The sequence below is a fragment of the Anaeromyxobacter terrae genome (assembly GCF_022690685.1).
Taxonomy (GTDB): Bacteria; Myxococcota; Myxococcia; order Myxococcales; family Anaeromyxobacteraceae; genus Anaeromyxobacter; species Anaeromyxobacter terrae.
Genome location: NZ_JALCYY010000006.1, coordinates 1 through 56007 on the forward strand (window position 1 = coordinate 1; position 56007 = coordinate 56007).

A 56007-nucleotide genomic window follows, 5' to 3' on the forward strand; every position below is an offset into this window, starting at 1 on the left:
GCGCCCCCGCCCCGGCGGGCTCGCTCCGCTCGCCATGATCGGCCGTTTAGATTGTCGCCGGGAACATCGCTCGGGCGCTCGCGATAACTCCGGCGTCGCCCGCCGATCGGGGAGGAATGCCGGCGACGCGCGCACCGCACGTCATCGTGATCGGGGCCGGCGCGGCCGGGCTCGCGGCGGCGGATCTGCTCCGCCGCCGGCGCGTCGCGATCACGCTCGTGGAGGCCCGGGAGCGCCTCGGCGGGCGCATCGACACGCGCGTGGACCCGGTGCTCGGCCTCGCGCTGGAGCACGGCGCCGAGTTCGTGCACGGGCGGCCGCCGAGGACCCTCGCGCTCGCGCGCCGCGCGCGCGCGGGGATCCGCGAGATCCCGGACCGACACCAGCGACCGCAAGGAGGGCGGCTCGTGGACGCCGGCGACGCGTTCTCGAGCGCGCAGGCGCTCCTCGGCCGCGGCGGACGGGACGACGAGGCCGTTGAGGCCTCGATCCACCGCGAGCTCGTCGGGCGACGTGCCCGAGGGGTGTCCACGCTGGCCCGGGAGCTCGTGCGCGGGTTCTACCTCGCCGATCCACGGACGGCCTCCGCCCTGGCCCTCGCGCGGCTCAGCCGCGCGCTGGAGCAGCTCGGCGGCGAAACCGCCCATCGCGTCGTGGGCGGCTACGGACGGATCCTCGCCCCGCTGACGCGAGGGCTTCGCGGCGGCGAGGGGGACCTGCGCCTCGGCACGGTCGTCGAGGAGATCCGGTGGGGGCGAGGAGAGGTGCGGATCCGCGCGCGCGGACGCACCGGCGCACGCCTCGCGCCCATCGCCGGGAGCCACGCCGTGGTCACCGTGCCGCTGCCGCTCCTCCAGGGCGACGCGATCCGGTTCGTGCCTTCCCTGCCGGCCGGGAAGAGGAGCGCGGCGGCGAGGCTCACCATGGGGCCGGTCGTGAAGGTCCTGCTCAGGTTCCGGCGCCCGCCGTGGGCGGGCTCGGGCCGGCGACCGGTGTTCCTGCACGTCCCCGGCGCGCCGATCCCCGTGTTCTGGACGCTCGCGCCCGTGGACGCCCCGGTGCTCGTCGGCTGGGCGGGCGGACCGAGCGCCGCGCGCGTCGCCGGGAGACGGGAGCGGGACCTGCTCCGGGCGACGCTCCGCTCCGCCGCGCGGGGTCTCGGCCGGCCGCAGGGCGAGCTCGAGGAGCTGCTCGACGGGGCCGCCGTCGCCGACTGGACGCGGGAGCCCTTCACGCGCGGAGGCTACGCGGTCTTCCCGGTCGGCTCCGACGGGGCCTCCGAGGCGCTCGCGGGCAGCGTCGAGGGCACGCTGTTCTTCGCCGGCGAGGCGACCGCGGGCGCGCTGGCCGGCACCGTGGAGGGAGCGCTCCTGAGCGGTGAGCGCGCGGCCCGGGAGGTGCTCGGGACGCTCCGCTGACGCGGGGTTTTCCTTCCCTTGCGGCCCGCGTTCGCTTATCGCCAGGGCATGCGCTTCCTCCATCCCGACCACGACGAGACGCTCGAGCTCTCCCTCGACGACGTCTTCCTCGTCCCTGGCTACTTCGACGGCGGCTCGCGGCTCGAGGTGGACCTGCGCCCCGTGGACTTCCCCGGCGGCGCGCACCCGGTCGTGTCCGCGAACATGAACGCGGTCACCGGCAAGCGGATGGCCGAGACCATGGCGCGGCTCGGCGGCCTCGGCGTCCTGCCCCAGGACATGGACCTCGAGACGGCGGCGCGCATCATCGGGAACATCAAGGCCGCCGATCCGCGCTACGACACCCCGCTCTCGGTGTCGCCGCGCGCCACGCTGCGCGACGTCCTCGGCATCATCCGCAAGCGCGCGCACGACATGGTGGTCGTGGTCGACGACGAGCGCCGGCCGCTCGGCATCGTCACGCACGCCGACCTGCGCGACCGCGACCAGTACTCCCCCGTCGGCTCGCTCATGTCGTCGCGCCTCGTGACGATCCGCGTCGGGACCCCGAACCGCGAGGCGTTCCTGCTCATGGAGGATCAGCGCGTGAAGGCCGCGCCGGTGCTCGACGCCGAGGGCCGGCTCGTCGGCGTGCTGACCCGCGACGACGCCGTGCGGCTGGAGCTGCTCGAGCCCGCGCTCGACGGGCGCGGCAAGCTCATGGTCGCGGCCGCCGTGGGGATCTCGGCGGGCGCCGCCGCGTCGGCCGCGCGCCTCGCCGAGCTCGGCGTCGCCGCGATCGTGCTCGACACCGCGCACGGGCACCAGCGCCGCATGATCGAGGCGATCCGCGAGGTCCGGCGCGCCATCGGCTCGCTGCCGCTCGTGGCCGGCAACGTCTGCACCCCCGAGGGCACCCGCGACCTCCTCGACGCGGGCGCGGACATCGTGAAGGTGAACGTCGGGCCGGGCGCCATGTGCACGACCCGGATGCAGACCGGCGCCGGCCGGCCGACGTTCTCGTCGGTGCTCGCGTGCGCCCGTGAGGCGCATCAGCGCGGGCGCCACGTCTGGGCCGACGGCGGCGTGCGCGACCCGCGCGACGTGGCCCTCTACCTCGCCGCCGGGGCGTCGCGCGTCATGATCGGCACCGCGCTCTCCGGCACCTACGAGAGCCCGGGCGACGTGAAGGAGGATCGCGAGGGCCGGTCGTACAAGGAGAACTACGGCATGGCCAGCGCGCGAGCGGTGAGCGATCGCACCGCCGGGCTCGACGCCTTCGAGCGCGCGAAGAAGGGCTTCTTCCGCGAGGGGATCTCCACGTCGCGAATCTACATCCGCGAGGGCCGCGAGAGCGTGGGGGCGATCCTCGTCGACGTGATCACCGGCGTGCAGTCGGCGTTCACGTACGTCGGCGCCACGACGGTGCCGGAGTTCCACCGGAAGGCGGTCGTCGGGGTCCAGACCGCGGGCGGCTACGGCGAGGGGAAGCCGCGCGGGTGAGCTCCGTAGTGCTCTCGCGGCGACTCCTCGGGGAACGCCGGGATCGCCTCGGCCATCTCCTCGTGGACGTAGCACCACGCCCAGTCCTGGCCCGGCTCGAACGCCTTCACGACCGGATGCTTCGTCGCCTGGAAGTGACGGGTGGCGTGCTTGTTCCGGGAGCTGTCGCAGCACCCCACGTGGCCGCAGGTCATGCACAGCCGCAGCTGAACCCACGTGTCGCCGGCCTCGAGGCACTCCTTGCAGCCGTGGGAGCTCGGCGTCAGGGGACGCGCTCGCGGTCTCTCGAGGATGCTCAGGTGCTCGCACATGGCTCTTCCATGACGACGGGACGGCCGCGGGTCAACGGAGCCACGACGGGCCGCCGGGCCGTGCTATGCAACGGAGCCGGAGGCCCCGATGACCCGCACCCTCATCCTGACGCTCGCGGCACTGCTCGCCGGTCCGACCCTTGCGGACGGGCCCGCGCCGAAGGCCGAGCCCGCCCCCGCCCGCTCGGCCGACTCAGCGGCAGCCCCCGCGAAGGAGGGCCGCTCCGCGAAGCCGGAGGGCAGTCGCGCGGCCGACCTGACCGCGCATCCCCGCGCGGGCGCACCCAAGGCGAGCGACACGGCGAAGCCCCGCAGTCCCGCAGCCGCAAAGCCGCCTCCGTGCGTCGAGGTGAAGCCTTGCTCGATCGACTGACCTCTCCGCTCGGCCGTAAGGACGCGGTCGCGGCGCGAGCACGCTCGACGCCGGCACGCCCGACCCAGCCCCCGTGCGCCTGCGGCCTCCCGAGATGAAACGCGATCCCAAGAAGACGTCACGCCGCTCCAGCGCCCCGACGCCCGACCGCCGAGCGCGCACGCCCCTCGTCGCCGCGCTCCTCCTCGCGCTCCTGGGCGCGGCGCTGTCGGTCCTCCTCGCGCGCCTGCACGCTCGCGCGCACGCCGGCCTCACCAGCTTCTGCGCCATCAGCGACGTCGTGAACTGCGATCGCGTTGCGCTGAGCCGCTTCTCCGTGTTCCTCGGGCTCCCCGTCGCCGCGTGGGGCGTGCTCGGGTACGGCCTCGCCGCGGGCCTCGCCGCGCGCGCGCTCGCGCACGCGCGGCGGGGTGGGATCTTTGGCCGCGGGCTCCTGTTCGCCGTCGCAGCAGTGGCGGTCGCGGCCTCCATCGCGCTCGCCGTGGTGAGCGAGGTCGCCATCGGCGCGTGGTGCCTGCTCTGCATGGCCTCGTGGCTCACCGCGGTCGCGCTCCTCGCCGCGGCCTGGCGCGCCTGCCCGGCCGCGCCCGCTTCGGCGATCGCCGCCGATCTCGCCGCGCTCCGTGCGCGGCCAGAGCGCTCCGTGGGGCTCGCGGTGGCGCTCCTCGCCGTCGTCGTCGGCGCGTGGGCGGCGTACCCGCGCTACCGGTCCGTGACCCCCGCAGCGCGGGTGGGCGCGAGCACGCCCGCTCCGGCTGCGACGCCGGCTCCGGCTGCGGCTCCGGTCCTGGGCGGGGCCGACCGCGTCGTCGTCGAGTTCAGCGACTACGAGTGCCCCTTCTGCGCGCGCGCCCACGAGCAGCTCGGCCTGCTCCGAGGCGCGCGTCCCGACCTCGAGATCGTCCGCCGCCACTTCCCGCTCGACGCGGCGTGCAACCCCGCGCTGAAGCGCTCCATCCATCCCTCGGCCTGCGAGCTCGCGCGCGCCGCGATCTGCGCCGACGCGCAGGGCCGCTTCGCCGAGATGGACGACGCGCTGTTCCGGAACCAGGCGGCGCACGAGCCGGTGGCGCGCCTCGCGGCTCGCGTCGGCCTCGACGTCCCCGCGTTCGAGGCGTGCCTCGCGTCGCCCGCGACCGAGGCGCGGCTCGCGCGCGACATCCAGGACGGCCTGCGCGCCGGCGTGCGCGCGACGCCGTCGTACGTCATCGGCGGCAAGATCTACACGGGCGAGCTCCCGCCGGAGATCTGGCGCGCGCCCGGGGCTCCGCCGGCTCGGGCCGCGGAGCGCTGAAGGCGCCGAGGGATCGCGCCGGCTCGACCGCGGCACGCCATCGTCGCGCGCAGGGTCGCACGCATCCCCTCCACGAGGCGGGCGGCGGCTCGGTGGACGACCGCGGCGCCGAGCGCTCGAGTCGGTGGGCGGCGGTACGCCTCTCGGCGGGCAGGTGGGAACATCTGGCCTCCGTGGCGCATTGGTGGATCACGGAGATCAGGGACTCCCTTGGACGTGGTGCGAAGCATCGGTGAGCGGTTACGCGGTGGCACCGCCGTCGCGCGCTACGGCTTCGCCGCCGCGCTGGCGGTCGCCGCGGTCGGGCTCAACGTGGTGCTCTCGCCGGTCTTCCCGCACACGCTGACCGTGCTCGCCCTCGGCGCCGTCGCGGTGAGCACCGCGTCGGGCGGTGCGGGCCCCGGGCTGCTCGTCATCGTCCTCGTCGGCGGGTGGTTCACGGCGATGGTGGGTCCCTCGCTGGATCGCGGCGAGGCGCTGCACTTCGTGCTCTTCGCGGCGGTGGGCACCCTCATCGTTCGCACGAGCGGCTCGTCGCGCGCGTCGCTCCGCGCGGCCATCGGCCTTCGTCGCGAGGCCGCGCGGCGGGTGCGCGCGCGACTGGAGTCGCTCCGCGCGGTGACGCGGGCCGTCGACGAGGGGGTGTATGCGCTCGACCTCGAGGGCCGCATCACCTACCTCAACGCAGCCGCCGAGCGCATGCTCGGGTACCATCGGAGCGAGCTCGTCGGGCTCGAGATGAAGACCGCGCTCCGCTGCGACCGGGTCGACGGGACCTGCTCCGGGCGAAGCTGCCGGCTCCTGAACGTGATGACCACGGGCCAGCCGCACCGCGGCGCGGACGACACGCTCACGCGAAGGAATGGCTCGCGCTTTCCGGTGCGCTACAGCTCCGCCCCGATCACCCGTGGCGGGAGGATCGTCGGGGCCGCCATCGCGTTCCAGGACATCACGGACGAGCGGCGCGCCGCCGGCCGCGACCGATTCCTCGCGCTCGCCACCAAGCGGCTCGCGAGCTCGCTCGGCTACGAGGAGACGCTCGCCCGCGCGGCCCGCGTCGCCGTCCCGTACCTCGGCGAGTTCTGCGCGGTGGTGCTCGCCGGCGAGGGCGGGGGCCCCGGCAGCGTCGCGGTGGAGGCGCTCGATCCGGCGCATGCGCACGAGGCGTGCGAGATCCTGCGCCGCCACCCCATCTGCTCCGAGGCGGAGGATGCGACCGAGCACGAGCTCCGGACGACGAGCACGCCGGAGCTCATCCGGGAGGTCGAGAGCTTCGCCGGGCGTGACGGGTCGATCTACCGCGCACACGAGGAGCTCCTCAGGAGGCTCGGCGTCAGGTCGTTCATGTCGGTGCCGCTCCGCGCGCGGGACCGCGTGCTCGGCGTGATGGAGTTCGCGATCTCCGGCTCGAGCAGGCGCTTCGACGCGGAGGATCTCGGGGTCGCCGCGGAGCTGGCGCGCCGCTGCGCGCTCGCGATGGACAACGCCCGGCTCTACCAGCAGGCGCAGGACGCGATCCGCGCGCGCAACGACACCCTCGCGATCGTGTCGCACGATCTCAAGAGCCCGCTCACCGCCATCCGGATGGCGGCGAGCGTCGCCGCGAAGACCACGGCGCCCGGCACCCCCGCCCGGAAGGCGTCCCACTCCATCGAGCGCGTGTGCGATCGCATGAACCGCCTCATCGGCGACCTCGTCGACCTCGCGTCGATCGATGCGGGACGGCTCTCGATCCTCCGCACCGCGATCTGCCCCGCCGGTCCGGCGGGAGACGCCGTCGACGCGATCCGGCCGCTCGCGGATCAGCTCGGCGTGCGGGTCGAGCTGGACCTCGCGGCCGATGCACCGCCCGTGTGGGGCGACCGCGACCGCGTCCAGCAGGTCCTCGTGAACCTGCTCTCGAACGCCGTGAAGGTGAGCGCGCGCGGTGGGGCGGTTCGGCTGCGGTCGCGCGCGCTGCCCGGCCGCGTGGTGTTCTCCGTGAGCGACCGCGGGCCCGGGATCCCGCTCGAGCATCAGTCCCGCATCTTCGACCGATACTGGCGCGACTCGCACGTCCGCTACCAGGGCACGGGACTCGGGCTCTCGATCTCCCGGGGGATCGTCGAGGCGCACGGCGGGCGGCTCTGGGTCGTCAGCAGGCCGGGCGCCGGCGCAACGCTGCGGTTCACGATTCCGCTGGCGCCGCCGAACGACGCCTCGCCGGAGCCGGAGCGCTCGTCCAGGCCGCTTGGCGCCGAGGCAACCTCGGAGGTCGGTGCCCCGCGGTAGGCGCGGGCGGGCGTGAGGCGCGGCGGTCACCCGCCCCCGTGTGTCCCGAGGGCGCTGGCCTCGCCGGGAGCGATGGGCGGGCTCGAGGGGTCCGCTCCGGCGCGTCTACCCGGACCCCGCAGGTGGGGCACCGACGGGCAGGAGGTAGAGCGCGAGGTGTGCTGGGCCGAGCGCCAGCACCCCCAGCACCGCCTCGTCGTCGAACGCGCCGACCGGCACGGCGGCGAGCCCGAGCGCCGTCGCCATGAGGAGCACGTTCTGCGCGACGTGCCCGGCCTCGAGCAGGCAGTAGCGCTCCGCCCGCTCGCGGTAGCGGGCCGCGAGCACGGCCGGGCGGGCGCTCACGGCGATCGTGAGCGGCGCCCCGGCGACGCTCTCCTGGCCCAACGCGGCCGACGCGAGCCGGGCACGGCGATCCCCCACCTCCTCCAGGGCGAGGGCGTGGACCGCGGGGACGTAGCGCCAGACACCCCGCGCGTCGACCAGGGTCAGCGTGATCGGGTACAGCGCACCCGCGGACGGCGCGGCGCGCCCGCCCTCGACCGAGGTGATCCCCTGACCGGCCCAGAGGAGCGCGCTCGTCTCCGCGTCCGTGAGCCCGCGGCGGCCGAACTCGCGGCGAGAACGCCGCGCGGCGATGACGCCGTGAAGCGGCGTGCTGCGCGGATCCGGTCTTGGCAGGCGCTCGAGGCGGGCGCCGGAGGCTCCCGCCGGCGAGGGCGCGCGGACACGACCCTGAGGCGAGGGCGCAGGCTCCATCGTTCACCTCCCCGGGGCGGTTCGCGCCGTCGCGCCCCTCCGCCTCAGCCGCCGCCGGAGCTCCGCGAGCGGCAGCGTGTTCAGCACGTCCTTCGCCTCGAGCCATCCCCTCCGCGCGACCCACACGCCGTAGCGCAGGTTCGCGAGCTGCGTCGCGTCGTGCGCGTCCGTCGAGATCACCACCGGCACGCCGGCGGCCTTGGCGGCCCGGCAGCCCGCGTCCGTGAGGTCGAGGCGCTCCGGCATCGCGTTCACCTCGAGCGCGACGTCCTCCTCCCGCGCGACGTCGAGCACGCGCTCGAGGTCGAGGGCGTAGGCGTCGCGCGTCCCGAGCTGACGGCCGGTCGGGTGACCGAGCACGTGGACCACGCCCGAGCGCAGGGCCCGCACGATGCGCTCGGTGTTCCGCGCCGCGGGGTCGGCGAGGTGCGAGTGGATCGAGGCCACCACGCAGTCGAGCCCGGCGAGGGCCTCCTCGGGGAGATCGAGCGCGCCGGTGGGCAGGACGTCGACCTCGACGCCGGCGAGGAGGTGCGGCCGTCCGCCGAGGCGGGCGTCGAGCGCGCGGATGGCCGCGGCGTGCTCGGCCAGCCGGGGCGCGTCGAGCCCGAGGGGTCTCGCGCGCGAGTGGTCGGTGATCGCGACGTACCTCCGCCCGAGCGTCCCAGCGGACGCCGCGATCTCCGCGAGCTCGGAGCGGCTGTCGCTCGACGCGCGGGAGTGCACGTGCAGGTCGCCCAGGAGCTCCGACTCTTCCACGAGCCGCGGCAGCCGCCCCGCCTCCGCCGCCTCGATCTCGCCCATGCCCTCTCTCAGCTCCGGCGGGATGAACGGCAGGCCGACCGCGCGGAACACGTCCTCCTCCGCCGCGCCGCCGATCACCCGCCCCTGCCGGTCGAAGACCCCGTACTCCGAGATCTTGAGGCCCCGCTTCATCGCCCGCGTGCGGATCGCGATGTTGTGCGACTTGCTGCCGGTGAAGTAGTGCAGCGCGGCGCCGAACGACCCGGGCGCGAGCACCCGCAGGTCGGCCTGGATCCCGGCGCGGAGCCGCACGGAGGCCTTGGTGGGCCCTTCCGCCAGGACGGCCGTCACGCCGGAGAGCCCCGTGAAGGCCCGCACGACCGGGGCTGCGTCGTCCGAGGCGACGAGGAGGTCGAGGTCCCCGATCGTCTCCTTCCGCCGCCGCAGGCTCCCGGCGACCTCGGCGCGGCGGACGCCGGGCACGGTCCGCAGCCGCTCGAGGATCGGCGCCGCGTAGCCGAGGGCGCGGTGCAGCAGCATGCGACCGGCGCGTCCCCGCTGGCGCTCGATCGCGCCGAGGATCGCGCGGGCACGGGTCGGCCCCACGTGCGCGGCGTCGAGGACGCGTCCCGAGCGGCACGCTGCCTCGAGGGCGGCGACGTCCGTGATGCCGAGCGTCTTCCACACCGCCTCGACCGTCTTCGGCCCGATCCCCTCGAGCCGGAGCATGTCGAGCACTCCGGGCGGCACGAGGGCGGAGAGCCGCGCGTGCTCGCGGCACTCGCCCGTCTCGACGAGCTCGCCGATCTTGGCGGCGATGTGCGCGCCGACCCCGGGCAGCTCGGCGACCCGGCCTTCCCGGCACAGCTCGGAGATGGATCCCGGATGGACGTCGATCACCTGCGCGGCGCGCCGGTACGCGCGCACCTTGAACGCGTTCCCTCCCGTGAGCTCCAGGAGGTCGGCGATCTCTCCCAGCACCCGCGCGACCTCGGCGTTCTCCACGGCCGCTTCGCCTCCTTCAGGACTTCGCGCGCCGCGTCTCGACGTTGCGCGGCCAGCGCCCCATCCGCCGCACCGGCTTCCATCGCGCGTCGGTGGACGCCTTCCGGGTGACCTCGCCGACGAGCTCCAGGAGATCCGTGACCGTCACGATCCCGACGAGCTTCGAGTCGTCGACGACCGGGAGGCACCCGATGGTCCGGCCGCGGAGCAGGTTCGCGGCCTGACGGATGGTCGTCTCCGGAGCCGCTGTCGCAACGTGCCGCGCCATGAGCTCCTCGACGGTTCGACCGGCGCGAACCGCTCCGCCGCGGCCTCCGCCGAGATCCCTCTCCGAGACGATCCCGACGACGCGCCGCCCGTCCATGACGACCAGGTGGCGGATGCCGTGGAGCCGCATGCTCTGGTATGCGTCGTCCGCCGACTGCCCGGGACCGACCGTCCTCACCTCGCGGGTCATGATCTCGCCGATTCGCATGGATCCTCCGGCACGGCGCTCGGCCCCCGTCGCCCTTCGGCTCCTGAGCCTCGCCTCACGCCGCCAGCGTAGACCCCCGGCAGGGGACGCGCGGACGGTCGTCTGGAGTCGCCGGTTCGGGTGCAGCGCGGCCCTCGTGCAACCGCACGGAACCGAGCCCGGCGCGACCGGACCCCCGGTGCCGGAGGAGGCGCCGCTCGCCTACAAGGACGTCGGAGCGTGGCGTGGTCGCGGGGCGGCGGAAGCTCGGCGTCCGGCGCGGGCGGCGCGCCTCGGGTCAGTAGGCGAACGGAACGAGGCCCGCCTCGTCCGATAGGTTCTTCACGGTGTATCGGGCCGTGACCGTCGGGGTCGGCTTCAGGCCGCTCGTCGCCTTGATCAGGACGATGCCCGTGCTCCCGGAGTAGTCGGTGTCGAACGTGACGTTGAGTCCGCCACCCGCCGAGTACGCCCGGACGCAGGTCGCCGGAGAGGGATCCACCCAGACGACGCCCGTTCGATTCACGATCGCGAAGCTCACGGTGCACTGCGTGGACTCGACTTCGACGCCGTTGGACGAGACGACGTTCACGTGCGCCACCACGCCGCCCCCATGCAGCGAGGTCGGCAAGGACAGACCGAACAGCCTCGAGAGGCTGTCGTGGGGGAGCTGGATCTTGCCCGCGAAGTCGACACCGGGCGCTGCCGGCCCCGGCGGCCCCGCCGGCCCTGCCGGACCCGCCGGACCCGCCGGGCCCGTGGGTCCGGCAGGGCCCTGAAGCCCCTGGATCCCCGCCGGGCCCGCGGGTCCCTCAGGGCCCTGGATCCCCTGGGGTCCAGCAGGTCCGGGTGGGCCGCCCGGCTCGCCGGCCTCGCCCTTCTCACCGGCGGGCCCGGGCGGGCCCCGGGGTCCGAACTCGTTGCACCCCGCCACGAGCAGGGCCGCCAGGACGGCACGAAGTCTCATCGTCTCCTCCGCGTTCGGCTCGCCGCGCGAGCGATTCGCCGATGACGCGAAGTACTTCTCATGGGCTCTCTCGTCACCTAGGCCCATGGGTGCAAAGGTCGACTCCGATGAGCTGTGCTATCCGGACGCTTCATGCGCCCGCTGTCATGTGCTTGCTTCATGGCGATGGTCCCGCTGCTGGCGGCTGCGGCGGGACAGCCGCCGGCTGGCGATCTCGTCGCGGCGCGGGCGAGCGGGAAGATCGAGGTCGACGGCCGACTCGACGAGCGGGCCTGGCGAAGCGCGACGCCGTTCGCCGACTTCGTGGAGCTCTACCCCGACGAAGGGGCGACGCCCTCGGAGCGCACCGAGGTGCGATTCCTGTACGACGACGACCAGCTGTACGTGGGGATCGTCTGCCACGACTCGCAGCCGCAGCGGATCTCGCGCGCGATGGGGCGGAGGGATCACATCCCGCCCAGCGACAGCGTCGCGGTCGCCATCGACTCGGCGCACGATCATCGGACCGGGTACTACTTCATCCTCAACGCCGCCGGAGTGCAGGAGGACCGGCTCCTCCACGACGACACGGGCGAGACCGACGAGTGGGACGCGGTCTGGGACGGCGCCGCCGCGCCCCTGAGCGACGGCTGGTCGGCGGAGATCGCCATCCCGCTGCGCGTCCTCCGGTTCGAGCGCTCCGACCCGCTCGTCTTCGGCGTGTACGTGCAGCGCAAGATCACGCGGACCCACGCCGTCATCGCGTCGACGCTCATCCCGCTCGGCGCCGGGGCGTTCGTGTCGCAGTTCGGGCAGCTGAAAATGGGGGCCGTCGAGCCCCAGCGCGACCTCGAGCTCATGCCCTTCCTCGCCGCGCGCTTCACGATGCGGCCCGAGCTCTCCGGTGCCGCGGTGCCCCGCGTCGGCGATCCCTCCGCCGACGTGGGCCTCGACTTCCGCGCCCCGCTCAGCCGAGGCGTGGGCGTCACCGGAACGGTGAACCCCGACTTCGGCCAGGTCGAGGCCGATCCCGTCATCCTCAACCTGACGCGCTTCGAGTCGTTCTTCCCGGAGAAGCGCCCGTTCTTCATGGCGGGCATGGATCTCTTCCAGCCCGTCGGCGGCGAGAGCGGGTCCGTCCCGCACCAGATCCTCTACTCGCGGCGAATCGGGAGCGACGCCCCCATCCTGGCCGCCGCGAAGGTCGGCGGCGATCTCGCGCCCGGCTTGCAGGTGGGCCTCGTCGAGGCGTTCGTGGCGGGCGCGTCCGCGCCCTCGTGGAGCGGGACCGGCTCGGACCGCCGGCTCGGGGTGCGCTGGGCCCAGCCGCTCCACCTCGCCCGGAACGACACGCTGCCCGCGGTCGCTCCGACGCCCGAGAACTTCTTCGCCGCGGTCGCGCGCAGGTCGCTCGGGACGAGGTCGTGGCTCGGGCTCGCCGGCGCGCTCGCCACGCCGGTCGGCCCGCGCTGCAGCGACGGCGACGTGCAGCTCGACGCCCCGCCCGCGTCGTGCGACGCGCGCGGAGGGAACGCTGCGGCGGCCCAGTGGGATCTGCGCTCGACGCAGAGCGAGTACGGCTTCGCGGGGCAGGTCGCCGTCTCGCAGGTGGTCGGCGGACCGCCGGTGCGCACGCTGGGCGACGGCACCTCGCTCCGGCGCGGCGACGCGGGCTTCGGCGTCTACGCGACCGCGGGCAAGGTGGGCGGCGAGCCGTGGCGCGCGTGGGTCGCGTACGAGCTCGCGACCCCGCGGCTCGACCTCAACGCCGCCGGATACCAGCCGGACCAGAACCTCCACGACCTGCGCCCGGCGCTGGCCTTCGTGCGCGAGAGCGGCCTCGGGCCGCTGCACCGGCTCTCGGCGGAGGTGTCGGTGCCCGCGAGCTGGTCGGCAGACGGCAGCGCGCTGCGGCGGCGAGCGGCGATCCGCTCGAGCGTGAGCGCGACGCTCCCCGGCTACAACGACGTGAGCTGCGACGGGGGCTACGAGGCTGCCACCTGGGACCTGCGCGAGATCTACGCGCTCGGGATCCCGTACCGCCGACCGGCGAGCTTCGACGCGGGCTGCAGCCTGTCGAGCGATACGCACCGGGCGCTCGCGCTCGGGCTGAGCGGGGGCTTCGCGCGCGTGCTCGCCACGGAAGGGCTGCCCGGCGCGCGGGCATGGCAGGTGGGCGCGTCGGCGGTGCTGCGCCCGAGCCCGGCGCTCGAGACGCGGCTCGGGCTGGACGCGAGCGGTGACCCGATCCCAGGGCGATTCCTGGAAGAGGACGGGGGAGAGCTCCGCTTCGGCGATCTCGCGGCGCGCTCGCTCTCGCTGACCCTGCGCGAGCAGGTGGTCGCGACGCCCCGGCTCTCGTTCATCGGCTACCTGCAGGTCTTCACCGTCGAGGGCCGGTACCAGGCCTACTACGCCGCGGCACCCTCCACCCGGATCGACGCGAGAGATCTCCGCCCCGTCGAGGTTCCTTCACCTGGAGCAGATTTCCGGAGCGTGAGCCTCCGCCTGAACCTGGTCGTGAGGTGGGAATACCGGCCCGGATCCACCGTCTTCGTCGTCTACTCCCGCTCGCAGGAGGGAGACACGGCGCTGTCCGGCGGCGGGGTCGCGGGGCTGCTCCCGGCCCGGCTGGGCCCGGCACCCGCCACGGACGTCTTCCTCGTCAAGTGGTCGCACTGGACCCGGATCTGAGCGCGGCGATGAACCGCGGCGTCCAGATGGGTGGACGCGCTCCGTCTTCAGGGTTTCTTCAGGGACCGGGAGTCAAGCTCCGCGGCACCCAATCACGGGGAGAGGGAGGAACGGATGCTGTTCACCGAGCTCATTCCTGCGCTGAACCACGGGTGCGGCGGCAAGACGAAGAAGTCGAAGAAGACGAGGAGCTGCAAGACCAAGACGCGGACGCGGACGAGGGGCTGCGGCCACGGCCGCGGTCGGTCCGGCTGCCACTAGCACCGGCGCCGGCAGGGAGCCCCCCGGCTCCCTGCCGGCGGTCTTCGATGCCGCGCGCCCGGCCCGAGCACTCCACCTCCGCTGAATCGGTTCCCCTCCGGAAGGTCTTCGGGGTCTTCGGGCCGGACCTCCGGCCGTTCCGCGCCTCCATCGCGGTCCTCGTCGCGGCGAGCACACTCTCCCCTGCGCTCGAGACCGCGGCCATCTGGCTCTTCAAGCTCGTGGTGGACCGGGTGCTCGTTCCGCGCGAGCTGGGCCCGCTCGGATGGCTCGCGCTGCTCCTCGCGGGCGTGACGGTCGCGGACGGGGCCGTCGGGTTCGTCGATCGCGTGCTCTCGACGTCGGTGTCGGAGCGGTTCCTGCTCGCCCTGCGCGCGCGGGTGTTCCGCCACGTCCTCGGGCTGTCGCTCGACGACCTCGGGAAGCGGCGCCTCGGGGACGTCCTGTCCCGCCTCACCGGCGACAGCGCGTCGATCGAGTCGTTCCTCGTGTCCGGGCTCAGCGCGGCGCTGGCGGACCTCCTGCGCGTGCTCTTCTTCGCCGGGGCGCTCTTCGTCATCGACTGGCGCCTCGCGGCCGTGGCGCTCGTGGCCCTTCCGCTCTTCGCCCTCGCCGTCCGGCGCTTCGCCGGGCGGATCCGCGAGATCTCGCGGGAGGCGCGCCGCCGCGCCGGCGCGGTGAGCGCGGTCGCGGAGGAGAGCCTCTCGAACGCCGCGCTCGTGCAGGCGTACGGGCGGGAGCAGGACGCGCTGGAGCGCTTCCGCCGCGAGGGGCTCGCGGGCGTGGCGGCGCAGCTCTCCGCCGCGCGGCTCCGGGGCCTGTTCGTCCCGGTCGTCGACCTCATCGAGCTCGTCGGCGGCCTGGCGGTGATCGCCCTCGGCGCCGGCGAGCTGGCCGCGGGGCGCGTCACGCTCGGCGGCCTCCTCGTGTTCGTCACGTACGTCGGCAAGCTCTACCAGCCCGTGCGCGGGCTCGGGGGCTTCGTCACGAGCGCCCACTCCGCGGCCGCGGCGGCGGAGCGCATCGTCGAGCTGCTCGAGCAGCGCCCGAGCGTGGAGGACCGCCCCGCCGCGCGCCCGCTGGTCCGCGCCCGCGGCGACGTCGTCTTCGAGGACGTGTCCTTCCGGTATCCAGGCGCCGCGCAGGATGCGCTCTCGCGCGTCTCGTTCCGCGTGGGTCCGGGCGAGCTCCTCGCCCTGGTGGGCGCGAGCGGCTCGGGCAAGTCCACCATCGTGAACCTGCTCCTCCGCTTCTACGAGCCCACCCGCGGCCGGATCCTCGTCGACGGCCAGGACATCCGCGAGCTCACGCTGCGCTCGCTGCGCGACGCCACGGCGCTCGTGCTCCAGGAGACCCTCCTCCTGCACGCGAGCATCCGCGAGAACGTCGCCTACGGCGAGCCGAGCGCCGACGCCGCGGCCATCGCGCGCGCCGTGCGCGCGGCCGACCTGGACGGCCTGGTAACGGCGCTGCCCGGAGGGCTCGACAGCGCCGTGGGCCAGAAGGGGCGGCGCCTCTCCGGCGGTGAGCGCCAGCGGCTCGCGCTCGCCCGCGCGCTCGTCCGGGACGCGCCCATCCTGCTCCTCGACGAGCCCACGGCGGCCCTCGACGCCGCCTCGGCGCGCCGCGTGCTCGCGCCGCTCGAGCGGGCCATGAGCGGCCGCACCACGATCCTCGTCTCCCACGACCTCGGGGCGATCCGATCGGCCACGAGCATCGTCGTCCTCGACGGCGGCCGCGTGGTGGAGCGCGGAACGCACGCGGCGCTCGTCGCGCGGGACGGGCCGTACGCGCGCCTGCAGCGCACGCAGGAGCGCCCGGCTGTGGGATCGCGGGTGATCGCGTGAGGCTCTCGCCGGCCTATCGCACCCTCCGGCTCCTCCGGCAGAACGGGGACGTCAGCGTCTACGACGCGTGGAGCCTGGAGCGCGGCTGCCGGTGCGTGGCGAAGGTCCTGCGCGGCGGTCGCTTCGATCGGCCCGCCGGGCGCCGCGCGCTGCGCGCGGAGGGCACCCTCCTCCTGTCCCTCTCGCACCCGCACATCGTTCGGGGCTACGAGCTGCTGGAGCACCCGCGGGTGGCGCTCATCATGGAGACGCTCCCCGGCGAGACCCTCTCGCATCTCCTCCGACGCAGGGGCGGCCTGGCTGCGCGCGACGTCGCGATGCTCGGGCGCCAGCTCTGCTCCGCCCTTCACTACCTGCATGGGGTCGGCGTCCTGCACCTCGACGTGAAGCCCTCCAACGTCGTCTGCCACGGTGGCATCGCGCGCCTGCTGGACCTCGGGATCGCCCGCCCGCCGGGGCGGGGGGTACCGGGGATCGGGACGGCCGCGTACATGGCCCCCGAGCAGGCCCGCGGTGGCCTCCTCACTGCCGCGGCCGACGTGTTCTCCCTGGGGGCGGTCCTGTTCGAGGCAGTGACCGGCTCGGCGCCTTTCCGCTCCGACGGCGACCGCGACCGCTACGAGCAGCTCGAGCGCCGGGCGACGCGCGTGAGAGCCGTCTGTCGGGTTCCCGCGGCGCTCTCCGAGGCCATCGACGCGAGCCTGGAGCCGGAGCCCGCGCGGCGTCCTCCGCTGCCGCGGGTCCTGAGCGCGCTCGAGCGGGTCACTCCGCCCGCGTGAGCCACGGCAGGACCCCACGGCGCGGGCCGTTCACGCGGGCTCGCCCATTCGCGGGCCGCGGCCGCGGAGGCCCTCGTCGCGGTCGGTGACACGCACACTCCGCGTATCGATACTCCTCATCGCGCAACCTGCGGGGCGGACTCATGCGCATCCTCCTCATCAAGGACGACGAGCGGGCCGCGGTCGCGCTCGCGAAGCGGCTGAAGCGCGAGACGTTCGCCGTCGACGTGATCGCCTGCGTCGCCGACGCCGAGGAGCAGGCCGAGGTCATCTCGTACGACGTGATCATCGTGCACGCCGCGCGCGGGCTCGCCCTCTGCCGCAGCCTGCGGCTGAGTGGCGTCGCGACGCCGATCCTGATGCTGTCCGCCGGGAGCTCCGCGGCGGAGCGGGTGGCCTGCCTGGACGGCGGCGCGGACGACTGCGTGGCCGACTCCGTGCCGCCCGAGGAGCTCGTGGCCCGCGTCCGCGCGCTCCTACGCCGCGGCGCCGCGACGCGCCCGCCCGTCCTTCGGGTGAACGACCTCACGCTCGACGTCGCGTCACGCGACGTCCGGCGAGGAGAGAGGCCGCTCCGGCTCACCGCGAAGGAGCAGGCGATCCTCGAGTTCCTCATGCGCCACGCGGGCGAGGTGGTGACGCGGGTCGAGCTCGGCGAGCACGTCTGGGCGAACGAGCGCGACAACCTCACGAACCTCGTCGACGTCCACATGAGCAACCTTCGCCGGAAGGTCGACCGCGATGCCGCGGTCCCGCTCATCCGCACGATGCGGGGGCTGGGCTATCGGCTCGGGCCCGCGCAGGAGTGAGCGCCGGTGAGTGGAGGGGCCGCCGGCGGGGCGCTCGCGACCATGGAGCGCGCACCCCGGCGGCCTCGACGACAGACGTTCAGAGGTCGTCCGCGCTCGCCGCCTCGGGGACGCCGGGGGACGCGCCGCCGAGCAGCACGTACGAGAGCTGGACGGCCGTGTCCGCGTGGCGCGTCGCATCCTGCACCCGCCGGACGCGGCGGGTCACCTCGACGGCGATCGCGCTCGCGCCCACGATGCGCAGCGTCGCCCCCGCGCTCGCCTCGAGCAGGAGCGCCGTTCCGCCGGGCTCGCCCTCGCCGAGGACGAGGTACTGCCGCAGGGTCACGCCGGCGCGCCCGCGCGTGCCGGCGAGCAGGGCGACGTCGACGAGCGACTGCGCGCCGGGGCCCATCAGGTAGTCCCGCCCCGCGCCGTCGGGGCCGCGCGCCACGGACCCGGCGGCGCCGAGCAGCACGGCTCCGCCGTGGAGGCCCGCCTCGAGCGCCCAGCCGCCGCCGAGGTCGGCGCGACCGCTCGCTCCCGCGCCGACCGCGCTCGTCGAGACTCGGTACGGCCCGGGCGTGTCGAGGTCGAAGGACAGGAAGAGCCCCCACAGCCCGCGCACCGCGCGCGTGGGGTGGAACGACTTGCCCGCGATGAGCCCGCGCCCGCGCACCGTCGCGTCCGGATCCGCGGCGAAGCCGTACGCCGCCTCGAGCACGAAGTGATCGAAGGGCCGCGCGAGCTCGAGGTCCGGGTCGCCGGGGAGCCCCCACGTGAAGGCGAAGCCCGCGCGCCCGTGCCACGCGCCCTCGGAGCCCGTCCCCGACGCGGCTGCCATGGAGAGCTCCCACCGCGAGGCCGGCGCCTCGAGGGGCGCCGTCGCACCGCGCAGCCGCCGGTTCACCGCCGACATCGGCGAGAGCACGCTCGCGGCCGCGTCGCGCCACGGCCCGCCTTCCGCCCGCAGCGCGTCCGAGAACCGCGTCAGGACCTCGCCCAGCACGACTCCCGCCACCGGGGTCGTGATCTGATCGTTCCTGGCCGGCCGCTCCGTCTCGCCCGCGATCTCCCACAGCGCGCTCGCGGCGAACGAGTAGGACGCCGCCGTCCAGAACCCGAGCCCCGCCGAGCGCGCCGCGGTGAACGCCCACGTGCCCTGGTACGGATGGCCGAACTGGTTCACCCAGAACGGATCGTCGTCGAGCACCCACCTGCTCCGCAGGTTGCGGCCGATCGAGTCGGCGGAGACGTCCCCCCACGGCGCCGCGCCCACCCACCGGTTCCAGCTCACCATGAGGGTGTGGACGCCGAGCGCCTCGACGGCGGGCAGCGCGAAGCGGCGAGCCCCGTCGCCGCGCTCGGACGGATCGAGCCCCGTCGCCGTCATGGACGATGGCGGGAGGAGGTGCAGGTCCGGCTCGCGTGCAGCGTACTCGGCCCGTCGGCCAGGCGCCGCCGCGTTCACGTCTGCCGCGCTGCGGCCCGCGTCGCGGGCGGCGTACTCGGCCCGTCGCCCGGGCGCTGCGTCCAGGTCCGCCGCGCTGCGGCCTGGGTCGCGAGCGGCGTGCTCGGCCCGTCGCTCGGGCGGCGCCGCGTCCGCCGCGCTGCGGACCGGCGCGACGGCGAGGAGGAGGAGCAGGAGGACGGAATGCTTCGGGGACGATCGGCGCGGCGACATCGAGGCCACGCCTTGCAAGCGGACGGCCGCACGGAACGGGACGTGCAGTCACGTGGATGGCGTGCTCCAGGTGTCGGATCTTCGTGCAGCGGACGTGATCGGGGAGGTCGGCGGTTCGGGAGCGAGCGGAGTGTCGCGACCGTGCCCTCGGGACCGGCCCCGGGCTCCCGCCGTCGCGAGGGTCTGCGCCGCCGCGTTCCTCGCGTCGAGCGGCTGCGCGGCGCACCTGCCACGCGCGGACGAGCAGGTCCCCTTCATGGAGCGCTCGTACGTGTCGATCGCGACGGATCGACGCCAGGCGTTCGAGGCCGATCCCGCCCTGCACCTCGTGCTCTGGAACGGGCTCGAGGACTCCGGCGTGCTGGAGTCGGGGGGCGTCACGACCTCGCTCTCGCTGTCGTTCCTGGGGATGTTCCGGCTCCTGCGCGAGGACTCCACGCCGGTCCGCACGCCCACGTACGAGCCGCGCGCCAAGCTCCAGATCTTCGCGGCCGGCCGCCCGGGCAACGACGCCGATGCAGCGGCCAGGGGTCCGCGCTTGCTCGCTGCCCTCGAGCTCTCCGTGGGTCACCGCTCGAACGGGCAGCAGGGCTGCGCCCTCGCGGATCACCTCCGCACCGGCAAGGGCGACTTCGACTGCGCTCCGCTGACGGATCCGCCGAGCGATCGGCTCGATCTCTCCACGGGGAGCTTCACCACGAACTACCTCGGCGCCGCGATCGGCGGGCTGAAGCAGGTCGGCGGCGGACGCGCTCGGACCCTCCTCTCGGCGCGCTCCTCGGCGGAGTGGAACGTACCCTGTGGGCTCGGCGCCTGCATGCCCGCGCAGATGCGCCGGCGGTACGGTGCCGTGGTCGGGCGCGTGTCGGCGGAGCTCGAGCTGCCCGCGCTGTGGCGCGTCTCACGGGCGCTGCCGCTCGTCGCCGCGCACTCCGAGCTCGGCCTTCGCCTGGGCCTCGCCGGCTCGCGCCACCTCGGCACGGTCGCGCGGCCCGCCTTCGGCGACTTCACGGCCGAGGTGACCTTGCTGTCTCGCGCGCCGCGGGGCCTGGGGCTCGGCGTGTTCCTGCGGCGCCGGCAGGGCCGGGACCCCCTCAACATCCGCTTCGAGGAGCGCCTCGACGCGTGGATGGCCGGTTTCGTGGTGGAGCCGGGCGCGACGCCCTGACGGCCCGCGGCCGGGGTGGACCCGCGGCGCGAGGCGACCTCCCCACGAGGTCGGCGAGTCCGTGCGGGACCCCGCCGCGCCTGTACGCGGATCCGACATGGGCTGTTCAGGATTCCGGCACTCTGCGCAGCGCCCGAGCCGTCGCGGACAGGCCAGGTAGACGCCGCTACTCGTGATGCGAGTTTCGCGATCGCGCGAAGGCGACGGCCCCCTCTTCCGGCCCCACCGCGAGGTTGGCCTGCAAGATGCCAAGCGCAGTGCGCGGGTCGTCGGCGCGGTGGAACAGCCCGAGGTCTCCGGCCTCGATCATGCCGTGGCGCACCAGCGCCTCGAGATCGACGATCTCGTCCCAGTAGCTCGAGCCGTAAAGGATGACCGGGACCTCGCGCTCGAGCTTGCGGGTCTGCGCCAGGGTCAGGATCTCGAACAGCTCGTCGAGCGTGCCGAAGCCTCCCGGGAAGACCACGAGCGCCCTCGCGAGGTGGGCGAACCACAGCTTCCGCATGAAGAAGTAGTGGAACTCGAAGGACAGCTCTCGCGTGATGTAGGGGTTGGGCCGCTGCTCGCGCGGCAATCCGATGTTGAGGCCGATGGTCTTGCCCCCGGCCTCCGAGGCGCCGCGGTTGGCCGCCTCCATGATGCCGCCCCCGCCGCCCGAGCAGACGATGTACCGGTGAGTGTGGGTTGGAAGGCTCTTCGACCAGGAGGTCACGAGGCGGGCGAGCTCCCGCGCCTCCTCGTAATAACGGCCGAGTGGCCCGTCCGGCGAGAGCCGCGCGGAGCCGAAGAACACGATCGTGTCCCGGATGCGCTCACGGCGAAAGCTCTCCAGCGGCGCCAGGTACTCGGCGAGGATTCGAAGGGGGCGCGCCGCGTCGCCCTCGAGAAACGCCTCGTCCCTGTAGGCCAGCTTCGACGTGGTCCGTGGCGGGAAGCTCATGTGGCCTCCTTCGAGCGGCTCGAGATCGGCTCGGTCGTCATCCCCTCGATCATGGGGGCGGACTCGGGCCACGGCGACGGGCTCACCAGGGCAGCGGCCGTCCGTCCCGGAAGAAACCGCCGTTCGGGCCGTCGTCCGGGAGCGTCGCCGCCCAGACGATCCCGCGCGCGCCGTCCGGGAGGGGCCTGCCGCCGGCACCGCCCATGTCGGTCGCCACCCAGCCCGGGCAGACTGCGTTCACCAGGATGCCGGTGCCGGCCAGCTCGGCGGCGAGGACCCGCGTCAGCGCGTTGAGGGCGGCCTTGGAGGTGGAGTAGGCGGGCGTGTCCGCGCCCATCGAGGCGAGCGAGCCGGCCTCGCTCGACACGTTCACGATGCGTCCTCGACCCTGCTCGAGCATGAGCGGCAGGAGCGCCTCGGCGAGGCGCCACGCGCCGAAGAGGTTCGTCTCGAACGCCTCGCGGACCACCCGCCAGTCGGGGCTCGAGGCGCGATCCCCGGTGTCGTAGTGGATCCCGGCGTTGTTGACGAGCACGTCGCAGCGGCCAAAGGCGGCGCGGACCTCCGCGGCGAGCCGCGCCGGTGACTCCGGGTCGGCCACGTCGAGGACCAGGGGGTGGACCTTCCCTTCGAGAGATCGCGCAGCCGCCTCGCCCTTCCGAAGATCGCGGACCCCCATCACCACGCGGAAGCCAAGGTGAGCGAGCTGCCGGCTCACCTCCAGGCCGAGCCCGCGGTTCGCGCCGCTGACGATCGCGACGGGAGCCTCAGCCATGCTCACCTCGCTGCCCGCCGGTCACGCGCTGCCGGCTCCCTCACGGCAAACCGGCGATCAGCTTCCGGAACTCGGCCTCCGGGAACGCCCTGAAGCTCTCGGTCCTGACGTTGCCCAGCGATCCGAGCGCGAGGATGATCTTGCCCGCGGTCTCGTCGTCGGGCGCATCCCAGACGACCAGCATGTCGTAGTGGCCCATGAGGAGAAAGAACTGCTTCAGCTCACCCCCTGCTGCCTTGAAGGCCTTCTTGGCGGCGTCGAGCCGGGCCGGGCCCTCCTTGACGTTCCGGATGCCCTGCTCCGTGTAGCGCAGCAATGACACGTTCGTCGGCATATCGTTCCCTCCGTCTGCCACGGATTGACCAACCGTGGCCCTCGAGACGGCGAACATCAACGGTCGGCTCAACTGGGAGCGGGCGCCGGCCTTCGGACGTGCGAGTCACCGCCCCGCAACGTCTCGAGCGCCTCTGCGGCAGGAACGACGCCTCGTCGACGGGCGGCGCGCGGTCGGTCGGCTTCCTTGCCTGCGTCGCGGGCGGAGCTGCAGGTCGCCGAGGTCCGCGTCCAGCGTCCGCGCGATCGCGCTCCCGGCCGGCGAGCGGATCGCCGCCCAGGGCCCGGCAGGCGGCAGACGCGCGAGGGCCACGCGTCAGCGACGGCCGCCCACCTCGTCGAGATGCTCGAGGAGGTCCGCCGGATCCTCGAACACGCGGTACGCGCCGGCGCGCTCCAGCTCTCCCTCTCCGTAGCCGCCGGACAGCAGGCCGATCCCGAGCGCGCGCGCCCGCTGGGCCGCGAGCATGTCCCACACGGCGTCCCCCACGACCGAGGCCGTCTCGATCGGCACGCCGAGGCGCTGCGCGGCGGCGAGGAAGAGATCGGGATCGGGCTTCGCGTGCCTGACCTGGTCCCGCGTGACGACCGGCACGCGCTGCAGATCGACGCCGAGCGAGGCGATCACCGGCCCGGCCCACTCCATCCGGCCGCTCGTCGCGATCGCCCACGGGATCCCGGCCTCGGTGAGCGCCGCGAGCAGGGCGCGCGCGCCGGGCAGGGGCCGCACGTCGGCCTGGCGCCGCCGGTACGCCTCGCCGTGCAAGCGCTGCAGCCGCTCGATGCGCTCGAGTGACAGCTCCACGCCCGTCTCGCGCAGGAGCATGTTGGCGAACAGGCCACCGCTCATGCCGATCCGGCGATGGATCCGCCACACCGAGAGCTCGATCCCCTCCGACTCGAGCGCCTCGCGCCAGGCGAGCACGTGCTGGTAGACGCTGTCGACGAGCGTGCCGTCGAGGTCGAACAGGAAGGAGGTGCGCGGCTGTAGCGCCGTCGTCGGTCCGTCGGGACTCATATGACCGGACGTTGCGCACGCCGATGGCCGATCGGCTCGCCATCTTCGCAGCGGACAGGATCGTCCCGTGACGCGTGACCCGAAGGTGCCGGACCGTCGCGGCCGGGATCACGCGCCGTCCCGCTCGAACATCCTCAGCTCCCAGCGGTCCGCTCGCTCGTCGTGGCGGAGGAGGTACACCGCTCCGTCGTCGCCCCGGAGCTTGAAGTAGCGATGGTCCGGGCCGAGCCAGCGGTCGATCACCTCGACGACCTCGACGCGCCGGCCCTCGAGCTCGAACCGCAGGGGCGTCTCCTCCCCGCGATATCCGGCATGGCAATCCACCTTCAGGTCCATACGAGTCCGCGGGCGCACCGCGTCCACCTTCCTGCGAGCAGCACCGATCCACGGTTCACTGCGCGGTGCGCGCGTCGCGCGCAACTGCGCCGGCAGGCTCGAGGCGTGGGCGCGGCCGGGCCGAGCCTCGTCGAGCCCGCCGGTCGACGGACGTCGCTCCGGCGGGCAGTCGACGCGGCGCTCGATGGGCCGGGTCCGGCTTTCGGGTTCACCCTCGGCGTTCCCCCCGCACGGCCCCTTGTCACGGGGACCCGGACCCGGGATCGATCTCACCCGAGGTGCACCTCGCCACCGGAGGGCGTATGGAGACGACCGAGCCACGGCGCTGGGCGTCGCTCGCGGAGGTGCTGTGCAGGGAGCTGACGCACGTCCGACGGTGGGACGACGTCCCGCGGCCGCCGCCGGAGACGGCGGTCGAGCCGAGCGCGCTGCGGGCCGTCCATGCCTGCATCGCACGGCACGCCAGGAAGCCGGGCGAGAAGCTCTCCGCGCTCTGCCTGTCGGGCGGAGGCATCCGCAGCGCGACCTTCAACCTCGGCGTGCTGCAGGCGCTCGCGCGCGCGGACGTGCTGCATCGGTTCGACTACCTGTCGACGGTCTCGGGCGGAGGGTACGTCGGGGCCTGGCTCCAGTCGTGGATCGCGCGAGAGCGCGAGGAGGCGCAGAAGCCTGCCCTCCAGAGCTCCGGGGACGTCCCGCGCCCGCCGGATGACGGCCCGCCGCCCCGGGGACGTGAGCCGACCGAGGCGCAGCGCCTCCGCGCCGAGGGAACGGATCCGCTCCGGATCGTCATGACCCTCCTCCGCCGCCCGGGGCGTACGCCCGGGGAGACGGAGCAGGGCAAGGGCGCCGTCGACGATCCGATCGCACCCGAGCCCGAGCCGATCGACCGGCTCCGCGAGTTCAGCAACTACCTGACGCCGCGCACCGGGCCGTGGTCGGCCGACTCCTGGACCGTGGTCGCCATCGTGCTGCGCAACCTGCTCCTCAACTGGCTCGTGATCGTCCCGGTGATCGCCGCGGCGGTCATGGTGCCCCAGGTCGCGTATCTCCTGACCGTGCGCTACGCCCTCTCCGCGAACGCCCGCTGGGCGCTCGCCCTCTCCGGCACGGCGCTCGCGTTCGGCTTCCTCTCGAGCGTCATCGACCACTGGCTCAGGGCCGAGCCGCGCCCCGGGCGGCTCCCCGAGGACCCGCTCGCGCGACGAGTCGAGCGCCGCCAGCGGCGGCGGTGGCGCGGCTGGCTCTCCTCCGCCTCGCTCGTCCTGCTCGTCTCCGCGGCCACGCTGTTCGCCCTGGCGACCACCTGGGCCGAGTATCCGTGGCAGCTCCTGCACGGGCTCGGGGCGGCCCACCAGGATCCCGGGCTCTGGGCGCGCTCGTGGCGCCTCGCGATCTGGACCGTCGGGGTCCCGCTGGGCGCGGCGGTCGTGGCGATGCTGGGCCGCAAGGCCGCAGGGAAGGCCGTCTCCGCGCGGCGCGCGATCGCCGGGGAGGTCTTCGCGATCTCGCTGTCGGGGTTCGCCGCCGCCGTGGCGCTCGGATGGCTCATGGGCAATCCGTCGCGCGAGCTCCTGAGCAGGCCGCCGCTCTTCACGGTCCTGGCGCTCCCGCTCCTGCTGCTCGTCTACGTCATGGCGCGCGCGCTCTTCACCGCGCTCGAGGGCCCGTTCCTCTCCGCGGCTCCGGGCCGGCCGGCGCCCGGCGACGCCGATCGCGAGTGGTGGGCGCGCGTCACGGGCCGCGTGCTGCGGGTCGCCGCCGCGTGGGCGGCGGTGAGCACCCTCGTGCTGCTCGGGACGTGGCTGGTCGGCGCGGGGGTCGAGGGGGCGTACCAGCAGCTCCACGTGCGCCTCACGGGCGCCGCCGCGGCCTTCACGACGCTGGCCGGGCTCGCCACCGGGCTCCTCGGGAAGAGCGCCGAGACGCCCTCGGGGCGCGCGGGGCCGAGCACGTCCCCCTGGAAGGCCTTCGCGCTGAGGGTCGCCGCGCCGGCCACCGTGGCGGCCCTCATCGTGCTGCTCGCCGCCGGGACCGCATGGCTGGCGCACGGCCTCGCGGGGGACCCGCCGTGCTTCCTGAGCGTGCGCATGGACGGAGCGTGCTGGGCCGAGGCCGTCGGCTCCCGGACGATGGTGCTCATGTTCCTGGAGGGGCTGGGCCTCGTCGCGATCGCCGCCGTCGCCGGAGCCTTCGTGAACGTGAACCGGTTCTCGCTCCATGCGATGTACCGGAGCCGGCTCGTGCGGGCGTACCTGGGCGCCTCGAACCTGGATCGCCGGCCGAACCCCACCACCGGCTTCGACGAGGACGACGAGCGGCTTCCGCTGGCGAGCCTGAGGCCCAACCCCGGGGAGCGCGCGCAGCTCTTCCCCATCGTGAACGTCACGCTCAACCTGGTGGCCGGTGAGCGACTCGCGTGGCAGGAGCGGCGCGCCGAGTCCTTCTCGATGACCCCGCTCTTCTGCGGCAACTTCCACGAGGGCTACCGTCCGACGGAGGACTACGGGGGCCCCAGCGGCGAGGGCGTGTCGCTCGCGACCGCGATGGCGATCTCGGGCGCCGCCGCGAACCCGAACATGGGCTACGTCTCGACGCCGGCCCTGACGTTCCTCATGGCGCTCCTCAACGCGCGTCTCGGGGTGTGGCTGCCGAACACGAACGAGAACGGAGGCGAGGACGTGGCCCGCACCGGCCCGCGCCACGCGACCTACCACCTCGTCAAGGAGATGCTCGGCCTCACGACGCGCTATGCGCCGTTCGTGAACCTCTCCGATGGCGGGCACTTCGACAACCTCGGCCTCTACGAGGTCGTGCTCCGCCGCTGCCGGTTCGTGGTGGTGAGCGACGCGGGCTGCGATCCCCGCCACGGCTTCAGCGACCTCGGGAACGCGCTGCGCAAGATCCGGATCGACTTCGGCATCCCCATCGAGTTCGAGCGGGAGATCGAGATCCGGCAGCGCGCGGGGCGGCCTCACCCCGGCCTGTACTGCGCCATCGCGCGGATCGGCTACGACGTCCCGGACGGCCCGGATGCGCTCCCGGGCACGCTCGTCTACGTCAAGCCGACCGTGCAGGACACGCCGAAGGCCTCGATCCCTTACGACGTGCGCGCCTACGCGAACGCCTGCAGGGCGTTCCCTCACGAGTCCACCGTCGACCAGTGGTTCTCCGAGTCGCAGTTCGAGAGCTACCGGGCGCTCGGCGCACACCTCGTCGAGGCGATGCTCGGGACGAGGCCGCTCCAGTCGCTCGCCGAGCTCGAGCACTCGCTGCGGTCGTACGCCAGGCAAGGCGAGCCGCTCGACGACACCGTCCGGGCGCTGTTCGGCCCGACGTTCGCGCCAGCCGCGGCGTGCTGCGCCGCGCCGGAGGCACGGGCGACGGGAGCCGCTCCGGACCTGCGCTCCGTGTCCGCCCCCGGAGCGTGACGGCGCCCCTCGCGCTTCGCTGCGCCGCCGGCGCCTGAGGCCGGCGGGAGCGAGCTCGCCGGCCGCAACGATGGCGTCGCGCACCGAGATGGCGTTGCGGGACCAACGCCTCGTCGGTGTCCCATGGCGTGTCGCTCGAAAATCCCACAGGTTATCGCCACCTGCAGGCTGGCCGGATCCTTGCTGTCCTCGGCCGCGATCCGGGCACCGCCAGCCGGCGCCGGCGATCGCCCGACCTTCCTTTCCCTCCACGGGAGCGACGATGAGCCTGACCTGGCGCGAGCTGCTGATGACCGACCACGAGACCACCGAGCGCGTCTTCTCCGCGGCCGAGAAGGCCCTCGGGGCGGCGGAAGGCCCGTCGCCGGGGCTGGTCGCCAACCTGCGCGAGTATCTGGTCGGCTATGTCGATCGCTGCCACAACCAGAAGGAGGAGCGGACCGTGTTCCCGCTCCTCCAGCGCGCCGGCATGCCGGTCGAGGGCGGCCCGCTCGCGGTGATGCTGGCGGAGCATGGCCGGGCGAAGGCGCTCGTGGAGCGGCTCGACGTCGCCGCCGCGGCCTACGTGGCCGGCGACCGGGCGCGGCTCGACGAGCTGCGCGAGGTCCTCGGAGAGTACGCGGCGCTCTGCAAGGATCACTTCTGGAAGGAGAACGACATCCTCTACCCGCTGGCTGCGCGCATGCTGGACGAGGAGACGCAGGCCGGCATCGTCGGGGCCATCGAGGCGGTGGAGGCCGGGATCGGGCCCGACACGCGCCGGCGCTACTACCGGATCGCCGACGAGATCGTGCGCGCCGTCGAGCTCGAGGACCTGTCGTACGGCCTCGACCGCGAGGTGCTCGCCGCGGTCCTCAACTCGCTGCCCGTCGAGCTGTCGTTCATCGATCAGGAGGACCGGGTCCGCTACTTCAGCCACGAGCGGGGCGAGAAGATCTTCCCGCGCAGCCGCGGCGCGATCGGGACGAACGTCCGCAACTGCCATCCGCAGAAGAGCGTGCACCTCGTGGAGCGGATCCTGTCCGACTTCAAGGCCGGCCGCCGTGAGGTGGCCGAGTTCTGGATCGACATGGGGCCGCGCAAGATCCACATCCGCTACTGGCCGGTGCGCGACGACGCGGGCCGCTACCTGGGCTGCCTCGAGACGGTGCAGGACGTCTCCGGCATCCAGCGGCTCACCGGGCAGCGGCGATTGCTCGAGGAGGCGGCCTGAGGCGGCGCGCCGGAGCCGCCGCGAGGGTGGCGCAACCTCGGGGTTGCATCGCGCCGAGCCCGTGGCTAGATACGCAACCGGGAGGTTGCACATGGCCACGACGAGCACCGATCGCATCGAGAAGCAGATCGTCCTGCGGGCGCCCCGCGCGCGGGTCTGGCGAGCGCTCACCGACCTGCGGGAGTTCGGCAGCTGGTTCGGGGTGAAGATGGAGACCGGCTTCGCGCCTGGAGCGGTGGCGCGCGGGCGGATCACCTACCCCGGGTACGAGCACCTCGTCTTCGAGGCGACCGTGGAGCGGATGGAGCCGGAGCGGCTCCTGGCCTGGCGCTGGCACCCGGCGCCGCTCGACGCGGCCGCGGACTACTCGAAGGAGCCCACCACGCTCGTGACCCTCACGCTCGAGGAGACGCCGGAGGGGACCCGGCTCACCGTGGTCGAGTCCGGGTTCGACCAGCTCCCGCTCGAGCGCCGCGCCGAGGCCTTCCGGATGAACGAGGGCGGCTGGGCCGAGCAGATGCGGAACGTCGAACGCCATGTCTCCGGGGCATAGCGCCGCCGGGCGCGGCGCTGGCCGCGCTGCCGGCGCCGCGCCCATGTTCGCCGCGCTCGGAGACGAGACCCGGCTCGCGCTCGTGGCGCGACTCTGCGCGGCCGGGCCGCTCTCCACCGCGCGCCTCGCGCAGGGCGCGGCCATCTCGCGCCAGGCCATCGCGAAGCACCTCGACGTGCTCGCCGGCGCGGGCCTCGTGCGGCGCGGCGCGGGTGGCCCGGGCCGCGAGCGGCGCTGGGAGATCGAGCCGCGCCGGCTCGACGAGGCGCGCCGCGCGCTCGAGCAGATCTCCCGGCGCTGGGACGAGGCGCTCGAGCGCCTCCGGAAGGCAGTGGAGGAGGAACCCTGACCATCCACCGATCGCAGGGGGGGCCTCGGGCTCGATCCGCTTTGACACCCGACGAAAGCCGTCTACGGTGTCCGCCATGGCGGAGAGGAATCGGCGCAGGGTACCGGACGAGATCTCGGCCGACGCCGTCCACGTGGTGCCCGGCGGCGCCGAGTGGCACGACCCACGGCAGCCCGCGCCCGAAGCCACGCTCCGCATCGCGAATGCGTCCGGGGAACCCGCCAACGCACCCGCAGCGCGACGGCGGGCGCATCGCCTCGCCCTGGTCGCGGTCATCGTGGTCGCGGCCACGATGCGGATCGCGTGGAACGACGTCACGAGGTTCTCGCCCGCCGACGAGACGCATTACCTCGAGACCGCGCGGGCGCTCGCCCCGTCCGTCCTCGCGAGGTACCCCGTGCTCGCGGCCGAGTATCTGTCCCACCCCACGGCGTGGAAGTTCCCGAGCTTCCTCCGCTGGGGGTGGTACGGGATCGGCGCGGTGGTCTGCAAGGCTCAGCCGGACTGCTCGCACCGCAGCCTGGCCTGGATCTCCACGCTGGCGGGGATCCTCGTCGTCCTGCTCGCCTACGCGGTAGGTCGCGCTCGCCTCGGCGAGCGCGCGGCCCTGCTCGGCGCCGCGTTCGTCGCCGCGTCGCCGCTTCAGCTCGGGCTCGGCCGCCGCGCGCTGCAGGACGAGCTCGTGTGCGCGACGGTCCTGGCCGCCCTCTGGACCGCCCTTCGCGTGCTGGACGCGCCGAACGGCGCGCGCGCGTGGGGGCGCTACGCGGCGGCCATCTCGGCCGCTTCGCTCGCGTTCGCGGTGAAGGAGACCTTCGTCCTCTACGCGCCCGCGTTCATCGCGCTGTGGCTGTTCACGCGCGCGCGCCGCGGCGGGGGCAGGCCGCTCGACGCCGCGCTCCTGCTCGTCCCACCGCTCGTCTACTACGGTGGCTATTGCCTGCTGACGCACTCCGGGACGCAGTTCTTCGAGATGGCCCGCGTCGCCGTCTCGTCGCTCGGCTCCGAGTACGCGCGCCAGTACCAGTCCGGACCGCCTCACCGGTATCTCGTCGATCTGCTCGTCCTCTCGCCGGTGCCCGTGCTGCTCGCGATCGGCGCCGGCGCGTCGATCGTCTCCTCGCGGGTCCAGGCGGTGAGCGGCCCTCGCCAGCTCGCGGCGTTCGCCGCGCTCGCGCTCGCGTCGTTCGCGCTCGTGTCGAAGAGCGTTCGCTTCGTCGCGGCGCCGGACGCGCTCGTCTCGCTCCTGGCTGCGTGGTTCGTCATCTCGCTCGCGGAGCGCTCGCGGACGCCGCTCCGGCTGATCGCCGCGGCCGGGATGATCGTCGTGGCCTCGAACCTGTGGATCTTCGACCGGGTGTTCCTGCAGGGGCAGGTCGGCGACCCGACCACCTACGAGGTCCTCCGCGCGCTCGAGGCGATCCCGCGCTGAGCTGCGGGCGCGTGCGCGGCGGCCGAGCCGGCGACGCGCCCACCGCTGGTCGGCAGACGCACGAGACGCGCGGTCGACCGCCCGACCGCGGGCAGGCGCGCGCGGTCACTCGCGTCGATCCTGCTCTGGCTCCTTCGATATGAGAGCGGAGGAGGAACGCGCATGTTCAGGAGCACGAAAGCATTCTCGGGGTTCTCGGTGGACGACGTGCCGAAGGCGAAGGAGTTCTACGGCCGATTGCTCGGGCTGGAGGTCTCCGAGGCCAACGGCCTGCTCTGGCTGCACATCGGCGGCGGCGGCAAGGTGCTGCTGTATCCCAAGCCCAACCATGTCCCCGCGACGTTCACCGTCCTCAACTTCCCGGTCGCCGACGTCGATCGGGCCGTGGACGAGCTGACGCGAGCCGGCGTCCGGTTCGAGCGTTACGAGGAGGAGTCCCTCCGGACGGACGAGAAGGGCATCTTCCGCGGCGGTGGCCCGCTCATCGCGTGGTTCAGGGATCCCGCTGGCAACATCCTCTCGGTGATCGACGAGCGGTGAGGCGCCGCGGCGGCGACGCGTGCGCGCCCGTGGAGGCGCGTGCGGAGCGCCGCCGCGCTCGCGCTCGGATCCTCCGCTGCTTCGAGCCTCAGTCGTGAGGCCGGACGCCGGGAACGAGCCCGGCCAGCTCCGCGTCCGGCCGGAAGAATCCGTACCGCCGGAGCTCGCGGACGCGGTCCGCGAGGTGAGGCTCCTTCCGCAGGATCGCCCCGAGGCGCGCCGGCGCTGGCCGCGGCGTCGGAGCGAGCGCGTCGCGGACGTACGCACGGACGTTCACCTGCGCGAAGACCTCGCCGCCCGAGGCGGACATGGCGAGGGCGGCGAGCGAACCGGGGGCGAGGAGCGCCGCCATGCGATCGCGCGAGTAGGTCTGGACCATCACGAGCGGCAACCGCAGGACGGGGATCCGCTTCAGGTATCCGAGGAGGAGCTCGCTCCACCAGCTCGCGTGGCCGAGCATGATCCGGCCCAGCTCGTGGCCGATCACGAACTCGAAGACGTCCCGGCGCGCGCCGATGTCGCCGACTCCGTCGAAGAGCTTCTCGCCGAGGACGATGGCCCGGGTCCCGCTTCGCAGCGCGAGCGCATCGGAGAGCCCCACGCTCGGAAGAGCCGAGACGTAGAGCGCCGGCACGGGGGTGCCGAGCGCCCGGCACTGCCGCTCCAGGATGGCGTGGAGCTCCGGCAGCTGATCCTGGCCGAGCCGGATCGAGTTCAGGTGGATCATCATCCACCGTCCGAGCCGCAAGAAGCCCATCGCCGGCACGATGAGGACCGCCACCACCGCGGCCCCGCGAACTCGCCGGACGAGCTGGGCGGCCTGCGGGTGCGCAGACAGCCAGTCCGGCGCGAGCAGGATCGCGGCGACCGCGGCCGCGACGAGGGCGAGGTTCGCCGCCGCGGAGAGCAGCAGGACCCGGCGCTCACGCGGATGCCGTACCTGCGACAGGTCGATGACCCGGCCCGGCAGGGCCACGGCACCCGCGGCGTCAACTCCGACCGGCAATCGATGGCCTTCCTTCCGGCTTCACATCTTGCCCCCACGGTCGAGCACGATGCCTGGGAACTCAGGGCCCCGGCGACGCGCCTCCGTCGACCCGCACTGCCGGACCCCGGTGACGTCCCTCGACGGGAGGTGACCGTGCCGCGCCGGCGCGCGAACGCGTCGGGCGAGCGCCTGGCGGCATCACCGCCCGCCCTGAGGACATCCGGGCGCCCGCGAGATTCGAGGCGTCGCCCGCGCCGATCCGTGCCTTGATGCTGATGACCGCAGCACGATCGCAAGATACCTGTCGACACGGAGGCGCGAAGAGCATGACGCGACCGCGCTGCGCCGCCTTCCTGGCCATGAGCCTGGACGGATTCATCGCGAGGCCCGACGGCCGGGTGGACTGGCTCGACGCATACGAGGCGCCGCCGGAGGACTACGCTGCCTTCTTCGCCAGCGTCGACACCGTCCTCATCGGCCGCGACACGTACGACCTCGTGGTCACCTTCCCGGAGTGGCCGTACGGGGCCAAGCGGGTCGCAGTCCTGACCCACCGGCCTCCGGCGCCGCGCCACGGCGAGGCGTTCGTCGCCGGCGAGCCCGCCCGCGTCCTGGCCTGTCTCGCGGCCGCCGGGAGCCGGAGCGTCTACGTGGACGGCGGGGCGGTGGTCTCGCAGTACCTCGCGGCCGGCGTCCTCGACGAGCTCACGGTCACCGTGGTCCCCCTCGTGCTGGGTGCCGGCCGGCGGCTCTTCCAGGGCGCGCTGCCGGAGCGGCGCTTCTCGCTCGTCGCGAGCCACGCCCACCCCTCCGGCCTCGTGCGGATCACCTACCGCCCGACCTGAGCGCGCTCCGTGGCGCCGGGCTCACGCCCACGTGCGACGGGTCCCCCGGCGCCCTCGCGCCCCTACCACACCCGCACGCGCTCCGCGGGCGCGAGGTAGAGCGCCTGCCCGGGCTGGACGCCGAACGCCGCGTACCACGGATCGAGGTTGCGCACCGTGAGAGACCGGTAGCGGCCGGGGGCGTGACCGTCGGTGAGGAGCTGCCGGCGCTGCGCCGGCTCGCGTGCCTTCGTCTGCCAGGTCTGCGCGTAGGCGACGAAGAACTGCTGGTCGCCGTCGAGGCCGTCGACCTGGGGCGGCTTCGCGCCGGCGAGCGACCCGTGCCAGGCATCGTACGCGGCGGCGAGGCCGGCCAGGTCGGCGATGTTCTCGCCGAGCGTGAGCTTTCCGTTCACCGCGGCGTCCGGGAACGGCTTGTAGCCGTCGTACTGCTGGACGAGCTTCTGCCCCGCCGCCTGGAAGCTGGCGAGATCTTCGGGCGTCCACCAGTTCTCGAGCTTGCCGCGCGCGTCGAAGAGCGCGCCCTGATCGTCGAAGCTGTGGCTGATCTCGTGGCCGATCGTCGCGCCGATCGAGGCGTACTTCGCGGCTGGCGTGGCGCCGCGGTCGTAGAACGGCGGCTCCATGAAGCCCGCCGGGAAGTTCAGCGCGTTCCGCACGGGGAGGTTCACGGCGTTGACCTCGTGCGGGAGCATGCACCACTCGCCCCGGTCGGGCGCCTTCCCGAGCTTCGCGAGCTGGCGGCGGTACTCGAAGAGCTGCGCGCGCTCCACGTCGCCGAGGAGATCGCCCTTCACGATCTCGAGGCCGCCGTAGTCGATCCACTGGTCCGGGTAGCCGACCCCGACCTCGAGGACCGCGAGCTTCTCCTTCGCGCGTGCCTTCGTGGCCGGCGCCATCCAGTCGAGCGCGTCGATGCGGTGGGCGAACGCGTCGCGGAGGTTTCGCACCATCCCCTGGATCTCCGCCTTGGCCTCGGGCGGGAAGTGGCGCTTCACGTAGATGCGCCCGACCGCCTCGCCGATGGCGGAGTCGACCACGCCGAGCCCGCGCTTCCAGCGGGCGCGCTGCTGCGGCGTCCCGGTCAGCGTCGTGCCGTAGAACGCGAACGACTCGTCGACGAACGCCTTCGAGAGGAGCGGCGCAGCGCGGTCGACGGCGCGGGCGGTGAGGTAGTCCTTCCACGTCCCGAGCGGCTCGCTCTTCACGAGCGCGGCGAGGCCGGTGAGGGCGGTCGGCTGCCAGGCGATGAAGCGCGGCTGCCGGTCGAGCGCGGCCGCGCGGAGGAACGCGCCCCAGTCCAGGCCCGGGGCCCGCTGCTCGAGGTCCGCGAGCGTCCAGGGGTGGTTGCCCTTCTGCACGTCGCCCGCGTCCTCGCGCGAGCCGTGGGTCTTCGCGAGCTTGGTCTCGAACGCCAGCACGCGCTCCGCGCGCGCCCCCGGGTCCGCGAGCCCGGCGAGCGCGAAGACCTTCTCGAGGTGCGCGCGGTACTGCGTGCGGATGGCGGCCATCCGCGGGGAGGCGTCGAGGTAGTAGTCGCGGTCCGGGAGCCCGAGGCCGCCCTGCACGAGGTAGACGGTGTTCCGCGACGGCTCGTTCAGGTCCTGCTCGATCCAGACGCCCAGCGGGCGCGCGGTCGTCAGGTTCGTGCAGTTGAAGATGTCGACGTCGGCGCGCACGGTGGCGCCGAGCTCCGCGGCGAGCGCGCGGGCGTCCGCGAGCGCCGCGATGCGGGCGAGCGTCGGGCGGAGCGGCTCGATGCCCTTCGCCTCGATGCCGGCCTCGTCCATGAAGCTCGAGTAGAGGTCGCCGATCTTGCGCGCGTCGGAGCCGGCGGGCGCGTCGCCGCGCGCGGCCTCCTCGACGATGGTGCGCGTGCGGGCCTCGACCGTCTGGAACACGCGCAGGAACGCGCCGGTGCTGGAGCGGTCCGGCGGGATCTCGGCGGTCCGCATGAAGGCGCCGTTCGCGTACTCGTAGAAGTCGTCGCCCGGCTTCACGGCGGGGTCCATCGCGGCGACGTCGACGGCGTGGGAGGAGGCCGTCTGCGTCGGCGTCGCTGCCGGCGTCGCCTGGGCGGTGGGCTTCTTGCCGGCGCAGGCGACGAGCGCGGCGAGGGAGAGGACCAGGGCGGTGCGCAGGATCACGGGCGGCCTCGGGTGGTCAGGGTCGAACGCTCGGCGATGAGCGCCGAGGCGCGCGCATTGTGTCATCGCCCGGGGGCGGGTGCGGCAAAATCCGGCGGTTCGCACGCCGCCGCCGAACCGCGCGCGTACCGGAACGGGGCCGCTCGGGTCAGCGCGCCCGTCGTGACGGCGGAGGGAGCGCCACGCCGAGCTCCTTCAGGATCCGAGGCCGCCGCGCGAAGTTCGCGTACGTGAACTTGCCCTTGATCTTGCCGGCCGCGTCGAAGTGAAAGACGTCCAGCCCTTCCCAGCCGAAGCGATCGCCGACGAGCGCGCCGACGATGACCCGCTCGAACTTCAGCGCCACGGTCGTCGGCCTCGCGTGCGTGAGGTCGTGGCGGCATACCCAGCGGACGGCCGCCTTGCGGGACTTCTCGTCGATGAGTCGGTCGTGCTCGTCGAAGCGCATCGCACCGAGGACACCATTGAACTGAGGCTCGAATTCCCGGCGGATCGCCGCGCGCCCGATCCGCTCGACGCCGTTCGCGGGTCGGTACACCGCGTCCTCCGCGAAATAGGTCATCACCCCGTCGAGATCGCCGGCGTTGAATGCCTCGAGGAAGCCGTCAAGGATCGCGGTCATCGAAGCTGCGGGGGCTTGTTGGGGTGTCATGGTCAACCCTGCGGGCCGAAATACGATAGGCGCCGATCTGCGGTCGTCTCGGCGCGATCGCGGACGCGGAGCGCGAGATCGCGAAGCGTCACGGCGAGAGCTTCGCGTACGGGTTCCATCTGCTCGCCGAGTGAGACGATCGTCACCCCGGCTGGTTCCTCGCCCAGTCCTGGCGCAGAGCTTCGCGGACCGCCTTCACGCTCTCGTGGGTCGCGTCGTCGCACGTCTGGCACTTACAGCGCGGGCAACCGTCGACGTGAAGCTGCAGGGCCGCGAACATCCATTCGGCCGCGGCGGAGAGCGTCGTGCGGCGAAACTGCAGATGCGCCGAGAGACCGTCTTTCGTTCGCGCCACCATGTACGAACGATGCTGCGTAACGCCTCGGGGCTGCGAGGAGGCATCGTGCCGCACCGCATTTCGGGGACCGCTCGATCGAGCAAGCGGCTCGTCGGGCCGGCGCAAGTGGCGCGCGGCATTCGATGGGGACGTGCGTGTGGGGGAGAGCGGGTACGGGACGTCCGCGCCCGGCACTACACGGGTGGAGGATCCATCGCGCGATCCCAGTTGCGGTGCTTGGCCAGCCCGGCCAGGAAGGCCTTCGTCCCCGGGCCGACCTTCCCGGCCGGGACCACGATCAGCGCGGGGTCGCCCGCGTCGAGCGGCAGGGACGCCTTCTCGAGGAGGGTCTGGCCCGCGCCGACCGCCAGGATGGTCTTGCAGTGACGGTACTGATCCTTCACGAACTCGACGGCGTGCCCCAGCGAGGACAGCGCCGCGGCGGAGGCCTCGCCGTCCGGCACCACCACCGCGTCGAACAGGCAGGAGGGCATGGTCTCGAGCGTCGCGTCGGGCTCGAGCGCATCGCCGGTCGCGCTCTCCACCGGGCCGAGCCGGGCTGCCACGAGGCGCGGCACCGCGCCGGCCTCGGTGAGGGCGCGGTGCACGGCAAGCGCACCCTCCCCGTCGACACCCGCGGCGACCAGGATGGCGATCTTCCGGCCACCGACGTCGCCTCGGCCCGGGCGCGCGAAGAGGGAGAGCGCCGGCGACTGCTTCACCTCGGGCCTCACGACCCTCCCCGCCAGCGGCAAGGGCTCCGGCACCTCGAGGCCGAGGCCATCCGCCACCGCTCGAGCGAGCACGTCGCTCACGTTCGCGAGCTGCGCGACCACCCGCCGCCGCACGGCCGGCGTCTGCACCTTCGTGAGCTCGAAGCGGAAGGCTCGCACGATGTGCGCCTGCTCCACCTCCGACTGGCTCTCCCAGAACAGCGTGGCCTGCGTGTAGTGGTCGGCGAACTTCTCGGGCTTCCCGCGCACCTTGTCCTCGGGCGACGGATCGGGGAACGAGGTGAAGCCGGCCGCCGCGCCGAGCTGGAACGGGCAGCCGCCGGCGAGCGAGTTGGGCTCGTACGCCACGCGCCCCCGGTGGATCGCCTGCCGGTGCATCCCGTCGCGCTGGTCGTTGTGCACCTGCGCCACCGGAGCGTTGATGGGGATCTCGTGGAAGTTCGGCCCCCCGAGGCGGGAGATCTGCGTGTCGACGTACGAGTGGATGCGGCCAGCGAGCAGCGGATCGTTCGAGAAGTCGATCCCCGGCACGACGTGCGCCGCGCAGAAGGCGACCTGCTCCGTCTCGGCGAAGAAGTTGTCGGGGTTCCGGTTCAGCACGAGCCGCCCCACCGGCCGCACCGGCACGAGCTCCTCCGGGACGATCTTGGTCGGGTCGAGGACGTCGAACGAGAACCGGTCGGCCTGCTCCTCGGTGAAGAGCTGGACGCCCAGCTCCCACTCCGGGAACTGCCCCGCCTCGATGGACTCCCACAGGTCGCGGCGGTGGTAGTCGGGATCGGCGCCGTTGATCTTCACGCACTCGTCCCAGTCGAGCGAGTGGGTCCCGCGCACCGGATTCCAGTGGAACTTCACGAACCGTGACTCGCCCTTCGCGTTGACGAAGCGGAAGGTGTGCACCCCGAAGCCCTGCATCATGGAGAAGCTCCGCGGGAGCGCGCGGTCGCTCATGAGCCAGAGGAGCATGTGCGTCGACTCGGGCATGAGCGACACGAAGTCCCAGAACGTGTCGTGCGCGCTCGACGCCTGCGGCATCGCATGGTGCGGCTCGGGCTTCACGGCGTGCACGAGGTCGGGGAACTTGATGGCGTCCTGGATGAAGAACACCGGCATGTTGTTGCCCACGAGGTCGAAGTTCCCCTCGTCGGTGTAGAACTTCACGGCGAAGCCGCGGACGTCGCGGACGAGATCCGGCGAGCCGCGCTCGCCCGCGACCGTCGAGAAGCGCGCGAAGACCGGCGTGCGCTTGCCCTTCTCCGAGAGGAACGAGGCCCGGGTGACGCCGGCCAGGGCCTCGGTGCACTCGAAGAACCCGTGCGCGGCCGAGCCTCTCGCGTGCACGATGCGCTCGGGGATCCGCTCGTGATCGAAGTGCGTGATCTTCTCGCGGAGGATGAAGTCCTCCATGAGCGTGGGGCCGCGGAGCCCCGCCTTGAGCGAGCTCTGGTCGTCGGCGATCGGGACGCCCTGGTTCGTGGTGAGCCCCTGGCCGCTGGAGTCCACCCGCACGCGGTCGAGCGGCAGGTTGCCTGGGTTCACTCCCAGCCGCTCCTGCGGCCTGCCCCGTCCCACCTTGGAGGACGAGACCGTCTCGCTGAGCGTGCTGCCGGTCGCGGTCGCGTCCGTCGGCGCCGCGTGCGCCCCCTCCGGCGGGTTGCGCGCGAGGGCGCCGTGCTCGGCCTTCTTGTTCGGGTTGAACGGCATGGCCGCGGCGAGCGCGTCGGCGGCGGCGAGCTTCGCGGCGAGCAGATCGTCCGCGCTCGCCGCGGAGGCTCCGCGCCGCGATCCGCCCACCGTGGAACGCGCGGACGCCTTGGCGGGGGACTTCTTCGGAGGCAGAGCAGGCTTCTTCGTCTTGGCGGGCATGCGCGCGTGCTCCCTGCGTGTGAGGTCGCAGATCGGCGAGTGGGTACCTCGACAACCTCCGTCGGGCCCGCGCGCCGCGGTAGCGCCGCCGCCTGCGGGACCGGGCCGGCCCACGACCGCCGGGTCGGGCGTCGGCTCGCAGGTCAGGCCGACCTGCTCGTCGTCGCGCTGCGCACGACCGGGCCGGTCGCGGTCGACGTCCATCGTCCGACCGACAAGGACCGCACCGTCGCGCGTTTGCCATCCACGACACGGTCGAAGGCGGGCCGGACTCGCACGCCCCGCCGAGGTAGGACCCCAAGTAATTCCGCTGCGGCGGCCGCGCTTCCACGAAGACGAGCTCCGGATGCGCGCGCCCGACTCGATGCCCGTCCCGCTCTCGCGGCGTCCGCTCGATGTCGCGCTCCTCGCGTTCTTCGCGGTGAACCTGTGCTTCACCACCTACGTGGTGAGCCTGGAGCAGATCGTCATCGCCGATCCGTTCGAGTACACGGCGCCGCTCTGGCCACCCGGGCCCCTGCTCGACCTCGTGCACTGGTGGGAGAAGACATACGACCCGCTCCTGCTCGCGCGGCCGGCGTGGTACCGCGCCACCATCTGGCTCGACGTGCTCCTCTTCGGGCCGTTCTATGCCGTCGCCCTCTACGCGTTCGTGCGGGGCCGCGACTGGATCCGCACTCCGTGCATCGTGTGGGCTTCGGTCCTCTCCACGAACGTCGTCATCATCCTCTTCGACGAGCTGTTCGGCACGCACGCGACGCCCGCCCCGGCGGTCGTCATCGCCGCGAACGCGCCCTGGCTCATCGTGCCGTGGATCGTCGTGTGGCGCGTCCTGCGCTCCCCTCACCCGTTCACCACCGCCCCGGCCGCCGCAGGCCCGCCGCGCCCCGGACGCCTGGGGCCGCGATGAAGGACTTCCGAGCTCGCTACGGCCCGTGGGCCCTCGTGGCGGGGGCGTCCGCCGGTCTCGGTGAAGCCTTCGCGCGGGCGCTCGCGGCGCGCGGGCTGCACCTCGTCCTGCTGGCGCGGAGGCGCGAGGCGCTGGAGCGGCTCGCGGTCGCCCTGCGAGCCGCCCACGGGGTCGAGGTGCGCGTCGCCCCCTGCGATCTCGCGCGCGCAGACCTCGCGGAAGAGGCCGGGCGGTTCACGGCCGGGCTCGAGGTCGGGCTCCTCGTCTACAACGCCGCTCACTCGGTGATCGGACCGTTCGTGGATCGGCCGCTCGAGGAGCACCTCCGCGTCGTCGACGTGAACTGCCGCGGCCCGGTGACCCTGGCGCACGCGCTGGGCGGCGCGATGGCGCGGCGGGGGCGCGGCGGGATCGTCCTCATGTCCTCGCTCGCCGCCTCGCAGGGAAACCCGCTCCTCGCCTCGTACGCGGCCTCCAAGGCGTTCGGGCTGGTGCTCGCGGAGGGGCTGTGGGCCGAGCTGCGAGCCCGCGGCGTCGACGTCGTCGCGTGCCGCGCGGGCGCCACCCGCACGGCCGGCTTCGCCGCCTCGCGACCGCGGCGGCGCGTCCCCCTGTCCGACCCCGACGACGTCGCCCGGCGTGCCCTCGAGGCGCTCGGCCGCGGCCCGAGCCTCGTCACCGGCGCGGTGAACCGCGTCGCCGCCTTCACCTTCGGCCGGCTCCTGCCCCGCCGGCTCTCGATCCGCATCATGGAGCGCGCGACGCGCAGGCTCTACGAGTGACGGGACGAATCGAGGAGCGGCGCACGCCCGCCGACGACCGAAACCGCGGGCGCGCGGTCCTCGCGCTCGTCTACCTCGTCGCGCTCGGCGTCGCCTGCGCGGTCGGGTGGCAGCTCCGTGATCGCCACCCGATCGTCGTCGCCGCCGCGGCGGACCTGGCCGCGACGGTCGTCGTGTTCGGCGCGAGCGTGCTCGCCGGCAACTCCAGCCTCTACGATCCTTACTGGAGCGTCGCGCCCGTGCCGATCGCCGCCTACTGGGCGACGGCGCCGGACGGCGGGAGCGGCCTCCGGCGCGTGCTGGTCCTCGCGATCGTCTGCGCCTGGGGTGCCCGACTCACCGCGAACCAGCTCGTGCGCTGGCAGGGGCTCGGGCACGAGGACTTCCGGTACCGTGAGCTGCGGGCGAAGAGCGGGCGCGGCTACTGGCCGCTCAGCTTCGTGGGGATCCACCTCATGCCCACGGTCTGGGTGTTCCTCGGCTCGCTCCCGATCTTCGTTGCGCTCGCCGGCCCGGGTCGACCGTGGAACGCGCTCGACGTGCTCGCGTGCGTCATCGCCGTCGGCGCCGTCGTGCTCGAGGCCACCGCGGACCGGCAGCTTCGCGCGTTCCTGCGCCGGCGCCACGGCGACGAGGCCGTGCTCGACGAAGGCGTGTGGAGGTGGAGCCGCCACCCGAACTACCTCGGAGAGATCCTGTTCTGGTGGGGGCTGTGGATGTTCGGCGTCGCCGCGGCGCCCGGGTGGGCCTGGACCGCGATCGGCCCGCTCGCGATCACGCTGCTCTTCGTCTTCGTCAGCGTGCCCTGGATGGATCGGCACATGCTGTCCCGCCACCCCGCGTACCAGGAGCGCGTTCGCGCGACCCCTGCGCTCCTGCCCTGGCGCATGCCGCGCCGCGAGCAGCCCGGGGGGCGCGGCGAGCGCCGCGGGCGCGGCGGCCGGGGCTAGAGACGCCCCGTCCCGAGTGCGTCGCGGTGAAGTCCGGCGCCATGGTCGCGAGCGATCGTCGGATGGCTTTGAGTTAGGTTCACTGGATGAAGCTCGTCGCCATCGTCCGCCCCGCGACGCGCCCCGACGAGGCCGCGCGCGCAGTGGCCGGCGCCACGGGTCTCACGCTGGCTGAAGCCCGCATGCGCCTCGCCCCCGAGCCCCCTTCGCTCCTGGCTCGGCTCGAGCCGGACAGGGCCCGCTCGCTCGTCGTCGCGCTGCGCGAGGCCGGGCTGGCCGCCGTCGCGGTCGATGCCCGTTGCCCGACCGACAAGGACCGCACCGTCGCCCACGCGTTTGCCATGGATGACGCGCGCATCACCTTCACGCCGCGCTTCGGGGACTCGATGGGGGTCGAGTGGACCCACGTGATGGCCATCCTGCGAGGCGTCCGCGCGTCGCGCACCGAGGTCAAGCGCACCGAGAAGTCGAAGAGCTTCTCGGTCGGCGCCGCCGTCGTGACGGGAGGGCTCAAGATGACCCGCGCCTCCACGAGGACGGTGCGCTCGTCGGAGGAGGCCATCGAGCAGGTGCTCCTCGTCTACTCGCGGGGCGGGCGTGTGGCGGCGCTCGCGGAGGCCCAGCTCGATTTCTCGTGCCTGGGGACCGGCATGCAACCCTCCAGCACCGGGAACATGCTCGAGCTGGCGCGGCGACTGCGCGAGAAGGCGAAGGGCGCCTTCTACGACGAGCGACTCATGCGCCTCGGTCGTCGGCCGCTGCCCTTCCTGATGGGCGGCGAATCGCGCTCGCAGACGCCCGCGATGGCGACGACCCACACCGACACGAGCGACTCGCTCGACACGCTCGCCGAGGTGATGCGGCAGGCCCTGGCCGAGGCGCTGCTCCCGTGACGGGCAGAGGGCCGCCGGCAACGCATCGCCGGACCGAGCCATCCGGCGCCGCGCTCAACGCCGCGCGAACGCCCGCGCCGCGTGCGGGTCGCGCCACTTGCGGAACCCGCAGTGGAGGCACTCGTCGGAGAGCGGGTTCGCCACCCAGACCGTCCAGTGGAAGTGGTGGCCGCAGAATGGGCAGCGAAACGCCGCGAACCAGCCCGCCGCGCCGACGAAGGCGGTGATCCAGGCGGCGAGGAGGACGTGCCCCGGCCCGTCGCTGCCGGTGAGCTCGGGCAGCGCCTTCGTCGCCCAGGCCATGATCGGCACGAAGCCCACGATCGCGGCAGCGAACAGCCGGCGCCGCGTCCGGTAATCCCGCCACACGGGCGGCAAGCTCGATGACATGTGGCGCGAGGATACCGCAAGGTCCGGCGGCCGCTCGAAGCGGCCGACCGGCCGGCGCCCCGCTCGCGCGTGCGGGGCCGGTCCCGGCGGCGCTGCCTTCGCGCGCCGCGCTGTCGAGAAGGACCGTCGCGCAGCGGAGCGTGCAGCCGATCCCGGCCGCAGCGCCCGGGAAGGCCAGCGGAAAGGCAGGCACGCGGGCGCACCGCTGAGCGGCGTCCTGTCCCCTTGCCGGGCCCGCGGCTTGCGTGCGAAGTTCCGCTGCCCCGGACAGGGCGATTCCCAGTCCCGCCCGCCCCTCGGTCCAGCCTAAGGAACCGCACGATGAAGAAGATCCTCCTCGCCGCGCTCAGCCTGGTGGCGCTCCACGGCACCGCCCTCGCCGCCGACACCTCCCTCAAGACCGTGAAGGAGAAGGGCAAGCTCGTCCTCGGCCTCGACGACTCCTTCCCGCCCATGGGGTTCCGGAACGACGACAACCAGATCGTCGGCTACGACATCGATCTGGCGAGAGAGGTCGCGAGGCGGCTCGGCGTCCAGCTCGTCCCGCAGGCCATCGACTGGAACGCCAAGGAGCAGGAGCTCAACACCGGCAAGATCGACTGCATCTGGAACGGCTTCACCATCACCGACGAGCGCAAGAAGGCCATGATCTTCACGAAGCCCTACCTGCGGAACGCCCAGGTGGTGGTGGTGAAGAAGGGCTCCGGATACTCCACCCTCGCGAGCCTCAAGGGAAAGACCGTCGGGCTGCAGGCCGGCTCCTCCGCCGCCGACGCCCTCGAGGCCGCCAAGGCCTTCCGCGCGTCGCTCAAGGAGGTGGTGGAGTTCAAGGACAACCTCACCGCCCTGATGGACCTCGAGGCGCGCGGCGTCGACGCCGTGGTGATGGACCTCATCGTCGCCGACGACAACATCAAGCGCTCGGGGAAGGCCTACGCCGTCCTGAAGGAGTCGCTCGCCCCCGAGGTGTTCGGGGTGGGCTTCCGCAAGAACGATCTCGCCCTCCGCGACGCCGTGCAGGGCGCGCTGGAGGCCATGGCGGCCGACGGGACGCTCGCGAAGGTGACGATCAAGTGGTTCGGCTCGGACATCTCGGTCGTGGGCAAGTGAGCACCGGCGCATGGTGAAGATGCTGGGGGCGATGCTCGAGGGCTCCCTCGTCTCGCTCGAAATCTTCCTCCTGACGCTGGTCTTCGCGCTCCCCCTGGCGCTGCCGGTCGCCCTCGGCCGCATGTCGGCCAGCCGGCTGGTGCGCGTCCCGGTCAACCTCTACATCCTGGTGATGCGCGGGACGCCGCTCATCCTCCAGATCCTCTTCGTCTACTTCGCCCCCTACTATCTGTTCGAGGCCTCGTACGACCGGTTCACGGCGGTCATCGTGGCCTTCACCGTCAACTACGCCGCCTATTTCGCGGAGATCTACCGCGGCGGGATCCAGTCGATCCCGAAGGGCCAGTACGAGGCCGCAAAGGTGCTCGGCTTCACGCGCGCCGACACCTTCTTCCGGATCGTCCTGCCCCAGGTGGTGAAGCGGATCCTGCCCGCCTCCGCCAACGAGGTCATCACGCTGGTGAAGGACACCGCCCTCGCCCAGACCATCGGCGTGGCCGAGCTCTTCCGCGTCGCGCAGAACGCCTCCGCGCGCCAGTTCTCCACCACGCCCATCTTCATCGCCGGGGTGTTCTACTTCGTCATGAACTGGGCCGTGTCCGAGGCCTTTCTGCGCGCGGAGCGGAAGCTCGCGTATTACAGCTGAGCCGGAGCGCCGCCATGGACGTGGTCACCGTCGAGCATCTCTCCAAGTCCTTCGGCGACCTGCGGGTCATCTCGGACATCTCCTTCTCCGTGCACCAGGGGGAGGTGCTCGCCATCATCGGGCCGTCCGGCTCGGGCAAGTCCACGCTCCTCCGCGCCGTCACCCACCTCGAGACCGCCACCCGCGGGACCATCACCATCTGCGGCACCCGGATCCTCGACGGCGGCGTCTACGCCGACGCGGCCACCCTGCGCAGCGCGCTCCTCAAGCTCGGGCTGGTGTTCCAGGACTTCAACCTGTTCCCGCACTTCTCCGTGCTGCGGAACATCACCGAGGCGCAGGTGCGCGTGCTACGCCGCGGGAAGGCCGAGGCGCGGGAGCGGGCCCTGGCGCTGCTCGAGAAGATGGGGCTCGCCGGAAAGGCCTCCGCCTATCCCTGCGAGCTCTCCGGCGGGCAGAAGCAGCGCGTCTCCATCGCGCGGGCCCTCGCCCTCGACCCGCAGGTCCTGTTCTTCGACGAGCCGACCAGCGCGCTCGACCCCGAGCTGACCGGCGAGATCCTCAAGGTCATGCGCACCCTGGCCGCCGAGAAGATGACCATGGTGGTGGTGACGCACGAGATGGGCTTCGCCCGCGACGTGGCCGACCGCGCCATGCTGATGGACGGCGGGGTGGTCGTGGAGGAAGGCCCCGCGCGAGAGCTCATCGACAACCCCAGGAACGAGCGGACCCGGGCGTTCCTGAAGCGTTTCTCCGAGAGCGGCCGCACGTAGCTCGCCCGCGCCTTCCGCGCACGGGGCTGGCGCCCTTCTGCGCGATCACGGCGCCTGCGCAGCGCAGGCGCTCACCTCGTGAGCGATCTGCTCAGGCCGCGCGCCATCGAGCGACGTGCCCGGGTCGAGGGTCGCCGGAAAGCCTCGACCTCCCGCCCCTCGCGGCGCCCTCGCGAGGGGCGCGACCGCGTGGTCCGCAGCGTGCAGCGCGCCCCGGGCTCGTGAGCGGCGTCCGGAAGGACCGGAGGCGCGCCTCGCCGAGCGGGAGGACGCGGACTTGAGCGCCACAGGGCCGGGGGGAGCGGATCAGGGGCGGACGAGGAGAAGGCTCTTCGTGCTGGGCGCGACGGGCGGCACCGGCCGTGCGATCGTCGAGCAGGCCCGGTGGCGCGGCCACCGCGTGACGGCGTTCGTGCGCTCGCCCGAGAAGCTCGGCTCGCTCCGCGACGGGCTGACCGTGTTCCAGGGCGATCCGCGCGACGCCCACGCGCTGCGCGCGGCGTTGCCCGGTCACGACGCGGTGCTGTCGGCGCTCGGGCCCGTGGGGCTCGGGCCGACCACCCTCGTCGGCGACTGCGCGCGGAGCACCGTCACCGCCATGCGGGCGACGGGCGTGCGACGGCTCCTCATCGTCGGCGTGGCCGTGCTCTTCGAGGAGGACGGGCTCCTGAGCGCGATGGCCCGCCGGAGGCTCCTGAGAGAGGTGGCGAGGGACTCCGCCGAGATGGAGCACCTCGTGAGCGAGAGCGGCCTCGACTGGACCGTCGCTCGTTCGCCCCGGCTGACGGACGGGCCGCTCACGCGGGTCTACGGCGTCGCGGACGGCCGGATGCCTCCGGGCGCCGACCTCACGATCAGCCGCGCCGACCTGGCGGACTTCCTGCTCGACGAGGTCGAGCAGCCCGCGCACGTACGCCGGATGGTCGGGCTGGCCGCGGTGAGCGCACCGGCGAGGCGAGCCTCGTGAGGCTCCGGAGGCGCGCGACGTCCGGGCGCGCCGGCGGCAGGCGCCTCACGCGCCCCGCAGCACCTCCGCGCCCTCGATGAGCTCACGAAGGTGCCTCGCGAACCGCGCCGCCGGCGCGCCGTCCACGATGTCGTGATCGACGCTCGCGGTGAGCGAGAGGTACTCGCGCGGCTCGACGCGCCCGTCCACGAGGCCGGGCTTCCGCGTGATGCCGCCGACCGTGAGGCAGAGCGTGTGGAGCGGCACGATGCCCACGACCCAGCCCGCGCCGAGGCCGAACATCCCGACGGAGGTGACGAGCGCGGTGCCCGCGGTCCGCTTCAGCCAGTGAGGGTTCCTCCGCAGGACCCGGAAGAAGAGGCGGCGGAGGAGCCCGGGGGTGAGGGCGGAGAGCCGCATCAAGGCCCCGGAGCGCTGCGCGCTCGCGCCCGGCTCCGCCTGGATCCGCCGGATCTCGTCGTGAATCTCGCGGAGGGTCCGCCGGTTCGCGGCCCGCACGACGTGCGGGATCGCGACCGCGTCGACCTCCGACTCGACGAGCGTCACGACGTCGACCTCGTCGAAGAGCACGAGGCGGTTCCGCCAGTCCCGGTACGCGTGCAGGCGCCGATCGGCGTCGATCGCGCGCGCGAGGCTCGCGACGACGAAGGCGGTGAACGAGAGCTTCTCCCCGCTCCGCTCGAGCTCGCGGAGGAGCTCGCGTGCCCGGGACACGTCGAGCTCGAGGAGCGCGTGGACCATGTGGCGGCGGACGCCGATCTCGAGCGCGTCCACGACGTCGTTCCGCTGCCTCGGGAACGGCCTCGTTTCGCAAGGGGCGCGGCTCATGGGGCGACGATGCCACAGCGCGTGACGGTCCGCGACCGCGCCACGCGCTCTGCCCCTGCCGCGGGCCGGAGCGCGCCCCGTACCCGTCCGAGCGGTGCCGCGGTCCGCGAGAAAGCGGCACGGTGACTCGAGCCATGAGCGACGCCGCCGCGAAGCCACGCATCCCCTCGGCCGTCTGGGCGCTCGGCTTCGTGAGCCTCCTGATGGATGTCTCGTCGGAGATGATCCACAGCCTGCTGCCGGTCTTCCTCGTCTCGTCGCTGGGGGCGAGCGCGCTCGTGCTCGGGCTCATCGAGGGTGCGGCCGAGGCGACCGCCCTCATCGTCAAGGTGTTCTCGGGCGCGCTGTCGGATCTCTGGGGAAGGCGCAAGCCGCTGGCCGTCCTGGGCTACGGCCTGGGCGCCCTCTCGAAGCCGCTCTTCGCCCTCGCGACGAGCGCCGGACACGTCCTCGCCGCGCGCCTCGTCGATCGGATCGGCAAGGGCATCCGCGGCGCGCCGCGCGACGCGCTCGTCGCGGATCTCGCGTCGCGCGAGGTGCGCGGCGCCGCCTTCGGCCTGCGCCAGTCCCTCGACACGGTGGGCGCCTTCCTCGGTCCGCTCCTCGCGATCGGGCTGATGCTCGTGACCGGCGACCGCTTCCGGGCCGTGTTCGCGGTGGCGATCGTCCCGGGAGCGCTCTCGGTCGCGCTGCTGCTCCTCGGCGTCCGGGAGCCGGACGGCGCGCCGCGCGGGCGCGTCACGAGCCCCATCCGCCGCGAGCGCCTGCGGCGCCTGCCGCCGGCGTACGGGTGGGTGGTCGCGATCGGCGCCGTGTTCACCCTGGCGCGCTTCTCGGAGGCGTTCCTCATCCTGCGCGCCCGGCAGGGAGGCCTCCCCATCGCGCTCGCGCCGCTCGTGCTCATCGGCATGAACGTCGTCTACTCCGCGTCCGCCTATCCGTTCGGCAAGCTCTCGGACTCCACGAGCCACCCCCGCCTGCTGGCGTACGGGCTCGCGGTCCTCGTCGCCGCGGACGCCGCGCTGGCCTGGAGCAGCCACTGGGCCTGGGTGTGGGCCGGCATCTCGCTGTGGGGGCTGCACATGGGGATGACCCAGGGGCTGCTCGCGCGGATGGTGGCCGACACCGCGCCTGAGGACCTGAGGGGCACCGCCTACGGCTTCTTCAACCTGGTGAGCGGCGTCGCCATGCTCGTCGCGAGCGCCCTCGCCGGCCTGCTGTGGGATCGCTTCGGCGCGGCGCTGACGTTCGTCGCCGGCGCGGTCTTCGGCGCGATCGCGCTGTCCGCCCTCCTGCTCCGAGGGGATCGACTCGCCCGCCCGGCCTCCGGGCGCTGACCCCCGCCGCGGTGGTGGACGCCGGGTATGAGTACCCGGTGCGCGCGGAGCTCCTGGGACCGCGAGTCACCTGGCGCGTCCTCGCGCCAGGCCCGCGCGCCGCCCCATCTCGAGCTGTCCCCTCCCGGCGCGCGCGGTTAGGAACACGCACCGGCGTCCGGAGGGGCCCGCGCATGTCCAGGCTTCGCTTCAGGATCTCGATCTCGCTCGACGGCTTCGTCGCCGGCCCGAACCAGAGCGTGGAGAACCCGCTCGGCGTCGGCGGCATGCGCCTGCACCAGTGGGCGCTCCCGCTCGCCGCCTGGCGCGCGCCGCACGGCCTCCCCGGCGGAGAGGTGAACGAGAGCACCCCCGTCGTCGAGGCGTCGCTCGCGAACATCGGCGCGACGGTGATGGGCCGGAACATGTTCGGCGGCCACCCGGGCCCGTGGGACCGGGAGAAGCCGTGGAGCGGCTGGTGGGGCGTCAATCCGCCGTTCCACCACCCCGTCTTCGTCCTCACCCATCACCCGAGGGATCCGCTCGTCCTCGAGGGTGGGACCACCTTCACGTTCGTCACCGAGGGCATCGAGGCCGCGCTCGAGCAGGCGCGGCGCGCCGCGGGAGGGCGCGACGTCTCGCTCGCCGGGGGCGCGAGCGTGGCCCGCCAGTACCTCGTCGCCGGCCTCGTCGACGACATGATGCTGAGCCTCGTGCCCGTGCTGCTCGGCTCGGGCGAGCGGCTGTTCGAGGGCGCCGGCGACGACCTGCACGGCCTCGAGCTCGTGCGCACGGTGGCCGCGCCCGGGGTCACGCACCTCCAGCTCTCGCGACCGTGAAGCTCCGCGGCGGCCCGAGTCGTGACCGCGCCGCGGCACCCCGCGCGGAGCGCGCGGCCGCTCTGGGGCGGCTCCCGCCGGAGCGTGGCGGCGCGCCGCAGCGCGTCTACTCATGATCTCATGCTCGATCCGTGCACCGAACCCACCCCCTGGTACCAGAGCCGCTCCGGCGGCGATGCCGACACCGAATGCGACCGCTGCGGCACGACCTTGAGCCGCGAAGCGGCCGTCGCGCGCGCCGTGCGCACGGACGCCGAGGACGACGACCCCGTCCTCCTCTGCTCCGAGTGCGAGCTCGGCACCGACTAGACACGGGCGAGCGCTCCGCGGAGAGGGCGGCCCCCTCGGCTCGGCCCCCGCAGGGGCGACCGAGGAGGCACTCCGATGGCGGAGGACGCAGCGCAGACAGGCAGGCTCCCGCTCGACGGAAAGGTGGCCCTGGTCGCGGGAGCGACGCGGGGTGCCGGCCGCGGCATCGCCGTGGAGCTCGGGGCCGCGGGGGCCACCGTGTACGTCACGGGCCGGAGCACCCGCGCGCGACGCTCCGAGTACGATCGCCCGGAGACCATCGAGGAGACCGCGACGCTGGTCGACGAGGCCGGCGGTCGAGGGATCGCCGTCCCGACCGATCACCTGGATCCGGCCCAGGTCGAGGCGCTCGTCGCGCGCATCGCGCGGGAGCGCGGCTGTCTCGACGTCCTCGTGAACGACATCTGGGGTGGTGAGCGCCTGATCGAGTGGAACGTGCCCGTGTGGAAGCACTCGCTCGAGAACGGCCTGCGCATGCTGCGGCTCGGCGTCGAGACCCACCTCGTCACGAGCCACCACGCGCTGCCGCTCCTCGTGGCGCGGCCGGGCGGGCTCGTGGTCGAGGTCACCGACGGCACCGCGGCGTACAACCTCACGCACTACCGCCTCTCCGCCTTCTACGATCTCGCCAAGACCTCGGCGACGCGGCTCGCGTGGGCGCTCGCGCAGGAGCTCGCCCCGCACGGCGGCACCGCGGTCGCGCTCACGCCGGGGTGGATGCGCTCGGAGATGATGCTCGAGCACTACGGCGTGACCGAGGCCAACTGGCGAGACGCCACGGCCCGCCAGCCGCACTTCGCTATCTCCGAGACGCCGCGGTTCGTCGGCCGCGCCGTGGCGGCCCTCGCGGCCGACCCGGCGAGGACCCGCTGGAACGGCGAGTCGCTGTCGAGCGGCCAGCTCGCCGGCGTGTATGGTTTCACCGATCTGGACGGCTCGCGGCCGGACTGCTGGCGCTACCTCGTCGAGGTGCAGGAGGCCGGCCGGCCCGCGGACACCACCGGCTACCGCTGACGCGCCCAGCGATGAGCGTCGACCTCGGCTCCGAGGCGCTCACCGCGTGAGCGATCCGTTCAGGCGCGCCTCGCCCGTCGCGCTCCGAGCGTCTCGCTGCGGGAGCGTAGAGGCCAGGCGAGCGCGCGGAGCGCGGAGCTCGCAGCCCGCGGCGCAGCCTCCTGGCCCGCACCCTGCAACGCTCCCCGGTCTCGAGGCGATCGCCTCCCGGAACGAGGCGACGCGAGAAGGAGCGAAGACGATGGACGGTTCAGCGGTGGAGCGAGAGGAACCAGGGCGGCTCGACCTCTTCGTGCTCGGCGCGACGGGCGGCACGGGCGGCGCGATCCTGGAGCAGGCGCTGTGGCGAGGCCACCGCGTGACCGCGTTCGTGCGCTCGCCCGAGAAGCTCGGCTCGCTCCGCCACGGGCTGACCGTGATCCCGGGCGATCCGCGCGACGCAGATGCGCTGCGTGCAGCGTTGCGCGGCCACGACGCGGTGCTGTCGGCGCTCGGGCCGGTGGGGCTCGGGCCGACCACCCTCGTCGGCGACTGCGCGCGGAGCACCGTGGCGGCCATGAAGGCGACGGGGGTGCGGAGGCTCCTCGTGGTCGGCGTGGCCGTGCTCTTCGAGCACGACGGGCTCCTGAACGCGATCGCCCGCCGGACTTTCCTGCGGAACGTGGCGAGGGACTCCGCCGAGATGGAGCGCATCGTGAGCGCGAGCGGCCTCGACTGGACCATCGCCCGACCGCCACGCCTGACGAACGGCGCGCTCACCCGGGCGTACGGCGTCGCGGACGGCCGGATGCCTCCGTCCGCCCGCCTCACCATCAGCCGCGCCGACGTGGCGGATTTCCTGCTCGACGAGCTCGAGCACCCTGCGCACGTGCGCCGGATCATCGGGCTGGCCTCGGTGAAGGTGGCGGCGAGGCCGGAGGGAGGGTGAGCTCGGACGGCCGGTGGAGCGTGCTCGGGGCAGCGCCGCGTTCGCGGGAGGGCCGACGAGATTGGATTGCGGCCCCGGCCCTGGCCCTGCTACCTTCCCCGTCGCAAGGGGAGTAGTTCCCGCCGCACTCCGCGGCGGAGGGGTGATCGACACACCGGCCAACGGGCCCGGTCCCCCACCTCGCCTCGGCGAGACGAACGAGACCTTCGGACAGGGTTCAACCCTGGCCGGGGTCGTCCGTCCGCCGTCCCTCGACACCCGGCCAGTCACCACCGCGGGCGGGCGCCCGCCGGGAGTCGAACGTGGAACCGATCTTCAGCTCGTTCCTGCTCGTCGCCATCAGCGAGATGGGCGACAAGACCCAGCTCCTCGCCTTCTCGCTCGCCACCAAGTACCGGCGCCCCTGGATCGTCATGTCCGGCATCCTCGCGGCCACGATCCTGAACCACACGCTCGCGGCCGCGGTCGGGACCTGGGTCTCGGCCCACGTCCCGGCCCGCGTCATGGGGGCGATCCTGGCGGCGACCTTCATCGGCTTCGGCTTCTGGACGCTCAAGCCGGACACCCTCGAGGAGAAAGAGAAGCCCGACCGCTTCGGCCCGTTCCTCACGACGACGATCCTGTTCTTCCTCGCCGAGATGGCGGACAAGACCCAGCTCGCGACGGTCGCGCTCGCGGCCCGCTACCAGTCGATCGCGCTCGTCACCGTCGGTACGACGCTCGGCATGCTCGCCTCGGACGGGCTGGCGGTGTTCCTCGGCGAGAAGGTCGCCGCGCGCGTGCCGATGAAGTGGATCCGCATCGCGGCCGCGGGCGTGTTCTTCGCGTTCGGCGGCGTGTCGGCGTGGGGAGCGCTGCAGAGCGCGTGAGACCCTCCGGTGCGGGGTCGCGCGCGCTCCTCACCGGACCCGCAGGGCGACGCCGTGCGCCGCCGCCGCGCGGCGCGCCGCACGCAGCAGGTGCTCGTCCGGCGGGGCGAGCCCGCTCGCCTCGTCGAGGTGACCGCCCGGGCGGAAGCGCTGGACGGCCCAGCGCTGCGCGCCGGACGCCAAGCTCGCGAGCCCGTCGAGCTGCGCGGCGTCGTGGACCGGGGACGCGAGCGTGGTCCGTACCTCGTGCTCGACGCCCGCCGCCAGGGCGAGCTCGAGGCACCGGCGCGCCCCTACGGGTTGCGCGTCCGAGCCGGTGAGCCACCTCGCCGCCGGCGGGAGCGCCTTCAGATCGACGGCCAGGTGGTCCACGAGGCCCGCCATGAGCAGCGCCGCGACCACCTCCGGCCGCGTGCCGTTCGTGTCGAGCTTCACCGCGAAGCCACGCGCCTTCACACGCGAGAGGAACGCCGCCAGGCCCGCGTGCAGCGTCGGCTCCCCTCCGGTCACGACGACCCCGTCGAGCCGCCCGCGCCGCGCCTCCAGGAGCTCGATCACCTCGCCCTCGGCCACGCGCCGTGCCGCGCGGGCCGGGACGAGCGCCGGGTTGTGACAGTAGCGGCAGGCGAGGTTGCAGCCCTGCGTGAACACGACCGCCGCGAGCCGCCCGGGCCAGTCGACGAACGAGCAGGGCCGCACCGCCGCGATGATCACGAGCGCGCCCCGTCCCCGTCCGGGCGGAGGGAGCGGCGCCGCTCGAACTCGGCCTGCTTGCCGGGGTTCCACTGCTGAAGGGGACGGAGGTACCCGACGATCCGCGAGCTCTGTCGCGGCGCCGCAGCGCGGGCAGGTCGGGTGCTCGCCGGCCACGTACCCGTGCTCACCGCAGACGGAGAACGTGGGCGTCACGGTGAAGTAGGGCAGCCGGTAGCGTTCGCACACGGTCCGCACGAACCGCTTCACCGTGGCGGGATCGTCGATGGCCTCGCCGACGAACACGTGCTGCACGGTCCCGCCGGTGTAGCGCGCCTGGAACTCGTCCTGGTGATCGAGGACGGCGAAGACGTCGTCGCTCGCGTCCACCGGCAGCTGCGACGAGTTCGTGTAGTACGGCGCGGCGCCCCGCCCGACCGCCGCCTCGTTCGCGCAGCGGATGCCGGGGTGGCGCGCCTTGTCGAGCCGGGCGAGCCGGTAGCTCGTCCCCTCCGCCGGCGTCGCCTCCAGGTTGAAGGGGGTGCCCGTCTCGGCCTGGTACCGCTCGAGCCGCCCGCGCATGTGGTCGAGGACGCGCAGGCCGAAGGCGCGGCCGGCCTCGCTCGTGAACGTCGTCCCGAGGAGGTTGTCGACGGCCTCCGCGAGGCCGACGAGGCCGATGGTGGAGAAGTGATTGCGCCAGTACGAACCGCTCCGGGCGCGGATGTGGCGCAGGTAGTGATGGACGTACGGATAGAGGCCTTGCTCGGTGTAGCGCTCCAGGATCTTCCGCTTCAGGACCAGGCTGTCGTGAGCGAGGTCCATGACCCGGTCGAGCCGAGCCATGAAGTCGGCCTCGTCGCGCGCGAGGTGGCCCAGGCGCGGCAGGTTCACGGTGACGACGCCGATGGACCCCGTGAGCGGGCTCGCGCCGAAGAGGCCGCCGCCGCGCCGCTCGAGCTCGCGCGTATCGAGGCGGAGGCGGCAGCACATGCTCCGGGCGTCCTCCGGCGACAGCTCCGAGTTCACGAAATTGGCAAAGTAGGGCAGCCCGTACTTGGCGGTGACCTCCCAGAGACGATCCAGCCGGGGGTCCTCGTAGTCGAAGCCGGGCGTGATGTTGTAGGTGGGGATCGGGAACGTGAAGACGCGCCCCTTCGCGTCGCCACCGGCCATGACGTCGAGGAAGGCGCGGTTGAACACGTCCATTTCCGCCTGGAACTCGCCGTACGTGGCCTCCAGCCGCTCGCCACCGAGGATGACCGACTCCCCGCGGAGCAGCGCGGGGCACTCGAGGTCGAGGGTGACATTCGTGAACGGCGTCTGGAAGCCGACGCGCGTCGGCACGTTGAGGTTGAAGACGAACTCCTGCAGCGCCTGGCGCACCTCCTCGTAGCCGAGCCCGTCGTGCCGGATGAACGGCGCGAGGTACGTGTCGAGGTTCGAGAACGCCTGCGCGCCCGCCGCTTCGCCCTGGAGCGTATAGAAGAAGTTCGCGATCTGGCCGAGGGCGGTGCGGAAGTGGCGCGCCGGCGCGCTCTCGGCCTTCCCGGGCGCCCCACGGAAACCCTCGCCAAGGAGGTCGGCGAGGTCCCAGCCGACGCAGTAGACGGCGAGGAGGTTCAGGTCGTGGAGGTGGAGGTCGCCCGAGCGATGGGCGTCCCGCACCTCCGGCGGATACAGCCGCTCGAGCCAGTACGTGGAGCTCACGTGGCTCGCGACGTAGTTGTTGAGCCCCTGCAGGCTGAACGCCATGTTCGCGTTCTCGGCCACCTGCCAGTCGGCGCGATCCAGGTAGGCGTCGACGAGCGCCAGGTTGGCCGAGTCGGAGACCTCGCGCAGTGCCCGGTGCTGCTCGCGGTAGACGGCGTACGCGCGCGCCGTTCGCCGGAAGGGGCTCGCGAAGAGCACCTCCTCCACGACGTCCTGGATCCGCTCCACCGTCGGTCGACCCTCGACGGTCGCGCCCGCGATGGCGAGGACGCGCTGGCAGAGGCGCCTCGCCTCGGCTGCGTCGATCTCTCCGCTGACAGCGCCCGCCTTGGCGATGGCGCGCAGGATGCGCTCGGCGTCGAACGGCACCACCCGTCCGTCGCGCTTCTCGATGGTCTCGAACACGGGGCCCTCCTCGTGGCGCCTCGCGGGCACGGAGGGAGGACCACAGCGCACGAGGGCCCATGGCAGGCCGGTGCACCGAGGACCATCCGCCCTCCCACGAGGCGTGTCGGTCGTTCCGTAGCCGGAATCTGCGGCGACGGGCGCTGGCAGGTTTTCGGGCTCGCGAGCGCTCCGGGTGCTTCCCGGACCCTAGTGTCCGCCGCTTCCCAGCCGAACCGAGCCAGTGCGTGTGGCGGAGGTCGTTCTCGCTTACCGCTGCGGGGCAGCCCCGGAATCTCACCGGGTTCCCTTTTCGCTCGGAGCGAACCCCGAGCACCAGCGCGACAACAACGTATGGTGGCTCGAACGTCGGGTCAACCGATATGTGGTGGGCTCGCTTCGCTGGCGCCGGGGCGCGGCCGCTCACACGCGCCGACCTGGTCTGGAGGGTCCCTCATCGCCGAAGCCGTGAAGCGGCGGGCCGAGACTCCCTCACGCTTCTTCCTCAGCCGCCTGGCCGCGGCTGGGTCTCCGATGTCGGGGCCAGCAACCGAGAGGCCGCGACCAAGGCGGCACTCAGGAGAAGGTGTTCGGGGATCGCTTCGAACTCGGAGCCGCCTACCTTGATGGTGCGACACTCCGACTCGCCGCAGACAGCGCAGCAACGACTGCTCCCGACGCCGGCTCCGAGCCATGCCTCCATGGGCGAGCCGGCGATCCACACGCGGTTCGACTCCGAGGGATTGACCTTGAAGGATGCCTCGTCGAGCTCTCTCGTCTCGAGGGTCGGCTCGATGCCCAAGGGATTGAGCGCCTCCTTGAGCTTGCTGACTGCCCGCAACAGCTCCTGATGCGAAGCATCGCATCGGACGCAGGTCTTGCCCTCTGAGCTGACGAGTCGCTGCCAGACAATCGGTAGGGTCCTC

The 56007-nt window shown here is 73.3% G+C and carries 50 protein-coding genes and 1 riboswitch (1 of these 51 only partly in view); of the genes, 31 read left to right on the forward strand and 19 right to left on the reverse strand.

Translation table 11 applies throughout. The features are described 5' to 3' along the window. Positions 1-116 precede the first annotated feature (116 nt). Both MNY62_RS03850 and MNY62_RS03855 read left to right on the forward strand, forming a co-directional pair. Complete coding sequence (locus tag MNY62_RS03850) at positions 117-1418, forward strand: flavin monoamine oxidase family protein (RefSeq protein ID WP_242342781.1); 1302 nt, start codon at positions 117-119, stop codon at positions 1416-1418. Between the two features lie 48 nt (positions 1419-1466). Next, on the forward strand, positions 1467-2900 hold the full coding sequence (locus MNY62_RS03855) for a GuaB1 family IMP dehydrogenase-related protein (protein WP_242342782.1): 1434 nt from the start codon (positions 1467-1469) through the stop codon (positions 2898-2900). On the opposite strand, the gene MNY62_RS03860 is transcribed toward MNY62_RS03855, so the two are convergent. Then, positions 2873-3211 (reverse strand): UBP-type zinc finger domain-containing protein, encoded by a 339-nt coding sequence (locus MNY62_RS03860; RefSeq protein WP_242342783.1) that lies wholly within the window; start codon positions 3209-3211, stop codon positions 2873-2875. The genes MNY62_RS03855 and MNY62_RS03860 overlap by 28 nt on opposite strands. Positions 3212-3678: 467 nt before the next feature. Between MNY62_RS03860 and MNY62_RS03865 the strand changes: the two genes are divergently transcribed. Then, positions 3679-4878 carry a vitamin K epoxide reductase family protein gene (locus MNY62_RS03865; RefSeq protein WP_242342784.1) on the forward strand — a complete coding sequence of 400 codons (1200 nt, stop codon included), beginning with the start codon at positions 3679-3681 and terminating at the stop codon, positions 4876-4878. Between the two features lie 216 nt (positions 4879-5094). After that, positions 5095-7149: a sensor histidine kinase gene (locus MNY62_RS03870; protein WP_242342910.1), complete on the forward strand. Its 2055-nt coding sequence runs from the start codon at positions 5095-5097 to the stop codon at positions 7147-7149. A gap of 105 nt (positions 7150-7254) precedes the next feature. On the opposite strand, the gene MNY62_RS03875 is transcribed toward MNY62_RS03870, so the two are convergent. The 4 genes from MNY62_RS03875 to MNY62_RS03890 all read right to left on the reverse strand — a co-directional run bounded on the left by MNY62_RS03875 (position 7255) and on the right by MNY62_RS03890 (position 11078). Then, positions 7255-7908: a SagB/ThcOx family dehydrogenase gene (locus MNY62_RS03875; protein ID WP_242342785.1), complete on the reverse strand. Its 654-nt coding sequence runs from the start codon at positions 7906-7908 to the stop codon at positions 7255-7257. 3 nt (positions 7909-7911) lie between these two features. Then, entirely contained in the window at positions 7912-9657 is a 1746-nt protein-coding gene (gene polX / locus MNY62_RS03880) for a DNA polymerase/3'-5' exonuclease PolX (RefSeq protein ID WP_242342786.1), read from the reverse strand. 16 nt (positions 9658-9673) lie between these two features. After that, complete coding sequence (locus MNY62_RS03885) at positions 9674-10132, reverse strand: CBS domain-containing protein (RefSeq protein WP_242342787.1); 459 nt, start codon at positions 10130-10132, stop codon at positions 9674-9676. A gap of 277 nt (positions 10133-10409) precedes the next feature. After that, entirely contained in the window at positions 10410-11078 is a 669-nt protein-coding gene (locus MNY62_RS03890; RefSeq protein ID WP_242342913.1) for a hypothetical protein, read from the reverse strand. Positions 11079-11237: 159 nt separating this feature from the next. On the opposite strand from MNY62_RS03890, the gene MNY62_RS03895 reads away from it, so the two are divergent. The 5 genes from MNY62_RS03895 (at position 11238) to MNY62_RS03915 (ending at position 17447) form a co-directional block, all read left to right on the forward strand. Continuing rightward, entirely contained in the window at positions 11238-13751 is a 2514-nt protein-coding gene (locus MNY62_RS03895; protein ID WP_242342788.1) for a carbohydrate binding family 9 domain-containing protein, read from the forward strand. A 114-nt stretch (positions 13752-13865) separates the two neighbouring features. After that, a complete protein-coding gene (locus MNY62_RS03900) occupies positions 13866-14012 on the forward strand; it encodes a hypothetical protein (RefSeq protein WP_242342789.1) in 147 nt (48 codons plus the stop codon). Positions 14013-14059: 47 nt separating this feature from the next. Next, entirely contained in the window at positions 14060-15859 is a 1800-nt protein-coding gene (locus tag MNY62_RS03905; protein WP_242342790.1) for an ABC transporter ATP-binding protein, read from the forward strand. Then, positions 15856-16638 carry a serine/threonine-protein kinase gene (locus tag MNY62_RS03910; RefSeq protein WP_242342791.1) on the forward strand — a complete coding sequence of 261 codons (783 nt, stop codon included), beginning with the start codon at positions 15856-15858 and terminating at the stop codon, positions 16636-16638. The genes MNY62_RS03905 and MNY62_RS03910 overlap by 4 nt, the downstream gene beginning before the upstream one ends. Positions 16639-16781: 143 nt before the next feature. Continuing rightward, positions 16782-17447 carry a response regulator transcription factor gene (locus MNY62_RS03915; protein WP_242342792.1) on the forward strand — a complete coding sequence of 222 codons (666 nt, stop codon included), beginning with the start codon at positions 16782-16784 and terminating at the stop codon, positions 17445-17447. 79 nt (positions 17448-17526) lie between these two features. Here the strand turns inward: MNY62_RS03915 and MNY62_RS03920 are convergent, their stop codons facing one another. Continuing rightward, positions 17527-19110 (reverse strand): DUF3943 domain-containing protein, encoded by a 1584-nt coding sequence (locus MNY62_RS03920; RefSeq protein WP_242342793.1) that lies wholly within the window; start codon positions 19108-19110, stop codon positions 17527-17529. A gap of 256 nt (positions 19111-19366) precedes the next feature. Between MNY62_RS03920 and MNY62_RS03925 the strand changes: the two genes are divergently transcribed. Then, entirely contained in the window at positions 19367-20278 is a 912-nt protein-coding gene (locus tag MNY62_RS03925; RefSeq protein ID WP_242342794.1) for a hypothetical protein, read from the forward strand. A 166-nt stretch (positions 20279-20444) separates the two neighbouring features. On the opposite strand, the gene MNY62_RS03930 is transcribed toward MNY62_RS03925, so the two are convergent. From MNY62_RS03930 to MNY62_RS03950, 5 genes are all read right to left on the reverse strand, one after another. Next, complete coding sequence (locus MNY62_RS03930) at positions 20445-21218, reverse strand: LOG family protein (protein ID WP_242342795.1); 774 nt, start codon at positions 21216-21218, stop codon at positions 20445-20447. A gap of 82 nt (positions 21219-21300) precedes the next feature. Continuing rightward, positions 21301-21993 carry an SDR family oxidoreductase gene (locus tag MNY62_RS03935; RefSeq protein WP_242342796.1) on the reverse strand — a complete coding sequence of 231 codons (693 nt, stop codon included), beginning with the start codon at positions 21991-21993 and terminating at the stop codon, positions 21301-21303. Positions 21994-22033: 40 nt separating this feature from the next. Further along, positions 22034-22327, reverse strand: coding sequence for a GYD domain-containing protein (locus MNY62_RS03940; protein WP_242342797.1), 294 nt, complete (start codon positions 22325-22327; stop codon positions 22034-22036). A gap of 315 nt (positions 22328-22642) precedes the next feature. Then, the gene (locus tag MNY62_RS03945; protein WP_242342798.1) at positions 22643-23344 is read right to left on the reverse strand and encodes an HAD family hydrolase; all 702 of its coding nucleotides are present in this window, start codon (positions 23342-23344) and stop codon (positions 22643-22645) included. 108 nt (positions 23345-23452) lie between these two features. Beyond that, positions 23453-23698: a hypothetical protein gene (locus tag MNY62_RS03950; protein WP_242342799.1), complete on the reverse strand. Its 246-nt coding sequence runs from the start codon at positions 23696-23698 to the stop codon at positions 23453-23455. 284 nt (positions 23699-23982) lie between these two features. On the opposite strand from MNY62_RS03950, the gene MNY62_RS03955 reads away from it, so the two are divergent. From MNY62_RS03955 to MNY62_RS03980, 6 genes are all read left to right on the forward strand, one after another. After that, positions 23983-27111 (forward strand): patatin-like phospholipase family protein, encoded by a 3129-nt coding sequence (locus MNY62_RS03955; protein ID WP_242342800.1) that lies wholly within the window; start codon positions 23983-23985, stop codon positions 27109-27111. A gap of 262 nt (positions 27112-27373) precedes the next feature. Next, positions 27374-28324 (forward strand): PAS domain-containing protein, encoded by a 951-nt coding sequence (locus MNY62_RS03960; protein WP_242342801.1) that lies wholly within the window; start codon positions 27374-27376, stop codon positions 28322-28324. A 91-nt stretch (positions 28325-28415) separates the two neighbouring features. Beyond that, on the forward strand, positions 28416-28877 hold the full coding sequence (locus MNY62_RS03965) for an SRPBCC family protein (RefSeq protein WP_242342802.1): 462 nt from the start codon (positions 28416-28418) through the stop codon (positions 28875-28877). Further along, entirely contained in the window at positions 28861-29226 is a 366-nt protein-coding gene (locus MNY62_RS03970; RefSeq protein WP_242342803.1) for an ArsR/SmtB family transcription factor, read from the forward strand. Before MNY62_RS03965 ends, MNY62_RS03970 begins: the two co-directional genes overlap by 17 nt. Before the next feature lie 76 nt (positions 29227-29302). Next, entirely contained in the window at positions 29303-30658 is a 1356-nt protein-coding gene (locus MNY62_RS03975; protein ID WP_242342804.1) for a glycosyltransferase family 39 protein, read from the forward strand. A 162-nt stretch (positions 30659-30820) separates the two neighbouring features. Beyond that, positions 30821-31198 carry a VOC family protein gene (locus tag MNY62_RS03980; RefSeq protein ID WP_242342805.1) on the forward strand — a complete coding sequence of 126 codons (378 nt, stop codon included), beginning with the start codon at positions 30821-30823 and terminating at the stop codon, positions 31196-31198. Positions 31199-31286: 88 nt separating this feature from the next. On the opposite strand, the gene MNY62_RS03985 is transcribed toward MNY62_RS03980, so the two are convergent. Further along, a complete protein-coding gene (locus tag MNY62_RS03985) occupies positions 31287-32204 on the reverse strand; it encodes a M48 family metallopeptidase (RefSeq protein ID WP_242342806.1) in 918 nt (305 codons plus the stop codon). A 308-nt stretch (positions 32205-32512) separates the two neighbouring features. Between MNY62_RS03985 and MNY62_RS03990 the strand changes: the two genes are divergently transcribed. Continuing rightward, the gene (locus MNY62_RS03990; RefSeq protein WP_242342807.1) at positions 32513-33031 is read left to right on the forward strand and encodes a dihydrofolate reductase family protein; all 519 of its coding nucleotides are present in this window, start codon (positions 32513-32515) and stop codon (positions 33029-33031) included. 62 nt (positions 33032-33093) lie between these two features. On the opposite strand, the gene MNY62_RS03995 is transcribed toward MNY62_RS03990, so the two are convergent. From MNY62_RS03995 to MNY62_RS04005, 3 genes are all read right to left on the reverse strand, one after another. Further along, positions 33094-35178, reverse strand: coding sequence for a M13 family metallopeptidase (locus MNY62_RS03995; protein WP_242342808.1), 2085 nt, complete (start codon positions 35176-35178; stop codon positions 33094-33096). 148 nt (positions 35179-35326) lie between these two features. Next, on the reverse strand, positions 35327-35800 hold the full coding sequence (locus MNY62_RS04000) for a YybH family protein (RefSeq protein ID WP_242342809.1): 474 nt from the start codon (positions 35798-35800) through the stop codon (positions 35327-35329). A gap of 561 nt (positions 35801-36361) precedes the next feature. Beyond that, positions 36362-38767 carry a catalase gene (locus tag MNY62_RS04005; protein WP_242342810.1) on the reverse strand — a complete coding sequence of 802 codons (2406 nt, stop codon included), beginning with the start codon at positions 38765-38767 and terminating at the stop codon, positions 36362-36364. A gap of 346 nt (positions 38768-39113) precedes the next feature. Between MNY62_RS04005 and MNY62_RS04010 the strand changes: the two genes are divergently transcribed. The 4 genes from MNY62_RS04010 (at position 39114) to MNY62_RS04025 (ending at position 42302) form a co-directional block, all read left to right on the forward strand. Next, entirely contained in the window at positions 39114-39677 is a 564-nt protein-coding gene (locus tag MNY62_RS04010) for an EXPERA domain-containing protein (protein WP_242342811.1), read from the forward strand. Beyond that, positions 39674-40459 (forward strand): SDR family NAD(P)-dependent oxidoreductase, encoded by a 786-nt coding sequence (locus MNY62_RS04015; RefSeq protein WP_242342812.1) that lies wholly within the window; start codon positions 39674-39676, stop codon positions 40457-40459. The genes MNY62_RS04010 and MNY62_RS04015 overlap by 4 nt, the downstream gene beginning before the upstream one ends. After that, entirely contained in the window at positions 40456-41409 is a 954-nt protein-coding gene (locus MNY62_RS04020; RefSeq protein ID WP_242342813.1) for a DUF1295 domain-containing protein, read from the forward strand. Before MNY62_RS04015 ends, MNY62_RS04020 begins: the two co-directional genes overlap by 4 nt. A gap of 86 nt (positions 41410-41495) precedes the next feature. After that, positions 41496-42302, forward strand: coding sequence for a hypothetical protein (locus tag MNY62_RS04025; protein WP_242342814.1), 807 nt, complete (start codon positions 41496-41498; stop codon positions 42300-42302). Positions 42303-42356: 54 nt separating this feature from the next. On the opposite strand, the gene MNY62_RS04030 is transcribed toward MNY62_RS04025, so the two are convergent. Next, entirely contained in the window at positions 42357-42692 is a 336-nt protein-coding gene (locus tag MNY62_RS04030) for a hypothetical protein (protein WP_242342815.1), read from the reverse strand. Positions 42693-43013: 321 nt separating this feature from the next. Between MNY62_RS04030 and MNY62_RS04035 the strand changes: the two genes are divergently transcribed. The 4 genes from MNY62_RS04035 to MNY62_RS04050 all read left to right on the forward strand — a co-directional run bounded on the left by MNY62_RS04035 (position 43014) and on the right by MNY62_RS04050 (position 46188). Beyond that, positions 43014-43802, forward strand: a complete 789-nt coding sequence (locus tag MNY62_RS04035) for an amino acid ABC transporter substrate-binding protein (RefSeq protein WP_242342816.1) — start codon at positions 43014-43016, stop codon at positions 43800-43802. Between the two features lie 10 nt (positions 43803-43812). Further along, complete coding sequence (locus MNY62_RS04040) at positions 43813-44448, forward strand: amino acid ABC transporter permease (RefSeq protein ID WP_242342817.1); 636 nt, start codon at positions 43813-43815, stop codon at positions 44446-44448. Between the two features lie 14 nt (positions 44449-44462). Beyond that, the gene (locus tag MNY62_RS04045) at positions 44463-45221 is read left to right on the forward strand and encodes an amino acid ABC transporter ATP-binding protein (protein ID WP_279426206.1); all 759 of its coding nucleotides are present in this window, start codon (positions 44463-44465) and stop codon (positions 45219-45221) included. A gap of 334 nt (positions 45222-45555) precedes the next feature. Next, entirely contained in the window at positions 45556-46188 is a 633-nt protein-coding gene (locus MNY62_RS04050; protein WP_242342818.1) for an NAD(P)-dependent oxidoreductase, read from the forward strand. Positions 46189-46233: 45 nt separating this feature from the next. On the opposite strand, the gene MNY62_RS04055 is transcribed toward MNY62_RS04050, so the two are convergent. After that, positions 46234-46962 carry a 2-oxo acid dehydrogenase subunit E2 gene (locus tag MNY62_RS04055; protein WP_242342819.1) on the reverse strand — a complete coding sequence of 243 codons (729 nt, stop codon included), beginning with the start codon at positions 46960-46962 and terminating at the stop codon, positions 46234-46236. 188 nt (positions 46963-47150) lie between these two features. Here MNY62_RS04055 and MNY62_RS04060 point away from each other — a divergent pair, with 188 nt between their 5' ends. The 6 genes from MNY62_RS04060 to MNY62_RS04085 all read left to right on the forward strand — a co-directional run bounded on the left by MNY62_RS04060 (position 47151) and on the right by MNY62_RS04085 (position 52291). Further along, positions 47151-48353 (forward strand): MFS transporter, encoded by a 1203-nt coding sequence (locus tag MNY62_RS04060; RefSeq protein WP_242342820.1) that lies wholly within the window; start codon positions 47151-47153, stop codon positions 48351-48353. A gap of 173 nt (positions 48354-48526) precedes the next feature. Further along, complete coding sequence (locus MNY62_RS04065) at positions 48527-49171, forward strand: dihydrofolate reductase family protein (protein ID WP_242342821.1); 645 nt, start codon at positions 48527-48529, stop codon at positions 49169-49171. A 120-nt stretch (positions 49172-49291) separates the two neighbouring features. Further along, positions 49292-49480, forward strand: a complete 189-nt coding sequence (locus MNY62_RS04070) for a hypothetical protein (protein WP_242342822.1) — start codon at positions 49292-49294, stop codon at positions 49478-49480. A 75-nt stretch (positions 49481-49555) separates the two neighbouring features. Next, a complete protein-coding gene (locus MNY62_RS04075) occupies positions 49556-50494 on the forward strand; it encodes an SDR family oxidoreductase (protein WP_242342823.1) in 939 nt (312 codons plus the stop codon). A gap of 241 nt (positions 50495-50735) precedes the next feature. Beyond that, positions 50736-51422, forward strand: a complete 687-nt coding sequence (locus MNY62_RS04080; protein WP_242342824.1) for an NAD(P)-dependent oxidoreductase — start codon at positions 50736-50738, stop codon at positions 51420-51422. 302 nt (positions 51423-51724) lie between these two features. Then, complete coding sequence (locus tag MNY62_RS04085; RefSeq protein WP_242342825.1) at positions 51725-52291, forward strand: TMEM165/GDT1 family protein; 567 nt, start codon at positions 51725-51727, stop codon at positions 52289-52291. A 30-nt stretch (positions 52292-52321) separates the two neighbouring features. Here MNY62_RS04085 and MNY62_RS04090 read toward each other — a convergent pair whose 3' ends face one another. Both MNY62_RS04090 and MNY62_RS04095 read right to left on the reverse strand, forming a co-directional pair. Then, positions 52322-55102, reverse strand: coding sequence for a ribonucleoside triphosphate reductase (locus MNY62_RS04090; protein ID WP_242342826.1), 2781 nt, complete (start codon positions 55100-55102; stop codon positions 52322-52324). 128 nt (positions 55103-55230) lie between these two features. Further along, a riboswitch (cobalamin riboswitch) is annotated at positions 55231-55437 on the reverse strand. A gap of 149 nt (positions 55438-55586) precedes the next feature. Next, positions 55587-56007, reverse strand: the 3' portion of a protein-coding gene (locus MNY62_RS04095) for a DUF2703 domain-containing protein (RefSeq protein ID WP_242342827.1). It continues 2 nt past the right edge of the window; the window shows 421 of its 423 coding nt (coding positions 3-423); only part of the start codon is in view: it crosses the right edge, with 1 base visible at position 56007; it ends in the stop codon at positions 55587-55589.

What these genes read in the sequence shown, in the direction of transcription:
- MNY62_RS04030 (WP_242342815.1), bottom strand. Translation starts at nt 42,692, where the DNA reads ATGTCATCGAGCTTGCCGCCCGTGTGGCGGGATTACCGGACGCGGCGC.
- MNY62_RS03925 (WP_242342794.1), top strand. Translation starts at nt 19,367, where the DNA reads ATGGAGCGCTCGTACGTGTCGATCGCGACGGATCGACGCCAGGCGTTC.
- MNY62_RS03965 (WP_242342802.1), top strand. Translation starts at nt 28,416, where the DNA reads ATGGCCACGACGAGCACCGATCGCATCGAGAAGCAGATCGTCCTGCGG.
- MNY62_RS03900 (WP_242342789.1), top strand. Translation starts at nt 13,866, where the DNA reads ATGCTGTTCACCGAGCTCATTCCTGCGCTGAACCACGGGTGCGGCGGC.
- MNY62_RS03920 (WP_242342793.1), bottom strand. Translation starts at nt 19,110, where the DNA reads ATGTCGCCGCGCCGATCGTCCCCGAAGCATTCCGTCCTCCTGCTCCTC.
- MNY62_RS04045 (WP_279426206.1), top strand. Translation starts at nt 44,463, where the DNA reads ATGGACGTGGTCACCGTCGAGCATCTCTCCAAGTCCTTCGGCGACCTG.
- MNY62_RS03980 (WP_242342805.1), top strand. Translation starts at nt 30,821, where the DNA reads ATGTTCAGGAGCACGAAAGCATTCTCGGGGTTCTCGGTGGACGACGTG.
- MNY62_RS03935 (WP_242342796.1), bottom strand. Translation starts at nt 21,993, where the DNA reads ATGGCTGAGGCTCCCGTCGCGATCGTCAGCGGCGCGAACCGCGGGCTC.
- MNY62_RS04035 (WP_242342816.1), top strand. Translation starts at nt 43,014, where the DNA reads ATGAAGAAGATCCTCCTCGCCGCGCTCAGCCTGGTGGCGCTCCACGGC.
- MNY62_RS03905 (WP_242342790.1), top strand. Translation starts at nt 14,060, where the DNA reads ATGCCGCGCGCCCGGCCCGAGCACTCCACCTCCGCTGAATCGGTTCCC.
- MNY62_RS03865 (WP_242342784.1), top strand. Translation starts at nt 3,679, where the DNA reads ATGAAACGCGATCCCAAGAAGACGTCACGCCGCTCCAGCGCCCCGACG.
- MNY62_RS03890 (WP_242342913.1), bottom strand. Translation starts at nt 11,078, where the DNA reads ATGAGACTTCGTGCCGTCCTGGCGGCCCTGCTCGTGGCGGGGTGCAAC.
- MNY62_RS03885 (WP_242342787.1), bottom strand. Translation starts at nt 10,132, where the DNA reads ATGCGAATCGGCGAGATCATGACCCGCGAGGTGAGGACGGTCGGTCCC.
- MNY62_RS03895 (WP_242342788.1), top strand. Translation starts at nt 11,238, where the DNA reads ATGGCGATGGTCCCGCTGCTGGCGGCTGCGGCGGGACAGCCGCCGGCT.
- MNY62_RS04000 (WP_242342809.1), bottom strand. Translation starts at nt 35,800, where the DNA reads ATGACCGCGATCCTTGACGGCTTCCTCGAGGCATTCAACGCCGGCGAT.
- MNY62_RS03915 (WP_242342792.1), top strand. Translation starts at nt 16,782, where the DNA reads ATGCGCATCCTCCTCATCAAGGACGACGAGCGGGCCGCGGTCGCGCTC.
- MNY62_RS03940 (WP_242342797.1), bottom strand. Translation starts at nt 22,327, where the DNA reads ATGCCGACGAACGTGTCATTGCTGCGCTACACGGAGCAGGGCATCCGG.
- MNY62_RS04065 (WP_242342821.1), top strand. Translation starts at nt 48,527, where the DNA reads ATGTCCAGGCTTCGCTTCAGGATCTCGATCTCGCTCGACGGCTTCGTC.
- MNY62_RS04070 (WP_242342822.1), top strand. Translation starts at nt 49,292, where the DNA reads ATGCTCGATCCGTGCACCGAACCCACCCCCTGGTACCAGAGCCGCTCC.
- MNY62_RS04015 (WP_242342812.1), top strand. Translation starts at nt 39,674, where the DNA reads ATGAAGGACTTCCGAGCTCGCTACGGCCCGTGGGCCCTCGTGGCGGGG.
- MNY62_RS03955 (WP_242342800.1), top strand. Translation starts at nt 23,983, where the DNA reads ATGGAGACGACCGAGCCACGGCGCTGGGCGTCGCTCGCGGAGGTGCTG.
- MNY62_RS04075 (WP_242342823.1), top strand. Translation starts at nt 49,556, where the DNA reads ATGGCGGAGGACGCAGCGCAGACAGGCAGGCTCCCGCTCGACGGAAAG.
- MNY62_RS03960 (WP_242342801.1), top strand. Translation starts at nt 27,374, where the DNA reads ATGAGCCTGACCTGGCGCGAGCTGCTGATGACCGACCACGAGACCACC.
- MNY62_RS04080 (WP_242342824.1), top strand. Translation starts at nt 50,736, where the DNA reads ATGGACGGTTCAGCGGTGGAGCGAGAGGAACCAGGGCGGCTCGACCTC.
- MNY62_RS03850 (WP_242342781.1), top strand. Translation starts at nt 117, where the DNA reads ATGCCGGCGACGCGCGCACCGCACGTCATCGTGATCGGGGCCGGCGCG.
- MNY62_RS04010 (WP_242342811.1), top strand. Translation starts at nt 39,114, where the DNA reads ATGCGCGCGCCCGACTCGATGCCCGTCCCGCTCTCGCGGCGTCCGCTC.
- MNY62_RS04005 (WP_242342810.1), bottom strand. Translation starts at nt 38,767, where the DNA reads ATGCCCGCCAAGACGAAGAAGCCTGCTCTGCCTCCGAAGAAGTCCCCC.
- MNY62_RS04040 (WP_242342817.1), top strand. Translation starts at nt 43,813, where the DNA reads ATGGTGAAGATGCTGGGGGCGATGCTCGAGGGCTCCCTCGTCTCGCTC.
- MNY62_RS04025 (WP_242342814.1), top strand. Translation starts at nt 41,496, where the DNA reads ATGAAGCTCGTCGCCATCGTCCGCCCCGCGACGCGCCCCGACGAGGCC.
- MNY62_RS03860 (WP_242342783.1), bottom strand. Translation starts at nt 3,211, where the DNA reads ATGTGCGAGCACCTGAGCATCCTCGAGAGACCGCGAGCGCGTCCCCTG.
- MNY62_RS03975 (WP_242342804.1), top strand. Translation starts at nt 29,303, where the DNA reads ATGGCGGAGAGGAATCGGCGCAGGGTACCGGACGAGATCTCGGCCGAC.
- MNY62_RS03970 (WP_242342803.1), top strand. Translation starts at nt 28,861, where the DNA reads ATGTCTCCGGGGCATAGCGCCGCCGGGCGCGGCGCTGGCCGCGCTGCC.
- MNY62_RS03875 (WP_242342785.1), bottom strand. Translation starts at nt 7,908, where the DNA reads ATGGAGCCTGCGCCCTCGCCTCAGGGTCGTGTCCGCGCGCCCTCGCCG.
- MNY62_RS03990 (WP_242342807.1), top strand. Translation starts at nt 32,513, where the DNA reads ATGACGCGACCGCGCTGCGCCGCCTTCCTGGCCATGAGCCTGGACGGA.
- MNY62_RS03930 (WP_242342795.1), bottom strand. Translation starts at nt 21,218, where the DNA reads ATGAGCTTCCCGCCACGGACCACGTCGAAGCTGGCCTACAGGGACGAG.
- MNY62_RS03945 (WP_242342798.1), bottom strand. Translation starts at nt 23,344, where the DNA reads ATGAGTCCCGACGGACCGACGACGGCGCTACAGCCGCGCACCTCCTTC.
- MNY62_RS03855 (WP_242342782.1), top strand. Translation starts at nt 1,467, where the DNA reads ATGCGCTTCCTCCATCCCGACCACGACGAGACGCTCGAGCTCTCCCTC.
- MNY62_RS04060 (WP_242342820.1), top strand. Translation starts at nt 47,151, where the DNA reads ATGAGCGACGCCGCCGCGAAGCCACGCATCCCCTCGGCCGTCTGGGCG.